Origin of the sequence: Microbacterium sp. GXS0129 (genome assembly GCF_044769785.1) — a bacterium.
Taxonomy (GTDB): Bacteria; Actinomycetota; Actinomycetes; order Actinomycetales; family Microbacteriaceae; genus Microbacterium; species Microbacterium nymphoidis.
Window position 1 is genome coordinate 1 of sequence record NZ_JBIZVZ010000004.1, and the last position, 57671, is coordinate 57671.

The following is a 57671-nucleotide window of genomic DNA, read 5'->3' on the forward strand; positions in this document are numbered from 1 at the left end:
GAACCCAGAAGCTAAGCCTCTCAGCGCCGATGGTACTGCAGGGGGGACCCTGTGGGAGAGTAGGACACCGCCGGACTCCTTTTAACACGAAAGCCCTGACCACCGCTGGTCAGGGCTTTCGTCATTCCCCCAACACCACACACCCGTTTCGGAGATCGTCGTCGAACGCTTGTTCGCGCCTCTCGGAGTCGGGTTTCTTGTTTTCTGCTGACCCGGAAGCGGCACCCGGCCACGTATGTACGACCCACGCCAACGTTAGGGTCCTTTCATTTTCAGCGACCCCTATTTTCAGGCACAGGGTTCCAGCGGTATTTGTTGTTTCTGCGCGCCTGATCGGCGCGCCACACCCGTGCCGCCGTGAGACCTTCGCGGCGGTGCCTGAAGGGAGAAGCAATGTCTGAACAGACGGCTCGCACACGACGACGTGTCGCGGCAACGGCGTCGACGTTCGCTCTGACTGTCGCCGGGATGGCGGCGTTCGGAGCGGTGCCGGCTCACCCGGCACAGGGGGATAGCCCGGCGCCCGCGTCGAATGCCACCGGCTCTGCAGCGGTCACCGGCTCCGGTTTCGATGACCACTACATCAACTACGTCGAGCCCCGCGTGGAAGGTGCCTTCGACACGTCGGATGACCACGTCGTCGCCGACCAGAAGGGTAACGTCCGCGGTGCCGTGAGCGCCTCTGCGATCGAACGGGCGAAGGAGAACGACCAGAAGCACGCGCAGGGCAATCCGGTGGCCGCGCGCCAGCTGGCGGCGACCGAGGCCCAGGCGGTGAAGACCGGCAAGAGCCCCAAGAACCTGAAGCAGTCGAAGACGACGCAGCAGGCCAAACTGCTCACGATCCTGGTGGAGTTCGACGGAACGGAGGACTTCTCCGATCTGCAGGTGCCCACGAGCTTCGGCGCGACGGACTGCAAGGCCGGCGACGTGCAGGGTCCCACCCTCCACAACGGCATCCCGAACCCGGCGGATGCGTCGCACCCCGACAACAACACCATGTGGGTGCCGGACTTTTCGAGCGAGCACTTCAACAAGATGCTCTTCTCCAGCACCGGGATCACGGATCGTGTCCGCACCGACCTCACCGGGCCCGACGGCAAGCCGGGGTTCGACATCTCCGGCTACACGATGAAGAACATGTACGAGGAGATGTCGCGCGGCGCGTACACCCTGACGGGTGAGGCCACGGCCTGGGTGAAGGTGCCGCACTCCGAGGGCTACTACGGCGCCACGGTGTGCCACCTGAACCCGGAGACGGGCGCGTATGAGGCCGGCCCCATGCAGGACATGCAGGGTCACCCCGACAACCCACTGGGACCGGGCCAGCTGCCGATCGACGCCGTGGCCGCGCTGGCCGAGCAGAGCCCGGACTTCCCGTGGGCCGACTACGACATCGAGGACCAGGGCGACGTCGATGGTGACGGCAACGTGAACGAACCCGACGGCATCATCGACCACGTCGTGCTCGTTCACGCGGGTGAGGACAAATCCGGTGGTGGTGGCGCCGAGGGCACCTACGCCATCTGGGCGCACTCGTCCGATGTCGCCGGTGGCGCGCCGATTCCCGGCACCGACCTGAAGATCCAGAACTACATCGTTCAGCCGGAGAACTCCGGTGTGGGCGTGTTCGCCCACGAGTACGGTCACGACCTCGGTCTGCCGGACCTGTACGACACGTCGAACGCTGGCAACTCGGACATCGACTTCTGGGATCTCATGAGCTCGGGTTCCCACTCCGGCCCGATCTTCCAGTCGATGCCGACCCACATGGGCATCTGGGACAAGTGGGTGCTCGGCTGGGTAGACCTTGAGGAGGTCAACCCGGGTGATGGCACCAAGACCATCAAGGTCGGCCAGACATCGCGCCCCGCCAAGGGGACGAAGGATGGCATCAAGGTGAACCTGCCGGACAAGCAGATCGTCCTCGCCGAGCCGCACAGCGGTTCCGAGATGTGGTACTCCAACGCCGACCAGGCGTGGGCTGACGCGACGCTCACCCGCGCGATTGACAGTGTTCCCGCCGGAGCCACGTTCTCGATGTGGAACAACTTCATCATCGAGGAGGACTGGGACTACGGCTTCGTGGAAGTCTCCACCGATGGCGGTAACACCTGGGCGGAGCAGAAGGTCTATGACGACGCGGGAAACCTCGTCTCCACCGACGACGGATACTCGGACCCGAACGGCCGGATGGCTGACTTCGGAGGTAAGAAGTACGGCCTCACGGGCACGACCGACGGCTGGCGTCACGACAACATCGACCTGTCGGCTTTCGCCGGGCAGAACATCCAGGTCCGTCTGCGCTACGCGACCGATGCTGCGTACATGGATCGCGGATGGTTCTCCGACGACTTCTCGCTGACTGCTGGCGGAACCACCCTGTGGGGCGACGACGTGGAGTCGGGTGACAACGGCTGGACTGCCGCTGACGGTACGTTCACCGACACCACCGGTGCCGGATGGACGCGTGACAGCGGAACCCAGATCAAGGCGCAGTACTACCTGGTGGAGTGGCGCAACCTCGACGGTTTCGACGAGGGCCTGAAGTACGGATACACCACCGTGTACAGCGATGACGCGTGGAAGGTGGAGAAGGTCGCCTACAACGCCCCCGGTGCGCTGGTCTGGTACCGCGACACCACTTACGGCAGCTCCAACCAGGTCACGGCGAACCTCACCGCGCTGCCGAGCTACGGTGCGAAGGGTGGTCTGCTCCTCGTGGACAGCCACTTCGATCCGCTGCGGCGCACGGGAGCTGAGGCTGCGCTCGACCCGTCCCTGCTGAAGAACATCTCCAGCCGCGCCCAGTCGTCGAACGCCGCGTTCGGTCTGCAGGCCACGTACCCGCTGCGTGACTGCCTGGTGGATGCCGACTACAACGAGGCGTGCACCGACTTCGGTCCGTTGCCGGCGGTGAGCACCTTCACCGACGACAAAGGCTGGGTGGCTGGTCTTGAGCTTCGCGACGGCCAGCTCTACAACCGCATGCGTGACGCGTCGGTTGTCGTCCCGTCCGTGGGCGATGCGCCGTACACCACCCGTGTGGTGAACCCCGATGGCACTCCGGCCACAGGCGTCTACGGGCTCGACCTCGGCTTCACCACTCTCGGTACTGGCAACCCCGCTGACGCGGGCGTCGGCTTCGGAACGGTGATCTCCGTGAAGAAGTCCATGCAGAACAACACGGCAGCGCTGATCTCGGTCACCGCTCCGCGCGAGTGATCTGATTCACTACGAAGCGCCGGTCCTCCTCCGAGGGCCGGCGCTTCGTCGTTGTGCGCAGCGTGTGGTGCCCTGCGGGGGAAGGGGGGGGCTTCACCGTTGCCGTCGCCGACCCTGACCATGAGGTGAGCGGACACAGGGTGTGCCGCGTGGGTCGGGCCGCCGGGCCTTCGTTGTGCTGCCGGGCTTTCGGTGTGTGCTTGCCGGTGGCCTACGTTCGCTGGTGGGATCAGGCGTCGGCGGTTTCACCGTCGCCATTGCCGACTCTGACCGTGGGGCGAGCGGACACGGCGGTGTGCCGCGTGAGTCGGGTTGCCGGTGCTTCACCGTCTGGTGAGCCGCGTTCGGAGGGGTGCACTGCCTTCGTTGTGCTGCCGAGCTTTCAGTGTGGGCTGCCGGCGACCTACGTTTGCTGGTGCAACCAGGTTTGGGCGCTTTCGCTGGGCAACGACTGCTATCCAACTTCGCGGTGTGGCGCGACCGCTGTCTCATGTTCACGGTGTTGCGGCGCGCCCGGCGACCTTCATCGAGTGGTGATCTGTGGTCAAGCCCAGGGCAGGTCGAGTGGTCTCAGAATGTGCTGTGCCTGGGACACCGCCAAGCAGATTCTGCGACCACCTTCGTGAGTGCTCTCAGGCTCTGTTCCTCGGCTGCGCTCCGGCAGCACTAATTGAGACCGGTATGACGGAAAGGAGGAAATGACGTGGTCCGCCACCGGGCGACGACGGCCCGGCGACCGGTGGCGAGAGCTGACGACGGTATGTCAGCAGCCGGGTGCGGGGGTGGTGGTGCAGGTGGTGCGTACGGGCGCGGTGTGTGCGGCGAGGATGCGTATGGTCGGTCCGGGTGTGGTGATGGTGATGGTGCCGCGGACCGGGCGGGGGATGCCGTCGGGAAAGGTGATGGTGGCGGTGTAGGAAGTGGTCACGGTGGTGGGGTACTGGCCGCGTGCCGCGTAGGTGTGGGAGACGGTGGCGGGGTTGTCTGCAGTGTGGGTGGGCGCGGTGTTGTCGCCGTGGTCGAGGCTGTAGCCGGTGGGAGTGAATGTGACGGTGACGGGGTGGGTGAGGACGGTGCCGGTGAGGGAGTGCGTGGTGGTTGTGAGGGTGATGGGAAGGGGTGTGTTGATGAGGGCCATGGCTTCATTGGGCACCGTGGCTGTGGGGTCGTGTGGGGTGAAGCTGATGAGGTCGGTGTTGTAGATGGTGTCGGGGTAGGTGGGTTGTGTGGGCGTGGGTGTGGGTTCTGTGGGTGCGGGTGTGGTGCAGCCGAGGGGCGTGAGGTTGTCCCAGCAGAGATCTCCAGGTCCGGGCGGCGCCGGTACGGGGTTCGGAGTGGTGTCATCACCCCCACTGTCACCGTCGTCGGAGCCCGTGCCCTCACCTGGCTCCGAACTGGTCGGCATCTCGTCTGATGGGCCAGGGACCGGCTCCCAGCCTCCGCCCGCGATGTCAACGCCACCACCGTCGTTCGTGATGTCGCAGTTGGCGAGATAGCCGCAGCTCTCCGACTCACTCGCAGTTGAAGCAAGGCTGATTGTCTGTCCCAACACGGCGCTGACGAGGATGAACGCGGCTGTGCTCCTCAGCACGGTGTGGATCCTTCTCGTCGAACCAGATCGGAAACGCGCCACTGCCCGTCCGGATCGTGAACAACGACAGCGGTGCGCTCGCGCACTGGCGAACTAGACGTACGAACCTGCTCTGTTCCCGAGGCGTCGAAGAAGCGGAGATTCGAGACATCCACACAAACAAACAAGCTGACCTGCTGATCTCGGTGATCCGGGCTGATGCCTACGACGGAAAACTGAACAGCGCCTTCCGTTCGCCAGCCGGCCTCGAACAACTCCGAGTAGGTGCGCCGATCCGCTTGGTTTTGATTGCCGGTGCTCAGGGAGTAGAACGCTTCGAGCGATGAAGCATCCGTCCAATCGATGTGGTTGCTCGCATCCGTGTAGTTCGAGAGTGCCGCGACCGCCGCCTCCACGTCGGCGTCGGACGCGGGGGCTGGGGTGGCGGGGTGGTAGATCGGAGTGGCTGCGGGACGTGTCGGTGCGGTGGATGATTCCGCCGTGCACCCCGTGAGCGCCGCGAGGCTCACCAGCATCGCGACACCGACTGCGGCGGGGGACGCCGTGGGACCGAACCGGGGGCGGGGTCGTGTCAGCATCCCCCGAAGCTAGACGCAACGGCGGAGGCCGCGACGAGCCTGTCCACAGCTCGGGTACGGGGGAGGAACGGCCGGCCCCTACACCGCGACGCGGCGGAACGGAGTGACGTAGGACTTCATCTCGGCGGACTTGGTGACCGACCACATCACGTCGACGTGGGGCTCGAGACCGGTGACCTTGTCGAGCGGGGCGGCGATGATGAGCTGGAACCCGAGGTCGCGCCACGCAGTGACGGCACGGCCGGCGAATTCGGAGTCCGACTTCACGAATCCCTCGTCGAGGATGACGGTGGCGAAGCGGGGTTTTGCCCGTCGTTCGTCACCGAGCTGGTAACGCAGCGCCGATCCGACGATGAAGGCCACCAGCTCCTGGGTCTCTCCGCCGGATTTGCCGGCGATGTCGGTGTACGTCGACACGACACGGCCATCGGAGGACACGCGTGACGCGGAGATCTCGATGTGCTGGCGCACGTCGAGGAGGCGGTCACGCTCCAGCGTGGATCCGTTGACACCCACGTCGATCTGCGTCATGAAGTCGCGCAGCTCGACGAACCGGCTCTCCGCCTCGGCATCGCTCCATTCCAGGGAGGCGGAGCTCAGCCGATCCAGCTGGCGACGGAAGCGCAGGAGGTAGTCCGGCGTGGAGTGACGCACTTCGATGCGCAGACGATCCTGACCTCCGGCACCGAAGGGCGTGCCGCGGAGGATGTCGTTGATCGGATCGAGGCGCTCGTCGATCGCGTCGAGCGCACGCTGGTACTGGTCGCTCAGCAGCTTCAGGTCATCGCCCGACCACTTCTGGAAGCTGCGGCGGAACGCCTCCAGACGCTGCGGCAGACCGTTGCGCACGATCTCGTCGAGAATCGCCTCGTACTCGTCGAACGCCTCGATGCCGGAGCCGCGATTCAAGTCGGGCCAGCGGGAGTCGAACATCTCGAAACTGCGGATCAGGGCCTGCTCGGCGCGGGCCGCGGCCTGTTCCGCAGCGGCCAGATCGGTGGAGACCGCCTCGCGGACGAGCGCGATCACCCGTGGCAGGTCGGCACGGGTGAAGTCGCCGCCCAAGCGCACGGATTCCGCCGCCAGCGAGGCACGGTCCGCCTCGTCCAGCGTCGCCGACTCGCGCCGTTCGATGGCATCGAGCAGGGTTGCCACGTCGTCTTTGCGATCGACCACGCGTCCCCATTCGGCATCGAGCTCGATCGCCGCCTTGCCGGCGATCACCGACACCGCCCGCTGATCCTCGCGTTCCGTCACGAGCTCCGCGCGTCGTGCCTGCAACTGCTGCAATGCGTCGGAGTCGGTCGTCAGCGCCTCGTACTGTTCCCGCAGGCCTGCCACCTGCTCCGCCGCCGTGGCAGCGTCGATGTCGTCCCAGGCGGTGGACAGCACGATGCCGAAGGCGGCCGAACGGCGGTTGTGCGCGTCCAGGCGCTCATCGCACTCCTGCAGCTGCGCGGCCAGTGCGGTACGTTCGCCGTCGAGCGCGACGGCCTCCTCGGCGATCTCGGACATCCGCATCTCGCCGGAGAATCCCAGGACGTCGCGCTGGCGCAGTGCACGGCCGTGCGCGCCGCGGGAGCCCCGCCGGGTCTGGCCGTTGATCGTGACCGTCGGCTCATCGGCCTCGAGGTCCGCTGCGTCCTGCACGCACAGGTGATCGATCGCATCGCTGGCGACGTGCTCGGCCAGCCACCCGGTGAACGGCCCGTCCTGGAACACCAGACGACCGGAGATGTAGCGGGTGTCGGCGGGGCGGCGGAAGGGGACGTCGACGGGGACGGCCTGGTTCTGCAGGCGCAGCCCGAGTTCCCCGGCCTGACCTGCCACGAAGGTATCCATCACGCGACGGATCTGGGGCGCGCGACGTTCGTCGATCAGCATGGTGAGACCGACGCCGCGCAGCGTGTCCTCGGCGGCACGACGCCACTCGGCGAACTCGGGGGCGATGTCCATCAGCTCGGCGGCGAACGGAAGATCGCGCGGGTCCACCCCGGCGGCTGCGGCGATCCGGCGGCGGGCTTCGTCGTGCTCCACGGGCACTCGGCCTGCGCGCGCTCCGAGCGACGCGCGCTCCTCCTTCAGCGCCTGCAGCCGCGCATCGACCCGGCCCCGGGCGGCGACCACGCGATCGCGCTCGGCCTGCAGTGCCATGAACGCGTCGGAGGACGACCCGGCGTGCGCCTGCGCGACCGCGCGCAGCTCGGCGAAGGAATCGGCATCGAGCGCGTCGATGGCCAGAGCCTGCACCTTGTCGAGGAACTCGGATCTCTTGAGCTGCTTGCGCGCGAGCTCGGCGCGAGCTTGCTCCAGCTGCGATTCCAGCACCTGCATCGCGTTGCCGCCGTTGTCACGGATCTCCTGATCGATGACTTCGAGCTGTGCGTTGAGGGCGGAGATCCGCGCATCCGCAGCGGCCTTCTCGGCCTGTGCGCGCTCCTTCTCGATACGGGTGCGGCTCTCATCACGATCCAGCAGATCGCGCTCGGTCAGCAGGCTCCAGAGCCCGAACGCCGATTCGTGCGCGTTGACGCCGAGCCGGTCCAGCCGCTCCGTGCGCGCCAGCGCGTCGCGTCGTTCGTTGTACAGATCGCGGATGGGGGAGAGCACCCGCTGCTTCTCCTCCGCGATGCGGATGTCCTCGTAGGTCTGGTTCAGCGCCCGGAACTGCTCGAGGGCCCGATCCGCTGCGCCGAACGTGGCCGGACGCTCCAGCACCAGTTCTTTGAACAGGCGGTCCACCGTGCGCACCTGGTGGCCGGCCTGCACGCGTGCGAGGAGGCGAAGCGCGTTGTCTCCGCTGTCCACTCCGCCGATGCCGAGCCGCGTGGTCACGTACTCGAGGAACTTGCCCGGGGTCTCGTGCGTCTCGATGCTCGGCAGCGTCTCGCGCATGCGGCGCACGTCGAAGCGGGTCTCGGCATACCGGTCGAGCTCGGACAGGTCGACGTCTGCGGCGACGGTGAACATCCGCATGCGGACGTCGGCCGCGTTCGTCGCTCCGGCCGGGGCGATGAAGGTGCGCATCACCGTGAGCACGCGATCCGAGTCGTCGGTGAAGGTGGCCGCGATCGCGCCCCAGATGGGGGCGTCGCCGCCGCGGAGCACCGTGTCGGTGATCTCGTCGCCCTGCCGCGTGGAGTCGATCTTCCCGCGCAGATAGCTGAGCACGTTGCGCTGGGTGGCGCTTCGCGCGCGGCCCGTCGTGGCGTCGTTCGATGCGCCGTTGAAGGGCACGTTCGTCGGCATCATCAGGGCGAGGTATGCGTCGAGGATGGTGCTCTTGCCGGTGCCGGAGCCGCCGGAGATGAGAGTGGCGTCGTGGCCGAAGTCGATGCTGTGATGCCCGTGGAAGCCGCCCCAGTTCACCAGCTGCATCGTGGTGAGACGCCACTGTGCGGTGGCGTCGTCGAAACCCTCGAAGAGTGCGGGGATGCTCACTCGGCCTCCTCCTCGGTGTATGTGTCAGCTTCGGGCGCGGCGTCCCTGCCGGTGCCGGTGTCTGCGCTGGTGCTGGTGTCTGCGCTGGTGCTGGTGTCCGTGCCGGTGCTGGTGTCACCCGCAGCAAAGCCGCGATGGTCGTTGTCGTGGGCGGCACCCGGCCGGTTCTCTTCGCGGAACCAGGCCAGCAGCGCCGGCAGTTTCTGCGCCGGGAGCACGGACTCGATCACGGCCGTGATGAGGTACCGGTCCGGATCCGTGGTGCGGGCCAGGGCGCCGAGTCTCACGGCGGACTCGATCGCCTTCTGTGCGCGATTGCGGTCTCCGGCTTTGTCTCCGGCATCCTGGGGTCGGTACAGCGCGATCTGCTCGAGCAGTTCCTCGGCGCTCACCGACACGTGCTCCACGCCGTTCGCGCGCTCGGTGAGCTGGCGCTGACGCAGATGCAGCAGCAGCACCGTCTCCTCGCGCGTGTAAGTGGCCTCATGCAGCAGCGGCGGGACCGGCGAATCGGTCTCGGAGCGAATCTGGAACTTGAAGGCCACCCCGTTCGGATCGATGCGGAGGTCCAGAAAGAGGTCGTTGAGGCGTGACCGGATGAGCGCCTCGTCCTCACGCAGCACGGCCCAAGCCTCGGGATCGGCGGTCGCGGTGATCGTGGGCTTCTTCAGGATGCGCACCAGAGCTCGCCGCTGGGCGAGGGTGAGCATGCCGGAGTCGCCGTCCCAGAGCGCGGAGCGACCGGACAGGGCGGCGTCCTCCAGCGAGTCCGTTCCCTCGAAGGCAGCGGTATCAGCACTATCGCCGACGGTGCGATTGGCGTTGGCGTCGGCGTCGTAGGTTGCGGCGTCGTCGCGGGTGTCGTCGTTGTGCGGGTTCGCATCGTCGGACGCGACGCCGATGGCTGGTGCCTCGTGAGCTGCGGCGTCGTCGGTCTTGCGTTCGCGGGGTGCCTCATGGGCCGGTGCGTCTTCGTCCGTCCACATGTCCACGCGGATGTCGTCGTCGTGCGGGTTCGCATCGTCGGAGACCGCGTCGCTGGCCGGCTCCTCCTGAGCTGCGGCGTCGTCGGTCTCGCGTTCGCGGGGTGCCTCATCGGCCGGTGCGTCTTCGTCCGTCCACATGTCCACGCGGGTGTCGTCGCTCATGCGTCCTCCTCTGCGTGCAGGGTCTCCGCGTCCGCCGTGATGCGGGGGATCGCGAAGGTCTGGGGTGTTCCGTCGGGACGGTGCGTGCGCACGGTCTCGGTGTCTTCGTCGCGGTTGAGGTCGGCCGTCATCTGCATCAGCCCGAACAGCTCCACCGGCCGGCTGAGCTCAGCGGGCAGCGTGTTGAACGCCTCGGCGATGGTGGCAGCCCCCTCGGCGAGTCCCGCGGTCAGCGCAGCGCGCACCTCCGCGGTGAGGGGACCGCCCTGGAGCCGGACATCGGCGAGGTCGGGGCCTTCGGGGATCTCACCGGAAGCGGGGTCAAGCCGCGCGACGGGACGATCGTTCGCGGGGGAGTGGAAGTTCTCCTTGACGTGATCGACGTCGATGCGCCCGGGCTGCTCCCACAGCGCGGGAACCGTGTCGCGCACGCGGGCGGTGTCCATCCACACTGAGAGCTCGTCGTGAAGGGCCGCCAGCAGGCGGGTCACCTCGCGGTCCTGGGCCGAATCGTGACTGGTGATGTGCTCGCCCAGCACGCGGTGCAGCCGTGTGCGCGTGTGCTGGACATCCCGTAGCCCGCGCCGCAGCACGTCGGTGGAGCGGCGGAACATTCGCGCGTCCTCGGCGCGGATCTCTCCGGCGAAGGGGTGGTCGAGGATGGTGGCGAGGTCGTCCTGGAACGCACGCAGTAGCTCACGATCGTTGAGGATCGCGAGGGCTCCCTCGAAGGCTCGCCCTTCCTCGGTCTCCTGCGAGAGCTGCGCGCTTCGGCTGAGGTACTCCTCCAGCACCTCGCCCTTCGGGCGGTCCTCGGCGCGGAACTGCTTGATCAGGTCGCGCCGCATGGCGTCCAGGGACTCCTCGACGCGCCGGAAATCGCGAGGCAGCTGACTGAGCAGGTCACGCATGTTGAGGTAGCCCTCGAGCATGCGGCCATCTCCGGCGCGATGCAGTTCGCCCCCGGCCTGGAGACGGTTGCGTTCAGCGGTGAGGGCGGCGATCTCCTTGTCGAGGGCGGTGATGCGGGCGTCACGATCGGGATTGGCTTCACCGGCGAGGCGGCGCACTCCGTCGACGATCATCGTCAGTCGCGATTCGCTGAGCAACGCGCGATCAGCCGTCAGACTCTCCACGACGCGCTGCGCTCCCAGTGCGGCGGACGTCAGCTCGTACGCCTCGTCGTTGTCATCGTCGTGAACCCGGTTGATCCAGCGTGCGTTCATCCAGGCGGTGCACAGCGAGCGGCCGTCGCCCTGCGGAACGTCGTAGCCTCCTTCGCGTGCTTCGGCGAGGAAAGCGTCCACCCGCACGTGCACGCGGTCGGCCTTCACCGACTTCGCCGACTGATCGAAGACCTCGCGAAAGACCGTGAGGACGAAGGGAGCGCGCTTCGTGCGCAACAGCCGGAGGGTGGGACTGTGCGTCGCCGCCGAGATGCGCGCGAGTTCAGCGGTGACGTCGCTCATCGCTGCTTCCCCTCGGCCGAAACCGCGCGGCACCGGGTGCACCGCACGGCCTTCCAGGATACCGCGGGCGGGTGGGCGCCCCCGCGTTGTTCCGCGGCCGTCGGGAAGTCGTCTCGCTGCTCAGAACCCGCGGGCAGCGCGCTTGCGCTCCGCGAGGGAGGCGTCGCCCCACGCAGGGAGTGACGGTCCTGGTCGTCTATCCCGTTCAGGAACCGGGGCGACGGCGGAAGAGACGCACGAGGAGGCGGAAGGCCAGAGCGGTGCCGGCCGTTCCGACAACGGCGCCGACGAGGGGGAGCAGGCCGATTCCGGGTCCGATCTGCGGTCCGTCAGCCACGGTGAACAGGCCGGCGCCGACCCCGATGAGCACGGCGGCCAGGACGCCGGACACAGCATCCGTGACCAGCGCGCTCGCGAAGCGACGGTCATCCGCGTCGGCGAACGCGCGGGTGCGCACCACGAGACGGCCGCTCGCGAGGTCGTCGGATACGCGTTCGATGCGCTCGGGAAGCCGGCGGGCGATCGAGAGCGCAAGCGCCGCTTCGATGGCGGCGTGCTGCGCGAGCTGAATCGGCTCCAGGGAACGGTGGATGAGGGTGGGGAGGATGCCGCGCATCGCGGCGATCTCGTCGAAGCCGGGAACGAGCGCGCGCAGGGTGCCCTGCAGAGATGCGAGCGTTCGGAATGCGCCGGCCACGTCACCCGGCACCGCGATCCCGTGGCGGGAGAGGAACCGAACCAGGTCCGCGACGAGCGCGGTGAAGTCGGGGGAGCCCGCCAGATGCAGGGTCATGAGCCGGCCGAGCTCTCGTCGCATCGCGTCAGTCGAGCCGCGCTGCCGGCGGTCACCGAGATCGAATGCGAGCGTGAGGGCCGTCGCTGCGGCGAGATCGTCGCCGGTGAGCAGGGCCAGCAGCAGGAGCGAGAGCTGCCGCCGCGTTTCGGGGTCGATGACGCCGATGGCGCCGAAATCGAGCATGCCGATGCGGCCGTCCTCCCGGAGCAGCAGGTTGCCCGGATGCAGGTCGGCATGGAACACCCCGTCCACGAAGATGCTCGTCGCCACGCGCGAAAGCAGGGCATCGGCGAGTTCCGCACGTCTCTCAGCGGTCAGCGTGGCAGCGGCATCCGCGAGCTTCACGCCGTGGAACCGCTCCATCACCAGAACGTTCTCGCGGGTGAGGTCGGTGATGACCTCGGGCGCGGTGATCAGCGGGTCACCGACGAGCCCCGCGCTGCAGGCGCGCGCGTTGCGGGCTTCCGAACGGTAGTCGAGCTCGCCGAGGAGCGAGCGGCCGAGGCCCTCTGCCAGCGCGACAGCGCCGAGGTCGCGCGCCCACCCGAATCGCTGCTCGGCGCTGACCGCGAAGCGGCGCAGGATCGAGGTGTCCACGCTCACCTGCTGCACGGCGCCGGGTCGGCGGACCTTGACCACCACCTCCGTGCCGTTCGGCATCCGTCCGGCGTGCACCTGGGCCAGCGATGCGGCCGCGAACGGCGTACGGTCCAGTTCGGCCAGCAGCGCGTCCGGCGACCGGCCCCAGGCTCGTGTCAGCTCGGCCTCGACGATGTCGGCCGGGAGCGCGGGGGCGTCGGACTGCAGCGTGGTGAGACTCGCGGCAAGCGCCGGAGACACCAGCTCCGGCCGCGTGGAGAGCACTTGCCCGATCTTCACGAAAGTCGGCCCCGCATCGCTCAGCGTGCGCGTGATGGCGGCTGCGAACTCGGGGGAGTCCGGGCCGCCGCGCGCTGAACGCCAGAGCCGGCTGGCCGCGGTGACCCGCAGCAACGACACATAGCGAACCGAGCGACGCGCACCGCCCGCGAGGGAGCGGGCGATGTCTGCGAACGTGCCGTAGCGCCCCGTGGGCAGCACCGCTTCGCCCATCACCAGGACGCCCAGGGCGGCGACGCCTACTCCCAGGATCACCAGGAGCATGATGAACAGCCACCACAGCACGGACTGCGTGCTGGGTGTCGTGCCCGCCGTGATGCCGAGCTGCACCGCCACCGGCCCCGCGATCTCCGCGACCACGACCATCGCGATCAGTGCCAGGACGAAGCTGCGCCATCGCGCGGGCTGGCCGTCCAGAGCGCGTCGCAGGAGCGCGCCGATGACCGCTGCGATCGCGATGCTCACGACGATCGCGATGAGGTTGCCGAACAGATACTGCATGGAATCCGCCTCGCTGTGGTCGCTTCAGGATCGCACGTCGGCAGCTGGGTGTGGACGGAATGCGGGTGTCTGGGGGAGTATCCGCCTCGCTGTGGTGGCGTCGGGATCGCGCGTTGGCAGCTGGGTGTGGACGGAATGCGGGTGTCTGGGGGAGTATCCGCCTGGCTGTGGCGTCGGGTCGTATGTCGGCAGCTGGCGTGGACGGAATGTGTGGGGGAGTGTCCGCCTCGCTGTGGTGGCGTCGGGATCGTATGTCGGCAGCTGGGTGTGGACGGAATGCGGGTGTCTGGGGGAGTATCCGCCTGGCTGTGGTGGCGTCGGGATCGTATGTCGGCAGCCGGGGTGTGAGCCGAATGCCTGTATCGGCGAGAACCTGCCCCGCACGGATGCGACCGTGATTGGAGCCAGCGGCGCGCAGGCAGGAGAGAATGAATGTATGCGCGTACATGACTCTCGGGAACTCCCCGCTCCGTCCCCGGCCGTCCCGCCGCTTCTGCGCGCGGCCGGCATGTTGTGGGTGCTTGCGCCCCTCTGGTACCTGTTGTGCGAGGCCGTCGCGGCAGCCGCCTTCCCCCGGGTACGACTACGCGCGCTTCTACATCAGCGACCTCGGGGTCCCCGAGCATGCCGAATTCCAGGGCAGGATGCTGGAGTCCTCGCTCCCCGCGGTGATGAACGCGGGATTCATCGGCACCGGTCTGTTCTTCCTGCTGGGCGCGATCCTCGTCATCTCGTGGCTCGGGCTCCGCGGTCCGGGCATAGCGTTCCTCATCCTCGCCGCCGTGCACACCGCGGGCATCGTCTTCGTCGGCCTCGTCCCGGGCTCGCCCACGAATGCCCGGCTCGGTTGGATCACGATCCACGCGCTGGGGGCGGTGGCGGCGATCGGCGCGGGTAACGCGGCCGCCATCGTCTCCCGTTGGGCCCTCGCGCCTGCGGGGTTGTCGCGGCGCACGCTGTGGGTGGGACCGGTCCTCGGCTTCGCCGGCTTCGTCAGTGCCGTGCTCCTCTCGCTGCACGCCGGGCTTCCGGACGGGGTGTGGGAGCGCGGTGCGGTGTATGCGTTCCTCCTCTGGCAGTTGCTGGCGGGTCTCATGCTCCTGCGGGCAGCGTCGTCCCCAGCCCCTCGGTGAGCCGGGACGACCTCGGAGTTCTCGCCGTCCGAGAGTGCGGATGCTCTCGTCACAGGTTTTCAGCTGAGCCGAGCCGGCGCCGTCGCGCTCGTCGTGCCAGGGGCGGACGATCTCGTCCCGGCCCCGCCAGCGCAGTGCGGCGCCGGCCTGGTCGCCATGTACGAGGATGAAGGGATGCGGGCGTTCGACATCTCCACGATCGGTGCGGGCCTCGCGTTCGCCGATGCTGTGTCTGACGTGTCCGCCGCCCTCGACGGTTCGCGAACGGTGGTGGTCTCGGCCGCGCCGGGAACCGGCAAGACCACGCTCGTCCCGCCGCTCGTGGCGAACCGTGTGGCCGGACGCGTCATCGTGACGCAGCCGCGTCGGGTGGCCGCACGATCCGCGGCCCGACGGCTGGCCTCCCTGGACGGGAGCGGGCTGGGTGACCGCGTCGGCTTCAGCGTTCGCGGGCAGCGCCAGGTCGGCGCCGCGACGCGGATCGAGATGGTGACGCCGGGGCTGCTGCTGCGGCGGCTGCTCGCTGACCCTGAGCTGGACGGCGTGGACGCCGTCGTCCTCGATGAAGTTCATGAGCGGGCCCTTGACACAGATCTGCTGATCGGTCTGCTCGGAGAGGTGCGTGAGCTCCGCGACGATCTTGTCCTCGTCGCGATGTCCGCGACCCTCGACGCGGACCGCTTCGCCGCGCTTCTGGGCGGCGACCATCCCGCACCGGTGGTCTCTCATACCGCAGTGGCGTACCCGTTGGAGGAGCGCTGGGCGCCGGCGCGACACGATCGACTCGATCAGCGTGGTGTCACCCCGGACTTCCTCGATCATGTGGCGGCCACCGTCGTCGCCGAACACGCCCGCGTGCTCGCGCGCGATCCGTCGGCCGATGCACTGGTGTTCGCACCGGGGGCGCGCGAGGTGGGTGTGATCGCTCGCGGAGCCGCGGCGCTCGCCCCGGGAACCGAGGTGCTTCAGCTTCATGCCCAGGTGAGTGCCTCCGAACAGGATCGGGTGGTGGCAGGGCGTGTGGCGGGCGAGCGTCCGCGCATCATCGTGGCGACCTCGATCGCGGAGTCATCGCTCACGGTCCCGGGCGTGAGCGTGGTGGTGGACACCTGTCTCTCGCGTGTCCCCCGGCGCGATGCCGCCCGTGGGATGACCGGATTGGTCACCGTTCCCACCTCGCGGGCGGCCGCGGTGCAGCGCGCCGGCCGTGCCGCACGTCTCGGCCCGGGCACGGTGATTCGTTGCGTGGACGAGCGCACATACGCGGCGGCGCCCGCCTTCCCCACGCCGGAGATCCTGACCAGCGATCTCACCGAAGCGTGCCTGCTGCTGGCGTGCTGGGGATCACCCGGTGGTCGCGGACTGCGGCTTCCCGACGCGCTGCCCGGTGACGCCGCTGCGGATGCGCAGCGCACACTGGAGTCGCTCGGCGCGGTCGCAGCGGATGGGCGAGCAACCGACCGTGGCGAGCGTCTTGCACGCGTTCCCGCCGACCCCCGGCTCGCGCGAGCGCTCTTCGATGGCGCCGAGCTCGTCGGCGCCCCGGTCGCAGCCGACGTCATCGCTCTGGTCGCCGGGGAGATCCGCACGGACGACGCCGATCTGTCGGCCGCGCTGCGGGCGCTCCGGGACGGACGACACCCGCGGACACGGGAGTGGCAACGGGAGAGACGGCGCTTCCTCGGGCTCACGGGCGACGGCCGCGGTCAGGGCGGGAACGGACGGCTCGCGCATCCGGCCGAGGCTGACAAGAACAGCGGCCCGGTGCCGGCGGGCAGGTTGCTGTCGCCCTCTCTTGATGTGGCAGTCGGCGCCGTCGTGGCTCTCGCCTATCCCGAGCGCATCGCCCGGCGCGTCGGCGATGCGGACGGCGGTGCGGTGTTTCAGCTCGCCTCGGGAACGCGAGCCGGGCTGACGGGTTCCCTGGCCGCCGAGCCCTGGCTGGCGGTCGCCGAAGTCGGCCGCGCGCAGGGACGGGCCGCAGCGGGGACGGGAGCCGTCATCCGCTCAGCCGCCGCGATCGACGAGGAGATCGCCCTGCTCGCGGGTGCCTCGATGCTCACCGATCGCACGGAGGCCGGCTTCGCGGACGGGCGGATCGTCGTGCGGCGCGAGAAACGACTCGGTGACCTCGTCCTGTCGAGCACCCCGCAGAAGGCGCGTGCGGACGATGACACGCGTGCCGCCGTGCTGCGGGCGCTGGAGCGGGACGGACTGGCGGCGCTGGCCTGGTCGGAGGCCGCGATCTCATTCCGGAGACGGCTGGCTCTGCTGCGCCGCGAGCTCGGCTCGCCGTGGCCCGATGTGTCGGACGGAGCCCTGGCGAGTGCGGCTCGCGACTGGCTCGAGCCGGAGATCACCGCTCTTGCCGCCGGGACCCCCGCGTCGCGCGTCGATCTGTTTTCGGCCCTGCGGCGTCTGCTGCCGTGGCCGGAGGCGGCCCGGCTCGACGAACTGGTGCCCGAACGCATCGGGGTCCCGTCGGGCTCGACCGTGCGCCTGGCGTATCCGGCCCCGGATGACGCTGCCGGACAGCCGGTCGCCTCCGTCAAGCTGCAGGAGATGTTCGGCCTGGTGGACACGCCGCGCGTGGTCCAGGGGCGGGTGCCGGTGCTGTTTCATCTGCTGTCGCCCGCCGGGAGGCCCCTGGCCGTGACCGCGGATCTGGCCTCGTTCTGGGCAGGGCCCTACGCACAGGTCCGTGCGGAGATGCGGGGGCGGTATCCGAAGCATCCGTGGCCGGAGGATCCGCATACGCACGTCGCGACTGCGCGTACGAAGCGGCGTCTCGCGGGCGGCTGATGGCGTGTGCTGGCGGGGGCGGTATCCGAAGCGTCCGTGGCCGGAGGATCCCCACACGCACGTTGCGACTGCGCGTACGAAGAGGCGTCTCGCGGGCACCTGATGGCGTGTGCTGGTGGGGGCGGTATCCGAAGCGTCCGTGGCCGGAGGATCCCCACACGCACGTTGCGACTGCGCGTACGAAGAGGCGTCTCGCGGGCACCTGATGGCGTGTGCTGGTGGGGGCGGTATCCGAAGCGTCCGTGGCCGGAGGATCCCCACACGCACGTTGCGACTGCGCGTACGAAGAGGCGTCTCGCGGGCACCTGATGGCGTGTGCTGGTGGGGGCGGTATCCGAAGCATCCGTGGCCGGAGGATCCGCATACGCACGTCGCGACTGCGCGTACGAAGAGGCGTCTCGCGGGCGGCTGATGGCGTGTGCTGGGGGCGGTATCCGAAGCATCCGTGGCCGGAGGATCCGCATACGCACGTCGTGACTGCGCGTACGAAGAGGCGTCTCGAGGGCACCTGACTGGCAGCTGATGGCGTGTGCCCGTGACAGCCGTGACGGCGTGTGGGTCCTCGGGGCCGGGCCTACTGAACGGACCAGCCGCCGTCGGAGGTGAGGACGGCACCGTTGATGTTCACCCCGTCATCGCTGAGCAGGAACGTGATCGATGCGGCGAGCTGCTCGGCGGTGGCGACGGTGGGGATGGCCTGCTGGAACGGCGCGAGACGGCCGGAGCCGTACTCCGACATGTTCGGCGGCATCGGGATGCCGGTGGCGACGCCGCCCGGAGCGACCGAGTTCACGCGGATCCCCTGCGGGCCGTACATGAACGCTGCCGACTTGGTGACACCGATGATGCCGTGCTTGCTGGCGGTGTACGCGTTTCCGGAGGCATTGCCGCGCAGTCCCGCTTCGCTGGAGACGTTGAGGACGGCGCCGTGTCCGGCCGCCGCCATGATCGGCAGGACGGCGCGCATGAGCTTGAACGGTGCGGTGAGGTTGATGGCGATCACTCGATCCCACACCGCATCACTGGTCTCGCCCGCGGGGGAGAAGTCGTCGTTGATGCCGGCGATGTTGGCGAGCCCGTCGATCTTCCCGCCCGCGGCGGCGACGACGGCGTCGATGGCCTCCTGCTTGGTGAGGTCGCCCGCGACGGTGACGATGTCGGTGTCGGGGAGGTCGGACTTCAGCGCATCGAGCTTGTCGGCGGCGATGTCGGATGCGATCACCCGACCGCCCTCGCGGGCGATGCGCTCCGCCGTGGCTCGGCCGATCCCGGAGGCGGCGCCCGTGACGATCACGGTCTTGCCCGCGAAGCGACCCGGCGTGAACTGCGGACCGGATGCGGCAGCCTCCGCGGGAAGCTCTCCCCCGTTGGCCGCGCGCACCAGGTCGTCGACGACCGATTGCGGCATCGCACCCTGGCTCATCGCCACCAGCTGCTGCAGGGGAAGTGCCAGCACCGGCGTGAGCTGGGCGACATCCGTGCCGCTCTGCTCGAACAACGCGCGGATGAGGGGGCCGCCGACGGAGTCGTTCAGCCAGTCCCCGATGGTGGAGTGTGCGGTCAGTGCCATGGTGTCTCCTTGCTCGAGAGAGATAACGCAACGGTGCGTCTACTTATTCAAGGGTACGCCCACTAGTCTGGGCTGGTGCCTCGTCCTCGCAGTGAAAAAGCCCGGCAAGCTGTCCTCGCCGCGATGCGCCGCGCGCTCGCGGCCGAGGGATACGCCGCGGTGACCATCGAGGGACTGGCCCAGGAAGCGGAGGTCGCGAAGCAGACGATCTACCGCTGGTGGCCGTCGAAGGCCGCGATCCTCGGCGAGGCGCTGCTGGAAGGCGAGATCCCCGGCATGGACGTGTCCGTCGCGATCACGGACGATCTCGAGGCCGACCTGCGTGCCTGGCTCACCACCATGTACGCGCACCAGGCGGACGCCGCCAGCACGGAACTGGCCCGTGCGCTGATCGTCGTGACGGCTACGGACGCCGATCTGGGCCTGCGCCTGAACGCGCGGCTGGCGGCTCCCATTCGTGAGTGGGTCGGCCATCGGCTCGCACTCGCGGAGGAAGCCGGCCAGCTGCGACCGGGCGTCGATGCGGCCGTCGTCGCCGATCAGCTCGTCGCGCTCGCCAGTTACGCTGCGCTGCTGGGAACCCCGGTCAGCGCCGGGCGCGTGGAGGCCACCGTGCAGATGCTGTTGCACGGTATCGCGGCCTGAATCCGTCATGCATTGTGCAGGTCGGCCGCCGTCGGGCGTAGCCTGGAATGATGCCTGACAATTCCGCCCCCACGAAGCCGCGTCCGACCGACACGCGCTTCTTCGGACAGCCCCTCGCGCTGATGAACATCTTCGGCGTGGAGATGTGGGAGCGGTTCAGCTTCTACGGCATGCAGGGCATCCTGCTCATCTACCTCTACTACTCGGTGGCCGACGGCGGACTGGGCATCCCGCAGGGCGTCGCGGCCGGCATCGTGGGCGCCTACGGCGGATTCGTGTACCTCTCGACGATCGTCGGGGCGTGGCTCGCTGACCGTGTGGTCGGCGCAGAGCGCGTGCTCTTCGCGAGTGCCATCGTGATCATGGCCGGTCACATCGCCCTGGCCCTCATCCCGGGAGTCTGGGGTGTGGGCATCGGCCTCGTTCTTGTGGCGCTCGGCTCGGGCGGGCTGAAGGCCAACGCCACCAGCGTGGTCGGCACCCTCTACGCCGCGGACGACACGCGACGAGACGGCGGATTCTCGCTGTTCTACCTCGGTATCAACCTGGGCGGGTTCCTCGGTCCGCTGCTCACCGGTCTGCTGCAGAGCACCCTCGGCTTCCACTGGGGCTTCGGTCTCGCCGCGGCGGGGATGGCCGTCGGGCTCGTGCAGTACTCGTTCGGTCGCCGCGCCCTTCCCGACGCCGCCCGGCGCGTTCCCAACCCGCTTCCCCGCAGCCGCTATGGCCTCTGGCTCCTCATCGCCGCGGCGGCGATCGTGCTGATCGTGGTGCTGGTGCTGCTGGGCGTGATCCGGGCGGACAACCTGTCCCTGACCGTGATCGTCACGGTCGTGGTCGCCACGATCGCGTACTTCGCGCTGATGCTCTCCAGCCGTCGCGTGCAGCGCGAAGAGCGCTCGCGGGTCGTCGCCTTCATTCCCTTGTTCATCGCCAGCGTGGCGTTCTGGTCGTTGTACCAGCAGCAGTTCACCGTGCTCACGATCTACTCCGACCAGAAGCTGGATCGCAGCCTGTTCGGCTGGACGATGCCGGTCTCGTGGGTGCAGTCCATCAACCCGATCTTCATCATCCTGCTCTCCGGCGTCTTCGCGGTGCTGTGGACCAAGCTCGGCGCTCGTCAGCCGTCGACCCCGGTCAAGTTCGCCCTCGGCACGCTGATCATGGGTGCCGCGTTCCTGCTCTTCCTCCCGTTCGCCGGGGGCGGGGCGAACTCCACTCCGCTGCTCGCGATGATCGCGATCCTGCTCGTCTTCACGGTGGCTGAGCTGCTGCTGTCGCCGATCGGCCTGTCGGTGGCCACCAAGCTCGCCCCTGCGGCGTTCCAGACGCAGATGGTGGCGCTGTTCTTCCTGTCGGTCTCGCTCGGCACCGCGGTGGCGGGGTGGCTGGCGCAGTTCTATGACGTGAACAACGAGACGCCGTACTTCCTCACCCTCGGTCTTATCGCGATCGTGATCGGAGCCTGCCTGGCCCTCGGCGCGAAGCCCGTGCTGAAGGCCATGCGCGGCGTGAGCTGACGCCACGAAGACGTCGGCCCGAGCGAGAACCGCGCGGGTCGACGTCTTCGGGTTCAGACCAGAGACCACCCCACGGCGTCGAGCCGGGCGCGCACGCGATCGATGTCCTCGGCGGAGGGCAGCTCGTGGAGGGATTTCGACAGTAGTACCTGAGCGTCAACCGCGGACAGCTGCTCGCCCGGGGCCGCCTGTGCGATGAGGACATCGCACACCATCTGGATCTCCATATCCGTCAGCCGCGGGCGAAGGAGTGCCAGCACGGGGATGCGATCCACCGGCGGCACCCCCTGCGGATAGCCGGCGCTGAGCCAGCGCAGCACCTGGGTGAGGATTCCCTCGTCCCGGTCCGGCTCGGGGGCCGCAGCAGCAGCGGCCTCCCGCATCGCGCCGTTGCTGAGCGGCCACCCCGCAGCGGCGAGACGCGCGGCAACGGTGCGCACGTCGTCCTCTGCCGCCTCTTCACGGGTGACGCGCGTGATGGCTTCGCGGATGTGAGACAGCCGCACCGGGTCCTGATCCGCGCGTTCCAGCGCCACGAGGACCTCCGCGAACTCCTCGTTCGACAGCGTCCGGCGCAGCAGCGCGAGGAGCGGGGTGTAGTCCTTCGGCGGAACGCCCTCCGGATAACCGGCCCGCAGCCAGCCGAGCACCTGCGACAGCAGCCCGGTACTCACTGACCGGCTCCGAAGAGGGAGATGCCGAAGTAGTGGTAGATGCTGAGGCGCGTGATCCACAGCACGGCCGCCAGCGCGACGAGCACCACGATCGTGAAGATCGCGTACCCGCTCACGAGCAGGGCGGGACGGCGGACGCCGGGCGCTTCGCCGTCCATCTCGCCGGTGCCGGCGGACTGTAGGCGCATGCCCACGGCGAACAGCGCGGGAAGGCCCGCACCGAAGACCAGGCCCAGCGCGAGCACGCGCAGTGCCGCCATACCCATCTCAGCGATGTCGATGTTCATGTCGTCCTCTCGATTCCGGCTCAGCGGGCAGGGGCAGCGTCCGGAACGACCTTGCCGTCCCAGTCGGCGTTGACGTTGTTGTGGTCGACCTTCTGGCGTCGGCTGCGCACGAACAAGGCGCTCGCGCCGGCGAGCAGCAGGGCGAACACCACGAGGGCCCCCGGGAGCCCGCCGATGCCCGCGGCGATGAAGTAGCAGACGGCGCCCACGACGGCGGCGGCCGGCATCGTGATCAGCCATGCGGTGGCCATCCGCCCGGCGACGCCCCAGCGCACGGTGGCGCCTGGCTTGCCCACGCCGGATCCGAGGATCGAGCCGGTGGCCACGTGGGTCGTGGACAGCGCCATGCCCATCGCCGACGAGGTCAGGATGATCGAGGCGGATGCGGCCTCGGCCGCCATGCCCTGCGGAGAGTCGATCTCGACGAGGCCCTTACCGAGTGTGCGGATGATGCGCCAGCCCCCCATGTAGGTGCCGAGGGCGATCGCGATGCCGCAGACGAAGATGATCCAGATCGGCAGACCCTCCGCGTGGATCTGCTCGGTGGTGAGGGTGCCGTGAGCGATGAGGGCGAGCGCAATGACGCCCATCGTCTTCTGCGCGTCACCCGTGCCGTGTGCCAGCGACACGAGTGACGCTGTGCCGATCTGGCCCCAGCGGAAACCCACGTCACGGTGCTTCGCGTGGACCCGGGCAGTGATCGCATAGATCAGCCACGTCCCGACCGCGGCGACGGCGCACGCGATGACGGGCGACAGGAACGCCGGGATGATGATCTTGCCGAGGATGCCGGCCCAGTTCACGGTGGCGGCGCCCGCGATTCCTGCTCCGATGAGTCCGCCGAACAGCGCGTGGGACGAGCTGGAGGGAAGACCCAGCAGCCAGGTCAGCAGGTTCCAGAGGATGCCGCCCACGAGACCGGCGAAGATGATGATCATCGCCGTCTCCGCCGACAACCCGGGAACCAGCGAGCCCTCGGGCGTCTGGATCGTGAGCACGTCCTTCGTGATGGTGGCGGCCACCTCCACGGACAGGAACGCGCCCACCAGATTGAGCACGGCGGACAGGGTCACGGCGACCTTCGGCTTCAGCGCGCCGGTGGCGATCGAGGTCGCCATCGCGTTCCCGGTGTCGTGGAATCCGTTGGTGAAATCGAAGCCCACGGCGGTGACGATCACGAGGATCAGGATCAGTAGTTCGGCGGTCACGTCGGCAAGTGTTCTCCTGCACCGCGAGCGCCCGCGGCGATTTTCGTGGACCGCCCTGTGAAGTTCACACGTCGTTCACCCCGATCCACGGTGATGCCTTCGGCACGGGTCTCGATGCCGCGCGGCCGTTCGTCCAGGCTCCCCGCCTAGAATCGACGGGTGTCCACCCCTGATTCCGTCGAGTCCGAGCGCGCCCCCGAATCGGGCCTTGACCCCGAAGAACTCGAGATCGCGCTGCGCGTGCTCGCGCAGACCACCGAGCTCGATCCGGAGCACCCCGACTTCATCCGCGTTCGGCGCGCCACAGCGGGGATGTTCCGCGCGCACAAGCGGGCCCGGCGTAAGGAGATCCGCGAGTCCATCGCGGAGGCCGACCGCGCCGTGGTGGCCGCGACGGCGACCGGCTCGCCTGACCGCATCGACGACGAGACCCGCGGTATCGACATCTCCACGCGCACGGCCGCACCCTCCGCCGGTGAGCTGCGCAAACCCCGCAACTGTTACATCTGCAAGCAGCCGTACACGCGGGTCGACGCCTTCTACCACCAGCTGTGCCCGGAGTGCGCTGCCTTCAACCACAGCCGTCGTGACGCACGGGCCGACCTCACGGGCAAGCGCGCGCTGCTCACGGGCGGCCGTGCAAAGATCGGCATGCACATCGCGTTGCGCCTGCTGCGCGATGGTGCTCACCTGACCATCACCACGCGCTTCCCTCGTGACGCCGTGCGGCGGTTCTCGGCGCTGGAGGACTCCGCCGACTGGCTGCACCGGCTGCGCGTGGTGGGCATCGATCTGCGAGACCCCGCCCAGGTGATGGGGCTGGCGGACTCGGTGGCGGCGCAGGGGACGCTCGACATCCTGATCAACAACGCCGCCCAGACCGTCCGCCGGTCGCCGGGCGCGTACTCGCTCCTCGCGGACGCCGAGCTGCAGCCGCTTCCGGATGGACCCCTGCCGGAGATGGAGACCTTCGGTCATACCAACGACCTGCACCCGCATGCGCTGCAGGCCTCGGTGGCCGAGCACCCGTTGCTGTCGGTGGCCTCCCTGGCAGGCACGGTGGGCGTCGGTGCACCGGCGATCACGGCGGACGAGCTCACGCGCCTCGCGATGGCGCCCGGTTCCTCCTCGCTCGCCAAGCACCACGACGGCACTGCGATTGACGCGGGCGGCCTCGTGCCCGACGTGGAGCGCGTGAACACCTGGGTGCAGAACATCGGCGACGTGGATCCGCTCGAGATGCTGGAAGTGCAGCTGTGCAACACCACGGCTCCCTTCATCCTCATCAACCGGCTCCGCCCCGCGATGGCCGCGGCCGGACGGTCGTACGTGGTGAACGTCTCGGCGATGGAGGGCCAGTTCGCCCGCCGCTACAAGGGGCCCGGCCACCCGCACACCAACATGGCGAAGGCCGCGCTGAACATGCTCACGCGGACATCGGCGGGCGAGATGTTCGAGTCGGACGGAATCCTGATGACGGCGGTGGACACCGGCTGGATCACCGACGAGCGTCCGCACTTCACGAAGGTGCGCCTCGCCGAGGAGGGCTTCCACGCTCCGCTGGACCTCGTGGACGGCGCCGCTCGCGTGTACGACCCGGTCGTGCGAGGCGTCGCGGGTGAGGATCTCTACGGCGTATTCCTGAAGGACTACAAGCCGCATCCGTGGTGATGTGAAACGGCACAGCGCCCGCCGCCTCCGGGAGACGACGGGCGCTGTGCCGTGGGGGCGACTCAGAAGTCGGCGCCCTCAGCCTGCGAGGGGTGACGGTCGTACCACGCCGGCGTGGCGGCGAAGTCGAGGGCGTCGGCGTCGAAAGTGGTGGTGCTGCGGTCCATGATGTGGCTCCTGCGTTGTGGTGTGTGTCGCGCGGGTGCCATCATCGGCACGGCCCGCGGTTGAATCCCTTCCAGGATCCCGCCGGTGGTGCACGGATGGGTGGGGTTCAGGCGGCAAAACACGACGCAGTTTACGTTCGGTGTAAAGAATCCGAGGTCTGTCCTCCGTGAGTGGCCACAAGAGCGTCGCGGGGAGCTCGGTCGAGGAAGAGAGGGGAGTTCTTTCGCCGACGCCCTTCTCGCTACGGGCGATCCACCGCACTCAGCTGCAGGACGGCAGCGCCGGCCTCATCCGACGCTGCGAGGTCGACCACCGCGGAGATCCCCCAATCGTGATCTCCCGCCGGGTCCTCGATGATCTGGCGCACGCGCCATTCGGAGGCGCCTTCCTCAAACAGGAGCATCGCGGCGCTGCGCGCGTCGGGGCCGGTGCCGATGGTGTCGTGCTCGGCGTAGTAGCCGTCGAGCGCACCCTCCCAGTCGAAGCCGGGGTCCAGTTCCGCCAGCGCGGCCATGTCCTCGCGCGCCGCCAGCTGGACGCGCCGGAACAACTCGTTGCGCACCAGGATGCGGAAAGCACGGGTGTTCGCGGTGAGCCGCTTCGGAGCCGGCGGGACGATGGGGGTGTCGTCATCCTCCGTGGTCGTCGGCGAGACGAGCTGCTCCCACTCGTCCAGCAGCGACGAGTCCACCTGGCGCACCAGTTCACCGAGCCACTCGATGATGTCCCAGAGCTCTTCGTTCTTGAGCTCATCGGGGATGGTCTGCCGGGCGGCTCGGTACGCATCGGAGAGGTAGCGCAGCACGACGCCTTCGCTGCGGGCGATCTGATAGAACGCGACGTACTCGCCGAACGACATGGCTCGCTCATACATGTCACGCACGACGGATTTGGGGTGCAGCTCGAAATCGCGCACCCAGGGCTGGGCCGACGCGAATGTCTCGAACGTTGCCGCGAGCAGCTCTTCGAGGGGCTTCGGATAGGTGATCTGCTCAAGCAGCTCCATGCGCTCCTCGTACTCGATGCCCTCGGCCTTCATCGCCGCGACCGCCTCGCCCCGGGCACGGAACTCCTGCTGATTCAGGATGGCTCGCGGATCGTCCAGCGTGGATTCGACGATGGAGATCATGTCCAGTGCATAGGTGGCCGACTCCGGATCCAGCAGGGAGAAGGCGGCGAGGGCGTAGGGGGACAGCGGCTGGTTGAGGGCGAAGTGGGGCTGCAGATCGACGGTGAGGCGGGGCTGCCCGTCCGGGCCCGCCTCCACCACCTCTGATTCGCGCAGCGTGCGGTAGATGCCGAGTGCGCGGCGGGCGAGCTCATACTGGCGGTGTCGCGGCTCGTGGTTGTCGAACACGAGCGAACGCACCGCTCCCACCACATCGCCGCCTCGGCCGATCACGTTCAGGAGCATCGCGCTGGTGATCTGCATGCTGCTGCCGAGAGTCTCCGGCTGTGAACCGATGAGCTTCTGGAACGAGGGCTCACCCCAGGAGACGAAACCCTCGGGGGCTTTCTTGCGAATGATCTTGCGCTTCTTCTTCGGGTCGTCCCCCGCCTTCTTGATCGCCGCGAGGTTCTCCGTCTCGTGCTCGGGAGCCTGCACCATCACCGTGCCTGCGGTGTCGTAGCCGGCCCGTCCCGCGCGTCCCGCGATCTGGTGGAACTCGCGCGCGTTCAGCTGGCGCATCCGGGTTCCGTCGTACTTGGTGAGCGCCGTCAGCAGCACGGTGCGGATCGGGACGTTGATTCCGACGCCGAGCGTATCGGTGCCACAGATCACCTTGAGCAATCCCCGCTGGGCGAGCTGCTCGACGAGTCGCCGGTACTTGGGCAGCATGCCCGCATGATGCACGCCGATGCCGGCGCGGAGGAACTTGCTGAGGGTCTTCCCGAAGCTCGTCGTGAAGCGGAATCCGGCGATCAGCTCGCCGATGGCGTCGCGTTCCTCGCGGCTGGCGATCTTCGCCGACAACAGAGCCTGCGCGCGTTCCATCGCGGCCGCCTGGGAGAAGTGCACGATGTAGACCGGTGCGCGGTCGGTGTGCAGCAGCTCCTCGATGGTCTCGTGGATCGGCGCCGTCTCATAGAAGAAGTGCAGGGGGACCGGGCGCTCCACACCGGTGACGACAGCGGTCTCTCTGCCGGTGCGGCGCGTGAGGTCGGCGGCGAGGTCGGTGACGTCACCGAGCGTGGCCGACAACAGGACGAACTGCGCCTGCGGCAGCTCGAGAATCGGCACCTGCCAGGCCCAGCCGCGATCGGGGTCGGCATAGAAGTGGAACTCGTCCATCACCACTTGTCCCACCGCGGCGTCCGAGCCGCCGCGCAGCGCGAGGTTGGCGAGGATCTCCGCGGTGCAGCAGATGATCGGCGCGTCGGGGTTCACCGAGGAGTCGCCCGTCACCATTCCCACGTTCTCCGCGCCGAAGACATCGACCAGTGCGAAGAACTTCTCGCTCACCAGCGCTTTGATCGGTGCGGTGTAGTAGGTGCGACGACCATCGGCCATCGCGGCGAAGTGCGCGCCGATGGCGACGAGTGACTTTCCCGTGCCGGTGGGCGTGGACAGGATGAGGTTGTTGCCGGAGACGATCTCGATGACCGCCTCGTCCTGGGCGGGGTAGAGGGAGAGGCCGGTCGACTCGGCCCAGGTGACGAAGGCTTCGTAGATCGCGTCGGGTTCGGGCGCGGCGCCGTCGATGCGGAGGGCGGAGGGATCCAGCGGCGCAGCAGTCATGATTCTTCGATTCTCCCGCATGGCCTCCGCCGATTCGCACGGGTTGCGTCGAGGGCCTCAGCTGCCCGCCTCGGCGGAGAGGGCCAGACGGCACCGTCTGTTCACCACGGCGACATCCGGTGCTCATCTGTGATGGTCAGCATCGAGGAGTGAAGATCGCCCGTCCCCTCGCCGCGCTCGGAGCAGGTGCCGTCGCTGCGGCTGCTGTGCTTCTCGGCCTGCCCGTGTCCTCCGCCCACGCCGTCGATTCGCCGACCGACGTCAAGGATTCGTCGTGCGTCGCCGGTGACGGCCGTGCGTTGTGTGCTGAGCTCGGCACGCTGCTCGACGTGCGCGTGGGCGACGTCCATCCGACGCAGCCGTCCCTCGGCTACGACGAGGTGTTCTACAAGCTCGGCCGCTATGACTCCGAGATCGGCAAGGACGCGGTCAACAAGCGCTTCGCCGACTGGTGCGAGGCGAACGGGCAGGAAGATGCGGCATCGGCGGAGCCGGATGCCACGCTGCTGGATCCCGCCACCTTCACCTGCACCGTGCCGGTCGGGTCGGAGACGGCGGCGACCATCGCACCGATGAAGACTGTCGTGATCGGCCCCGGCGGGACGCTGTACCTGACGGACGGCCACCACACCCTCACCTCGTTCCAGGAGAACGCCGGCCCGGATGTGCATGTCCGGCTGCGGGTGCTGGGGAACCTGTCGGGTCTGTCGGAAGCGGACTTCTGGCAGGCGATGCAGGACAATCGGTGGACCTGGCTGCGCGACGTGAACGGTGCACCCATCACGCCCGCACAGCTTCCTTCCACTGTCGGGCTCGCCAACTTCCAGGACGATCGTTACCGTTCGATCCTCTACTTTGCCCGCGACATCGGCTACATCGCCGACGGCGCCGTGCCGTTCCAGGAGTTCTACTGGGGCACCTGGCTGCGTACGCGCGACGACATCGACGTGGCGGGCTGGAACCAGGACGACTGGGCCGCGTCCCTCGCCCTGGTGCGTCAGATCAGCGAGGCACAGGTCGCCCTCGGCGCCGATACGGTCGTGGACCCGCAGTCGGGCTACACGGCGGGTGATCTCAGCGTGCTGGGCGCATGGAACGACGGCAAGAGTGAAACCAAGGGGGAGTGGGCCAAGCTCGCGAAGCCGTACAGCGAGACGAAGCCGGGCAAGCTCGCATACATGACGGAGTATCGCCTCGCGCACCCCGTCACACCCGAACCGACGCCTTCTCCCACCGCTTCGCCGACTCCGACGCCCACGGATTCTCCGGAGCCGACGGTCTCGCCGGAGCCGACGAGCTCCCCGGAGCCGACCAGTTCCCCGGAGCCGACCAGTTCCCCGGAGCCGACCAGTTCCCCTGAGCCGACCAGTTCCCCGGAGCCGACCAGTTCCCCTGAGCCGACGTCTTCGCCTGAGCCGACCAGCTCCCCTGAGCCGACGGTCTCGCCGGAGCCGACCAGTTCCCCGGAGCCGACCAGCTCCCCGGAGCCCACCGCGTCGCTGGAGCCCACCGCTTCGCCGGAGCCCACCGCTTCGCCGGAGCCGACCGCGGGCGAGGCCACGGTCACCGTCTCCGGTGATCTGGTCGCCGGAGGCGAGATCACCGTGTCGGGTTCCGGCTTCGCGCCGCGTGTGCCGGCGACGGTCGAACTGCACTCCGACCCGGTTGTCCTCGGTACGGTCACGACGGACAGCAGCGGATCGTTCACTCTGGGCGCCACGATTCCTCCGAGCGTTCCAGCCGGTGACCATCGCATCGTGGTGGTCGTCGACGGTGTATCGGTCGGAAGCATCCCCGTCACGGTGTCGGCAGCGCCGACCCGGTCGGTGCCGCCCCTGGCCTCTGCCACCTCGGTCCCGCCGGCAGCGGGCAACCTGCCGCGAACCGGAGCCGCGCTCGACACGCTGCCGCTGTGGATCGGCGGATGTGCGGCTGTTGCTGGCCTGGTGCTGATCGCTCGGCGTCGTTCGCACGTCTGAGTCGGTGGGGCCGGCGGTGGATGTGTGGCAGTTGCTGGCCTGGTGCTGATCGCTCGGCGTCGTTCACGCGTCTGAGTCGGTGGGGCCGGCGGCGGATGTGCGGCTGTTGCTGGCCTGGTGCTGATTGCTCGGCGTCGTTCTCACGTCTGAGTCGGTGGGGCCGGTGGCGGATGTGTGGCTGTTGCTGGCCTGGTGCTGATTGCTCGGCGTCGTTCTCACGTCTGAGTCGGTGGGGCCGGTGGCGGATGTGTGGCTGTTGCTGGCCTGGTGCTGATTGCTCGGCGTCGTTCTCACGTCTGAGTCGGTGGGGCCGGTGGCGGATGTGTGGCTGTTGCTGGCTTGGTGTTGATTGCTCGGCGTCGTTCTCACGTCTGAGTCGGTGGGGCCGGCGGCGGATGTGTGGCTGTTGCTGGCCTGGTGTTGATTGCTCGGCGTCGTTCGCACGTCTGAGCCGGTGGGGCCGGCGGTGGATGTGTGGCTGTTGCTGGCTTGGTGTTGATTGCTCGGCGTCGTTCACACGTCTACCTCGGGCCCACAAACACGACGGTGCCGTGGGGGAATCCCCCACGGCACCGTCACGTTCGTATGTGCGTTCCTGCCGGAACCCGGGTCAGGCGTCCTTGCGGCTCTTACCCGTGATCAGCGACACGACCCAGACCACGATGACGGATCCGAGGATCGATGCCAGCCACGACCACGGCGAGAAGAAGCTCGTCATCACGTTGTCGCTGTCGGTGATCATGCCGACGATCCAGCCTCCGACGACACCGCCGATCAGACCGCAGATGAGAGTGCCGATCCAGCCCATCGACTTTCCGACGATGGCCTTACCGATGGCACCGCCGATGAAACCCAGAATGATCCAAGCGATGAATCCCATGATGTCCCTTTCCCGATCTGTTGTGATCACGTTCGAAGATCAGTGAGATCTTCCGCGACGGAGTGGAGGAAGCGAGCCACAGCGTTCTGCTCGTCCTCCGTGAGCTCGGCCGCGCGCGACAAGATGGCGTTCTGCACCTCTCCCATCGTTCGCGCGACGCGTTCCGCGCCCTGCTCGGTGATGCGCAGGGCGATGGAGCGACGATCATCCGGATGTGCGTCGCGGACCATGTCACCGCGACTCACCAGCCGGTCGATCATCGTGCTCATCGCGCTGTGCTTCATGCCGAGGAGCTCGGCGAGCTCGCGCTGACGGAGGACGACGCCGCGAGGCTCTGCAAGGAGCACCGTCTGCATCGCCGCCAGCTCACCGGAAGACAGCTTGAGCGCCGTGTGCATCTGCACGCGTACGCGCCGCTCGGCTTCCAGCAATGCCAGCATTCCGCTCATCACGGCGACCTGGCCGGCGGACTGCGCGGCGGGGAGCCGCGGGTCCTCGGTGTTCGTCGTGTTGAGCATCATCCCGCTCCTTCCGTCTGAAACATCTTGGCGCGAACAGTTCGAAAAGTCAACTGTTGCCGATCCGGATGTGTTCTTACGGGGTCGGCCCGGGGGTCGACCACGGCGACACCGGGGCGACGGTGACGACCGGCTGAGGCTCGATCGGGGTGCCGTCTTCACGGAAGTAGAGCGGACCGTCGGCGGGGAAATAGAACAGCGGGACCGACGTCGGCCCCTCGAAGGCGGGCAGCGATCGCCAGGTCGTCACCGTGTCGTCTTCGATGATCATCGACCTCAGCTCGCCCGCATCGCCGGCCACGCACGGGGAGTCGGCGGACACTTCGACCCGTCCGGCAGAGGGTATGACGGTCACCACCAGCCGCCCTATCGAGGCGTCTTCCGCGATGACATTCCACTCCGCACCCTGGCCCGTCCCGTACACCGGGGAGCTGCTTTCCAGCCCGGCGCGCGCGAACGCTTCTGTCGCACGTTCCTGCAGAGCGGCGGCGTCGGAGATGTCCACGTCCACGTCACGGCGATAGGAGAACATGTAGCCGAAGTCCCCGCTCCAGCCCCGACTGCACGCTATCGGAACGGCACCGTAGCCCCCCGTCGGCACGGTCCAGTCCCCGGGATGGATCGCCATCAGGACACGGTGCATGGTGGTCGCGGTGCTCAGGAACTGCTGCTGGGCGCTCTGGTAGAGCTCCACCCCGTGCAGCGTTCGGGCGCACCCGGTGAGCGATGTCAGCAGCAGGGCGATCGAGACGATGAGCGCCGTGCGGATGCGGTTCGCCATGCGGCGAGTATGTCATCGGCGCGGGACGCGCGGGCGACCACCGCGCGCAGGGGCTGTGGACTCCTCCCGTCGCCGCGGACTCGTTCCTGCGATCCTGTCCCGATGCCTTCCTCTCCTCTGCCCGATCGCGTCCTCGCCGTGCACCCGGGAGCAGAACAGTACGGCTCGGACCGCGTGTTCGCCGAGGCGGTGCGCGGGATGCTCGCGGCCGGCTCCGACGTCCGCGTGCTTCTGCCGCAGGAAGGTCCCCTCGCCGATGAGCTTCGGGAGGCCGGAGCCGACGTCCAGGTGTCGGATCTGCTCGTCCTTCGCAAGTCGCTGATGGCGCCCTCGGGATGGTCGCTGCTGGTGCGCCTCGCCCTTCATGAGGTTCGACGGGTCCGGCGGCTGATTGCGGAGCATCGCGCCGAGCTCGTCTACGTCTCGACCATCACGTTGCCGCTGTGGTGTCTGCTCTCCCGCCGTCGCGCGAGTGTGGTTCTGCACCTGCACGAAGCGGAGACTGCCGCCGGTGCCCTGGTGCGACGGGTGCTCGCGTTCCCCGCGCGCTCCGCCGATGTCGTCGTCTGCAACAGTCGGTTCACCCGCGACGATCTGCTCTCCAGCGAACCCGCCCTTTCTGCCCGCACCAGAGTGGTCCTCAACCCCGTGCCCGTGCCGTCCGGCGTCGCTCCGGCTCGGCAGAAGCTCGATGGCACCCTCCGGATCGGATATCTCGGCAGGCTCTCCCCGCGCAAGGGAGTGGATCTGCTGGTGAGCGCGCTGCCCGCCCTCGTCGAGGGCGGCATTGACGCCCGGCTGGACCTCGTGGGCGCGGTGTTCCCCGGCTACGAGTGGTACGAACGCGAGTTGCGCGCCGCAGCGCTGGAGCGGGGAGTCGCCGATCGTGTCCGGTTTCTGGGCTTCCGTTCGGATGTGGGTCCCTGTCTCTCGGACATCGACGTGCTGGTGGTCCCGTCCCGTCTCGACGAGGGTTTCGGGAACGTCGCCGTGGAGGCGGTGCTGGCCGGGCGCCCCGTGATCGTGGCGGCGCGAGCGGGGCTGAAGGAGGCGATCGCCGCTGTCCCGACGGCGCGGGCGGTCGAGCCTGACGACGTTCCGGCGCTCGTCTCAGCGCTGCGGCACGTCATCACCGACTGGCAGGCGATCGTCGCGTCCACCGGCGAGGCGAAGCGGGTGGTGGCAGAGCGGCATTCCACGTCGAGCTTCCACACGCGCCTGATCGATGCGCTCGCGGAGGCCCGAGACCGTTCCCGTGCCCGCACCCTCGGATGACGGACGACGTCGCCGTCACGGACGAGCGCACCGCGTCGTCGGCGTGCGTTCCGTCAGTTCGGTGATGCGGCGTCGAGAATCAGCCGGTAGCCCATTCCCGATTCGGTGAGCAGGTGGACGGGGCGCGACGGATCGCGTTCGAGCTTCTTGCGCAACTGCGAGATGTACAGGCGGAGGTACCCGGTGTCGCTCACCTGATCGGTGCCCCACAGCTCCTTGAGTAAGGCCTGTCGTGTGACGAGAGCGCCGGGGTGGCGGGCCAGGAACTCGAGCATCCGCCATTCCGTGGGAGTGAGATGCACCGCGATGTCCTCGCGGGTCACCACGTGGGCGGCGAGGTCCACCTCGACCGCGCCGAACCTCACCACGGGGTCGGTCGGCGTGATGGCCGGCTGGGCGCGGCGCGACACTGCTCGCAGGCGCGCCAGCAGCTCATCCATCTGGAACGGCTTGGTGACGTAGTCATCCGCACCCGCGTCGAGGGCGTCGACCTTGTCCGCGGACCCGGTCCGGCCGGAGACCACGATGATGGGAGCCGTCATCCAGCCGCGCAGTGCGTGGATCACCTCCACGCCATCCAGGTGGGGCATGCCGAGGTCCAGCATCACGATGTCCGGGTGCTCGGCGACCGCCTGCGCCACTGCTTCCTCTCCATCGGCCGCCGTCACGACCTCGTAGCCCTGCGCGCCGAGGGTGATGCGCAGCGCACGCACGAGCTGGGGGTCATCGTCCGCTATCAGGAGTTTCATGCACCCTCCGATGAGTGTCGTATGGCGGTGAGGAGAGGGGAGGCGGGAAGGACAGTCATCACTCGTCCGTCACCGAAGCCGCGGCTGCGGGGAGCGAGACCACCATGGTGAGCCCGCCGCCCGGGGTGGCCTCGGCCGTGAGCATGCCGCCCATGCCCTCCGTGAAACCGCGCGAGAGAGCGAGGCCGAGCCCGAGTCCGCTGCTGTTGTCGGTGTCGCCGTGGCGCTGGAACGGCAGGAAGATGTCGCCGAGCCGGTCGGGCGGCACTCCGGGGCCGTGATCGATCACCCGGATCTCCACCGTGCCGCGCAGCTCACTGGTGCTGAGGGCGATGCGGGTGCCCAGGGGCGTGTGGCGCTGGGCGTTGGCGAGGACGTTGACGAGCACGCGCTTGAGCAGCACGGCATCCGCCGCGACCGGCGGCAGGGCGGGATCCAGCAGCAGCTCGAGATCCGCCGGTGTGACGCGCAGTTCGTCGAGCGAGGCCAGGATGACCGAGCTCACATCTGTCGGCTCCAGCCGCACGGCGAGTGCCCCCGCCTGCACCCGGGAGACGTCGAGGAGATCGGTGACCAGGGAGGACAGTGTGCCGAGGCTCTCCTCAGCGGTTTCCAGCAGTTCCGCGCGGTCTGCGGGATCCAGACGCTCGCCCGCCGCGCGCAGTCCCCCCACCGCCGCAACGGCTGCCGCGAGCGGGCGGCGCACATCGTGACTTACCGCGGAGAGCAGGGCGGAGCGCACCTGATCCGCTGCCTCGATCGCGCCGGCGCGGCGGGCCTGCTCGGTGAGCTCTGCGTTCTCCAGCGCGCCGGACAACTGGGCGGCGATGGCTCCGAGCAGGCGCTGCTCCGATGCATCCAGTCGCGCGCCGTGCACCTCCAGCACGGCCTGCGGTCCGGATCCGATCTGGACGCGGACGTCCGGCTCCTCCGATCCGCGGACGGGTTCGCCATCTGTCGCCAGCACCGCACCCTCGGGGGACACGAGGCGCACTCCGGCGGCACCCAGGGCCTCGCGGGTGCGTGAGACCAGCGCGGGCACGGCGCTCTCACCACGCAGCACGGAGCCCGCGACGGTGGCGAGCAGCTCCGATTCCGCCGCCGAGCGCTTGGCGGATCGCAGCCGTCGGGCGGCTTGGTCGACGATGGCGCTCACCAGGATCGCGATGATGACGTACAGGCCCAGAGCGAGGGCGTGCAGAGGGTCGGCGACGGTGACCTTGTACAGCGGCGCCACGAACAGGAAGTCCAGGGTGACGCCGGACAGGACGGCGGCGAACAGCGCGGGCCAGATGCCGCCGATGAGGGCAACGACCACGACCAGCAGCTGATAGCCGAGCACCTCCGAGGTGATCGCCGCTTCGGTGTGGAATGCGGTGAGGAGCCAGCTGAGCACCGGACCGCCGATGAGCGCAACGACGAATCCGAGGACGACCCGGCGGCGGCTGAGCGCACCGCGGGCCATGCGGGGAAGCCGGGTGGCGCCGCCCGCTTCGGGGTGCGTGACCATGTGCACGTCGATCTCGCCGGACTCGCGGATGACGGCGGCTCCGATCCCCGGGCCGGTGAACGCCGTGGCCAACCGTCCCCGGCGGCTCGCGCCGAGCACGAGCTGCGTTGCTTCGACCGAGCGCGCGAAGGAGACGAGCGCGCGGGGGATGTCATCGCCGACCACCGTGTGGAAGGAGCCGCCCAGACTCTCCACGAGGGTGCGCTGTGCGGACAGCAGCGAGGGATCCGAGCTTGACAGCCCATCCTGCCCCGAGACGTGTACCGCGATCAGCTCGCCACCCGCACCGCGCGCGGCGATGCGAGCGCCGCGCCGCAGGAGCGTGTCTCCCTCGGGTCCGCCGGTGAGGGCGACCACCACCCGCTCGCGGGTCTGCCAGGGGGCGTCGATGCCCTGCTGCTCGCGATACTGAGCCAGCGAGCTCTCGACCTCGTCGGCGAGCCACAGCAGCGCGAGTTCGCGCAGTGCGGTGAGGTTCCCGAGCCGGAAGTAGTTCGAGAGAGCGGCATCGATGCGCTCGGCCGGATAGACGAAGCCCGCGGAGAGCCGGTCGCGCAGCGCCTGCGGCGCCACGTCGATCACCTCGATCTGGTCGGCGCCGCGCACCACCGCGTCCGGAACGGTCTCGGCCTGCGAGACGCCGGTGATCCGGCGCACGACGTCGCCGAGCGATTCGATGTGCTGGACGTTGACCGTGGTGATCACGTCGATGCCGGCGTCTCGCAGATCCTCCACGTCCTGCCAGCGTTTCGCGTTCGTGGAGCCGGGGGCGTTGGTGTGCGCGAGCTCGTCGATGAGGGCGACATCCGGGTGTCGCCGCAGCACGGCTGCCACATCCAGCTCCTCCAGGGTGACGCCCCGGTGCTCGACGCGCTGGCGGGGGATCCGCTCGAGCCCTTCGGTGCGTGCCGTGGTCATCGCGCGGCCGTGGGTCTCCACGACACCGATCACCACGTCGCGTCCTTCGTCTCGAAGACGCGCCCCCTCGGTGAGCATCTCGACGGTCTTGCCGACACCCGGGGCCGCACCGAGCAGGACGCGCAGATTTCCGCGCTTCACCGCCGCGCTCCGTCCGGCGCGGCGGGTGTGCGGGTCGCGTCGGGCAGGACCCGCAGGCTCGCCTGCTTCATCCGTCGTCCTCCGCTATCGTGCCGACGCGTCCAGCGCCCGGTTGAGCTCGAGCACGTTCACGCGCTCGTCGCCGAGGAATCCGAGGTCCCTCGGCCTGATCATAGACCGCACGAGCTCGCGCACCACCGACTCGTCCAGTCCGCGGGCCGCCGCGACCCCGGGCACCTGGGAGAGCGCGTTCTCCGGCGAGATATCGGGGTCGAGACCGGAGCCCGACGCCGTCAGTGCGTCGGTCGCCGTCGCCCCGCTCGCCTGTCGATCGCGGATCGCATCGGCGAGCTCCGGGTTCTCCGGGCCGAGGTTGCTGCCGCCGGACGCGAGTGCGTCATAGCCGGACGCGGATGGACGCGACTGGAAGTACTGCGGCAGGGGCTTGCCCGATTCGTCGGTGAAGGACTGGCCGATGAGCGCGGACCCGACAACCGTGCCGTTGTCATCCCGCACCAGCGAGCCGTTCGCCTGGGCGGGCATCGCGAGGCCGACGAGCAGCATGAGGGCGGGGTAGGCGAGTCCGAGGATGACGGTGAGGACGAGCATGGCCCGGAGCGCAGTGGCATGGGTACGAAGTGTCGTGCGAACAGACATGGTGGAGATTCCTCTGGATCAGAGAGTGGGAGGGGGCTTCAGAAGCCGGGGATGAGGCTGACGACGAGGTCGATCAGCTTGATCCCGATGAAGGGCGCGATCAGGCCGCCGAGTCCGTAGACGAGCAGGTTCCTGCCCAGGAGCGATGCCGCACTCGCGGGACGGTAGCGGACTCCGCGCAGTGCCAGCGGGATGAGGATCACGATGATGATCGCGTTGAAGATGATCGCCGACAGGACCGCGGACGCCGGCGAGTGCAGGCCCATGATGTTCAGCGCGGCGAGCCCGGGGAAGGCTGTCATGAACAGCGCGGGGATGATGGCGAAGTACTTGGCGATGTCGTTGGCCAGCGAGAACGTGGTGAGCGCGCCGCGGGTGATGAGCAGTTGCTTGCCGATGCGGACGATGTCGATCAGCTTGGTGGGGTCGGAGTCGAGGTCGATCATGTTCCCCGCCTCCTTCGCCGCCGAGGTGCCGGTGTTCATCGCCACCCCGACATCGGCCTGTGCGAGCGCCGGGGCATCATTGGTGCCGTCACCGGTCATGGCCACCATGCGGCCGCCCTCTTGCTCCCGCCGGATCAGCTCGAGCTTGTTTTCGGGTGTCGCTTCCGCGAGGACGTCGTCGACGCCGGCCTCGCGTGCGATGGCGTGGGCGGTGAGCGGGTTGTCGCCCGTCACCATCACCGTACGGATGCCCATGGCTCGCAGTTCGTCGAACCGCTCGCGCAGTCCTTCCTTGACGACGTCCTTCAGGTGGATGACGCCGAGAACGTCCCCCGAGCCGTCTGCACGGAGCACGGCCACGGCCAGCGGGGTGCCGCCATCGGAGGCGATCGCGTCGGTGTGCTCCGTGAGCGCCGCGTCCGCCGTATCGGAGAGCGTCACGCCCTCCGATGTCAGCCAGGCGCGCACCGCGGAGCCGGCTCCCTTGCGGATGCGCGTGCCGTCGCGGAGATCCAGGCCGCTCATACGTGTCTGCGCGGTGAAGGGAACCACTGCCGCCTCGCCGTCGTCCGTGGCGTGCACGCCCAGCTGCTCCGCGAGGGCGACCACCGAGGAGCCCTCGGGTGTGGGGTCGGCGAGCGAGCTGAGAGCGGCGGTGCGGACGAGGTCGCCCTCGCCGATGCCCGGCAGGGGGATGAAGCGCACGGCACGGCGGTTGCCGTATGTGATCGTGCCGGTCTTGTCGAGCAGGAGCGTGGTGACGTCTCCGGCCGCCTCGACGGCCCGCCCCGACATGGCCAGGACGTTTCGCTGCACCAGCCGATCCATTCCGGCGATGCCGATGGCACTCAGCAGGGCGCCGATGGTCGTGGGGATGAGGCAGACGAGGAGCGCGATCAGCACGGCGAGCGATACGGGGGAGGTGACGGCGGATGCGATCGGATTCAGTGTCATGACCACCACGACGAACACGAACGACAGGCTCGCCAGGAGGATGTTGAGCGCGATCTCGTTCGGGGTGCGCTGGCGGGCGGCGCCTTCCACGAGGGCGATCATGCGGTCGACGAAGGTCTCGCCCGGCTGCGCAGTGATGCGCACGACGATGCGATCGCTGAGAACGCGCGTGCCTCCGGTCACGGCCGAGCGGTCGCCACCGGATTCGCGCACGACCGGGGCGGACTCTCCCGTGATGGCCGACTCGTCGACGGTGGCGATGCCCCACTCGACGTCGCCGTCGCCGGGGATCAGCTCACCGGCCTCGACGATGACGCGGTCGCCCACCTTGAGGTCCGTCGAGGCCACCTCCGTGACGGTGGTGGCGAAGGCGCCGGGGTCCGTGGCGTCCGGTGACACCACGCGTCGCGCCGTGGTGGTGGCGCGGGTGCGCCGCAGTGTGTCGGCCTGAGCCTTGCCGCGCCCCTCGGCGACGGATTCGGCGAGGTTGGCGAACAGGACCGTGAGCCAGAGCCACGCGGCGATTGCCGCGGTGAAGCCGACGGGGCCGTCGCCACCGAGGAACGGCTCCGCGACGGCCAGCACCGTCGTGAAGGCAGCACCGGCCCAGACGAGCATCAGGACCGGGTTACGCCATTGCGTGCGCGGGTCGAGTCGCCGGAAGGCGCCGGGAAGTGCGGCGCGTACCTGCTGCACGCTGAACGTGCGTGCCGGTGCGGTACGAGGCGTTGCGGCGGGGTGATCGGTGATCACAGCCATGTCAGAAGAGTCCTTCCACGGGATTCCGGGGTGAGTGCCGGTGAGGGTGTGGGGCGCGGGTGCGCTGTCGGTGTCCGGGGATCGGTGATCACGGCCATGTCAGGCGAGTCCTTCCGCGAGGGGACCCAGCGCGAGCACCGGGAAGTAGGTCAGCGCGGTGACGATCACGGCCACTCCGATCAGGAGGCCCACGAAGAGCGGGCGGTGGGTCGGGAGGGTTCCCGCGGTCGCCGGAGCGGGGGACTGCGTAGCAAGGGCTCCGGCGAGGGCGAGCACGAACACGATCGGGATGAACCGGCCGAGGAGCATCGCGACGCCCAGGGCATTGGCCAGCCACGGTCCGGACGCGGTCAGACCGGCGAAGGCGGAGCCGTTGTTGTTGGCCGCGGAGGTGAACGCGTAGAGCACCTCACTGAGGCCGTGGGGACCCGGGTTCAGCATCGCGGATCCCGTGATCTCGTCCCGCACGCCGGGGATCGCGAAGCTGAGCGCGGTTCCGGCGAGCACGAGGGTGGGCACCACGAGGATGTACAGGCTCGCGAGCGTGACCTCCTGCGGTCCGAGGCGCTTGCCGAGGTACTCCGGGGTGCGGCCGATGAGCAGCCCGCCGACGAACACCGCGATGACGGCGATCACGAGCATGCCGTAGAGTCCGGAGCCGACTCCGCCGGGCGCGATCTCGCCGAGCATCATGTTCAGCATCGGCATCATGCCGCCGAGGGCCGTGTACGAGTCGTGCATGGCGTTGACGGCACCGGTGGAGGTGAGGGTGGCGGCGGAGGAGAACAGGGTGGAGCCGAAGATGCCGAAGCGGGTCTCCTTGCCCTCCATCGCCCCTTCCGCAAGCTGCGGTGCGGTACCTGCGGCACCCGCTTCGAGCAGCGACAGCGCGACGAGCGACACGACGAAGATCGTGGCCATCGCCGCGGTGATCGCGTAGCCCTGGCGGCGATCGCCGACCATCACGCCGAAGGTGCGGGGGAGCGCGAACGGGATCAGGAGGATCAGGAAGCACTCGAAGAGGTTGGTCCACGGTGCCGGGTTCTCGAACGGGTGGGCGGAGTTGGCGTTGAAGAAGCCGCCGCCGTTGGTGCCCAGGAGCTTGATGACCTCCTGGGAGGCGACCGGGCCGCCGGGGATGGACTGTGTCGCGCCGGCGAGGGTCTGTGCGGTGGTGACGGCGGTGAGGTTCTCGATGACGCCGCCCGCGATGAGGATCGTGGCGCCGATGACGGAGATCGGCAGCAGCACCCGATAGGTGCCGCGGATGAGGTCGACCCAGAAGTTGCCGATCACTCCGGTGCCGCGTGCGGCGAATCCACGCACGAGGGCGACCGCCACGGCGATGCCGACGGCGGCGGACACGAAGTTCTGCACCGCGAGTCCGCACGCCTGGACGACGTATCCGACCGTCGCCTCGGGGGAGTAGGACTGCCAGTTCGTGTTGGCGACGAACGATGCTGCGGTGTTGAAAGCGATGGGCTCGGAGACGGCGGGAAGCCCCAGCGACGCGGGAAGCCACTGTTGCGTCCGCTGCAGCAGGTAGACGAGCAGCATGCCGACGACGGAGAAGGCCAGCACTCCGCGCAGATACATCGGCCACGACTGCTGGGCGTCGCCGTCCACACCGAGCAGCTTGTAGGTGCCGCGCTCGATGCGCAGGTGGCGCCGTGCGGTGTAGACCCGAGCCAGCAGATCGCCCATGGGCCGGTGGGTGATGACGAGAAGGGCGACGAGGGCGAGCGCCTGCACGATGGCGGCGGCGGTGGCGGGCATCAGCTGAGCTCCGGCGTGAGGGTGCGGGGGACGACGAGGGTGCGCGGCGGCAGGATCATCATCAGAAGCGCTCCGGCTTCCACAGCGCGACGACGAGGTAGACGAGCGCGGCGACGGCGAGGACGGCGGCGATCGTGGAGAGGGCGATCATCGCTTCTCCACCAATCGCGCGACCACAGCGACGAGCGCGAAGCACGCGAGCGTCAGCAGGACGGAGAAGACATCGAGCATGATCTTCCTTTGAATCGGAACGGATGCTTCGATGCTTCCGCCCTCTCATGCACGGTGCACGGGGCCCTCACGGAATCCACACGGCAGCGCCCGGATCCCTGACGGGTCCCTCACACGGAGCGCTCAGCTCGTCACTGCACGGCCGGAGACCCGTCGCACCGCGCCTCGTGATGTGCGCGCCGCGGGCGGCCTGCGCGGGGTGGCTATTGCGCCGCGACCCACGCCTGCCAGGCGTCTGGGGTGAGAGCTGGATTCTGCGCCTGCGCCACCGTGAAGAGGTCCGCACCGGAGCGCTGCGCATCCACCGCGAGCCGCCAGGCGTCGCCCCCGCTCGCCTGCACGAAGCCGTAGACCGACCCCGCAGCGCCGTATCCCAGCCACGCGTCTGATGCACGCAGAGCGTCGTCGGAGAAGGCTTCCGTTCCCGCGCGGGCGACGGCATCCTTGACCTCGGGGCGGCGGTAGGTGAAATCGTCGGCGCCCGAATCGGCCGTGGCCCACTCGGCGAAACCCTCCATAACGGCCACAGACGGCTGGCTCTCGCTGGTCGGCGCCGCGGTCAGGTGCAGGGCGTGCAGGAACTCATGTGTCAACGTCTCCGATCGCTGGTCGGCGCTCAGCGGACCCACAGCCACGATCGTGCCGCTGCTGGCATCCCCGGTGGCGATGCGCGGGTCCAGCCAGGGCGCCGGGGACGGTGGCCGATAGGTCGGCATGGCGAATCCGGCCACGTCCATGTCCCACTGCTGGCCGCCGCCGAACTGCCAGCGCGAGAGCCGCGCGGAGTCATCGGTGATCGCGGCCACGAACCCGTCCATCGGAACGTCGCCGCCGAGCTTGCGGACCTCGCTCAGCGCCATCTGCGCCGACGCTTCGGCCTGCGCGAGATTGGCGTCGACCAGAGCCTGCTCGTCGGCCGCCCCGAACAGCACCACGTGCTCCGACCGGGCCGCATACAGTGGTCCTTCGTCCCACGGCATCGGCTCGGTGTAGGGGGTGATCGACGAGATCAGGTCGCCATCCCACTCGACATCGTAGTAGAACCCCTGGATCAGCTGGAGTCCGGCATCGTCGGCGCCGCTGCCGCGCTCCGGGTGGGCGGCGAAGGCAAGCTGGGCGCCGAGGATCACGGTGTAGTCGTCCCACGGTGAAATCGCCGCGACGTCCCAGCCGATCGTGCTGGTGCCGTCCCACCAGGTGGCCAGCTGTGTGGTGGCTTCACCAGTGGTGTGCGAGAGGAAGGCGTCGCGGTCTTTGGCGAGCATCGCCTGGTTCATTCCGTCCCATATGCTCTGGTGGCGCTCGTCGCTGGACGGATCACGCTCGGGAACCAGCGGGGGCTGGGTGGCGACGATTCCCGGGACCTCGGCGACCGTTCCGGTTTCGACCTCGTGGGGCCAGGTGATCGCGGTGAACGCACCGGCGATCGCCAGCGCGATCACGCCGGCCCCGGCCCACACCGTCTTCGCGCCGCCCTTCACGACCGCACCCCCGTCATGACTGCGCCCCGGCGATGCCGACGAACGCCCAGCCGTAGTCCTGCGTGCTGACGAGCACCGCGACCAGATTCTGCTCGCCCGCCGTGAAGCGGTACTGCACGAGTCCGACGTCCTCCGGATCGCCGGGCAGCGCGGGAATCTGGGGCAGCTCGGAGTACTCGCCCAGCACCGGGAAGGTCGCCGCGATCGCGGCCGCATCGAGTCCTGCGGCGACCGCGACGGCCGATCCGCCGAGGGCGCAGGGGGAAGCGAGCGTGCCGGTCGTGCGTGCAACCGTCGAGAGCGCGACCATGGCCTGCAGCGGATCGGAGCAGCTCTCGTTCTCGGCGACGACGGAGGACTGCGCGCCGGACGCGGTCAGCGAGCCGAGGGCCCACGGCGCTACCGCCGTCGGGTCCTCGCCCGCGCGCGACTGCTCCGGCTGGTCGGATCCGTCGTAGTAGAAGGCCCGCACGAACAGGCCCTGAGCGTTGAGGACCGTGGTCGATGCGTCGGGCAGGGTGAGCGTCGTGGCGAGGTAGGCGTCGGACACATCGGCGGGGCGATCCTTGTCGATCAGGTCGCCGTTCGCGCGCCACGGCGCCACGGTGATCTCCGTGCTGCGCGTGACGCCCAGCGCGTCCAGCGCGGCGGCGTCGCCGGCGCCGGGGCGTGAGCCGGCGTCGGTGAACTGGGCGGCGAGTGCGGGCACGAGATCGTCCCTCCAGGCATCGCCGTCGGCGTCCAGGTGTGTACCCAACGCGGCGGCGACGTCTTCCAGGGGTGCGCCGGGGAACATGTTGGCCCGCGCCGTGGCCGACGCCGCCCACATTCCACCGCATCCCGCGAGCACGATCAGGACGGTGGCGATCGCGGTTGCGACGGTCGACCCGCGGGGCCCGCTTCGTCGCATCGGTGCGGACAGCACCCCGGCGCCCCCGAAGCGCAGTGGGCGCTGGTGGCTTCCGCGCGGGTCACCGGGCGTGGCGGGGGAAAACCCCGGTGCTCCCTGATGCGGCATCATCGCGATCCCCTCCGCCTCTGACGCTCACATCCTACGCAGTGGGCTCGGACATGCCGCGCCGGCCGCCCACGTCCGAAGCTGTCCGATGCGGCCGCGCGACGGGGCGGGAGGCCAGTGCGGCGAGGCACACTCCGATCACCCCGACGACGAAGGCCACAGCGCCGACGATCACGCAGACGATGGCGGCCGCCGGCGGCTGATCAGGCGACCCGTCCTCCGCCAGCGCGGTGAAGACGACGCTCCCGCCCAGACAGCACAGGGCGAGGCCGAGGACGGCGAGCCCGACGAGCAGCATGATCGTTGCGGGGTGGCGAAGGGCGCGTGCCATGTCCTGTCCTCATCCTCGAAAAAGTGACCCCCTGTGGATGAGATGTCCGTTCACACGGAAAAGGTTCACGAATTCGGCGATGAGTTTTCTGACGGGCTCACGCGAGCACCGGCGCGGGTCAGCTGTGATCGGGCGGGCCGCCGGCCCGGGTGGCCCGCCGTGGCTCTGCGGCGGGGAAGGGCTGGCCGGAGCGCTCCTGTCCGGGCATCACGCGTGAGCGGCGGCCGTAGATGATCTCCGACGAGTCCAGCAGCCAGGGGACCAGGGTGATGGTGACGCCGTGGACCAGCATCAGCTGCTGCGCCATCCGCTTGGCCCTGCGGTTGTGCAGCACGCTCTCCCACCAGTGCCCGACGATGTACTGCGGCAGGTAGACGGTGACCACCGACGGCCCGTGCTTCTCGCGGAACTGCTTGATGAACATCGCCACCGGAGCCGCATAGAAGCGGTACGGAGACTCCACGACGGTGAGCGGAACGGGCATCCGCTTGCTATCCCAGTCCGCGAGCAGCCGCTCGGTCTCGGCGGGATCCGCCGAGACGTGAACCGCGAGCAGCGTTCGGTGGTTCGCAGCGAGTGCGTAGTCCAGCGCCTTGAGCACCGGCTTCTGCAGGCGGTTGACCAGAACGATCGCGACGTCGCCCTGCGCGCCGAAGTGGGGGACGTCGGTGACGGTGATCTCCGCCTCGACGTCGCGGTAGTAGCGGCTCACGCCGATCATCAGGATCGACAGCACCGGGATCGCGAGGAACACGAGCCAGGCGCCGTGCGTGAACTTCGTGATGGTCACGATGACGAGCACGAGCGAGGTCATCGTCGCACCGGCGGAGTTGATGATGAGGCCCTTCACCGCCTCGTGCCGGGTGAAGTCGGTGCTGCGCTGATGCTCGCTGCCCGCAGGCAGCTCCTCCCGCATCTCGCGCAGGACGCGGCGCCAGTGGCGGACCATGCCGATCTGGCCCAGCGTGAACGACACGAAGACACCGATGATGTAGAGCTGGATCAGCGTGGTGAGGTTCGCCTGGAACACCAGCAGGATCGTGATCGCCCCGATGCCGAGCAGGATCATGCCGTTGCTGAACACCAGGCGGTCACCGCGGGTGTTCAGCGCCTTCGGCGCGTATCCGTCGCGGGCGAGGACGGCGCCGAGGAGGGGGAAGCCGTTGAACGCGGTGTTGGCCGCGAGCAGCAGCACGCAAGCGGTGGCGGCCTGGATGATGAAGAACGGGATCGACCCGCCGCCGAAGACGGCGGCCGCAAGCTGGGCGATGAGGCTCGGCTGCGGCTGCGTGCAGTCGAAGCCCTGCAGATCGCACGGGTTCTCCGCGTAGTGGATTCCGCTGATGAGGGCGAGCGCGACGAGTCCCGCGAACAGGCATCCCGCGATCGTTCCCATGATGGCGAGGGTCGTCTGGGCGTTGCGGATCTTGGGGCGGCGGAACGCCTGGACGCCGTTGGAGACGGCCTCGACTCCGGTGAGCGCCGAGCAGCCGGAGGAGAACGCGCGGAGCACCAGGAGGACCACGGCGGCGTTGGTCAGCGAGTGCACCTGCGAGGTGTAGTCGGCGCTGGAGGCGACAGGAGCGTCGCCCAGCACCGTGCGTGCGAGGCCGACGACGATCATCACGCCGACCGAGCCGATGAAGATGTAGGTGGGAACGGCGAAGACCGACGAGGCCTCGCGCACGCCGCGGAGGTTCATCAGGATGATGAGCACGACGAACCCGATGGCGAGTTCGACGCGCCAGGGGTTCAGCACCGGGAGCGCGGAGATGATGTTGTCGACGCCGGAGGCGACAGAGACGGCGACGGTGAGCACGTAGTCGACGAGGAGGGCCGCGGCCACCACGACGCCGGCCTTCTCGCCAAGATTCTTCGATGCCACCTCGTAGTCGCCGCCGCCCGACGGGTAGGCCCGGATCAGCTGGCGGTAGCTGAGCACCACCACGACGAGCAGCAGGACGACCGCCGCGGCGACCCAGGGGGCGAACGAAAGGAACGCGGCGCCGCCCAGCAGCAGGATCATCATGATCTCCTGCGGTGCGTAGGCGACCGAGCTCAGCGCGTCGGAGGCGAAGATCGGCAGCGCGAGCTTCTTCGGCAGAAGCTGGTCGTCCGCCTGCGTGGACGTCAACGGCTCCCCGAGGATCCAGCGCTTGGCGCTGGGTCGGGGACTGGCGGGATCGCGAGTGTCATTCACCACGGACGTAGAACCTACGCGTTCCTGACGGCCGATGATGCGTAATCACGGGAATCCTCACGAGATCCTGACGGCTGTGGTGTGCGCTGCGGTCCGACGTGTGCCCTGGATCCTTCGCGGGTTGTGGCCCTGGAGTTGTTCGCGGGGTCGTGGGATCGTTCGCGGGTTGTGTCTCGGATCCTTGGCGGGGGTGCGCCTTGGATCGTTCGCGGGGTTGTGTCCCGGACCGTTCGCGGGGTTGTGTCCCGGACCGTTCGCAGGGGCGTGGGATCGTTCGCGGGGATTGCGTCCCGGACCCTTCGCGGGGATTGCGTCCCGGACCCTTCGCGGGGGTTGCGTCCCAGGACCCTCGCCGGATTGCGCCCCGGATCGTTCGCCGGGATGACCCGGCTACGCCTCGCGGGCGACGCGGCGGCCGGGCCCGGCCAGCGAAGATGGATATGTCATGAGCAATCAACTTCTGTCCGGATTCATCGCACTCGGAGCGGGCGGACTGCTCGGCATCCTTCTCTTCGTCCCCTTCGTGGCACGGGTCTATCGTCGTCGCGGTCGGCTCACGGCGGGGATGTTCCTGCTGTGGTCGGCGGCGCTGGTGTACTTCTGGGCGATCTGGACCTACACGCTGTTGCCGCTTCCCGACGGGCCGATCGAGTACTGCGCCGGGGCGATCCTCAATCCGATGGACGCGGTCCACGACGTGCAGAAGGCCATCGGGGAGGGCGGGAACGTTCTGCTCAGCGCGGCTGTGCTGCAGCTGGCCTTGAACGTCTTGCTGTTCGTGCCGCTCGGGTTCTTCATCCGGGTGCTCGCGGGCCGCGGCATCGTCCTCGCCACTGCCGTCGGCTTCGGGGTGTCCTTGTTCATCGAGCTGACTCAGCTCACGGGTGTGTGGGGTGTCTACTCGTGCGCCTACCGCTTCTTCGACGTCGCGGACCTGATCACCAACACGGCCGGGGCGTTCATCGGAGCGGTGATCGGGCTCGTGATCCCAGCTCGCCTGCGGGGCGGCCGGGAGCTGCCGGGTGCCGATCTGCCGCGGCCCGTGACGCGGGGGCGGCGTCTGCTGGCGATGGTCTGCGATGCGCTGTCGTTCTGGGTGATCGGCGCCGGTGCGGCGGTGGCGATGCAGCTGGCCTTCTCGCTGCTGAACGGTCACCGGGTCACCGAAGCGCAGACGGTGATCTCCTCGACCGTTGCGAACGTCCTGCCGCTCGTGCTCTGGACAGTCCTCATCCTCGCCACCGGCCGATCCGTCGGCGACCACAGTGTTCAGCTGGCCTATCGCGGTCCGGGCAAGGAGTTCCCGTCGCGCGTGCTGCGTCTGCTGTCGGGAATCTCGGGTGCCGCGCTGCTGGCGCTGATCCCCGGGGCGGGCGAGCTGCTCTCCGGTGCGTTCTGGCTGGTGACTCTCATCCTCACGTTCACGACGGATGGCCGCGGTCTTCCCGGCCTGCTGATGGGTCGCCCGCTCGTCGATGCTCGCGAGCGGAGTGCCGAGCGGCCTGCGCGGATCACGCACGCCGCGTAACTGCCACCCCGGATCCCGATGACGCAGTGCACACCCGATGTGCACATATGTCGGGTGAGGCACGGCTCTGCGCCCGGCGAACCGTGGAGCGCTCATGAGCGCGCCCACCGGCAGCGGTTCGGGAGAGTTCGGTGCAGGTCGTGATTCGCGGCGGGCACCGTGGGCGTCGTGGCGGGATGAGTCCCGTACGGGCCGGGATTCGCGGCGGGTGCCGTGTGGTTCGTGGCTCGTGGTTCGTGGTGAGTCCGGTGCAGGGCGTGATTCGCGGCGGGTGCCGTGTGGTTCGTGGTTCGGCGGATGTTCGGTGCAGTCGGGATTCGCGGCGGGCGCCGGGTGATTCGTGGTTCGGCGTATGTTCGGTGCAGTCGGGATTCGCGGCCGGTGCCGTGCGCGTCGTGGCGGGATGAGTCCGGTACGGGTCGCGGTGGGGGTGGCTCAGTACACCTCGTACACGAGGTCCGGCTGGCGCACCAGGTCGTGGTCGAAGACGACGCCGACTTCGAGCGCGCCAGCGGGCGACTCTCCCGCGTCGAAGCCCAGTTGCACGGACCCGTCGGTGCGGAAGGTGATGGAGACGAGCGGGATGCCGGCGTCTTCGCCCGGGTGGGTCTCTTCGAGCAGAAGACGGGCCTGCGCCGTGAGGCTCCGCAGCGCGGCGAGCGCGCGGCCCAGCGGGGCGCGCAGCCCGTCGAGCACAGCAGGGTCGGAGGTGGCGACCGTGATCAGGACGTCCACACCGTCGATGCGGCGTGTGCGCTCGAAATCCGCACCGCACACGGAGGAGAACGTCCCTGCCCGCCCGAGGCTCACTGCCACCGGTGTGATCGGGTTGCCGCTGTATCCGGCGTGCTCCAGATGCGGGAGGACCGAAAGATCCAGTTCGGTGAGGAGATTGTCCTCGCAGTGCAGGCGGCGCAGCTCCGGCACGAGACGGAGGTCAAGAGCAGTCAGCGCGTTACCGAAGCATCGCAGATCCCGCAGGTGAGGCACGGGAGACAGATCCAGCTCGGCGAGTCCCGCGCTGTCGCACCGCAGCTCCCGGAGCCCACCCACCGGGCTCAGATCGAGAGAGCTCAGCGGGTTGCGTCCCACCGCCAGTGAGATGAGGTGGGGAGTGGCCGACAGGTCGATGCGGGTGAGTGCGTTGTCGCTGGCGATGAGCTCTTCGAGGGCTCCTGCCCCCGTGAGATCCAGAGACTCCAAGCCCAGCCCCCACACCTCGAGCCTCCGCAGCCGCGGCAGCTCATCAAACCCGGAGAGCGACGTCACTGCCGAATCGGGGTCGAGATCGCGCGCACCGATCGCCAGTTCCGTCAGTTCCTGGGCGTGTGCGGTGGAGACACCTGCGACCTCTCGCACGTTGGTCATGACCCTATGCTCTCCTGACCGTGCCGCTGAGTCGAGGCGCATGCGGCGTAGCGGGCTTCGTGTCGCGCACCTGTGAAGGTATATGGTGCGTGGTCTTCTCGGGCGGGCGCTGGGCGTCACCACGGGGGCGTGCCATCCGTCGTTTCCGTGGCCGCGTGCGCACGCCCGGCCGAGAGGCCGGCGCTGAACGCGACCGTGCGGGGTTGAGGCGTGTCGATATAGCGGTAGCCGAGCGGCGTGACGAACTCCAGGACCCCTCCCGGCCGTGGAATGATCGTCCACCCGGCGCTCGTCTTGAGCGTGTGGTGCCTTCGGCACAGCGGGGCCAGATTCGCCACGTCGGTCTTGCCTCCGTGGGCCCAATCTCGGTTGTGGTCGATATCGGTGCGCCGGACAGGAACGCGGCAGCCAGGATGCCGACAGTGCTGATCGCGATGGGCGAGAAAACGCTTCATCTCCGCGGTCGGACGATACCGATCCGTTGCCAGCACGGCCCCGGAGACGGGATGCGTGAGCACGCGGTCCCACCCGGCCTCACCCCCGGCGAGAAGACGGGCGGTATCCGCGTCGATAGGAACCGCGCCGTCGAGCTCCGCGCCCTCGTCACCTCGGCCGGCCAGCGTCAGGACCGGAATCGTGACGGCGATCGTGGCGCGGATCGCTCCGATCCCGGTGCTCACACTTGTAGGCGCAGACGTGAGCAGGAGGTCGGCGAGAAGATCGGCGCGCATCTGATCCGCTGTGCGAGCATCGGTGGCACCTCCGGCATCGGTATGACCGGACTCGCTGAGCTCCGCAGGGGTGCCGAACCCATCGGCGCCACCGAGCTCAGCCCACTTGTCCGAACCATTCGGCTCACCGAGCTCGCCGAGCTCACCGAGCTCACCGAGCTCACCGAGCTCACCGAACCGACCAGGTCCGCCGTGCTCCTGGGGCCCGCGCTGCTCATGGGGCTCGTCGTGCTCGTGGGGCCCGCCGTGCTCGTGGGGCCCACGGGGCTCGCGGTGCTCGCGGTGCTCACCGGGTCCACCCGCGCCACCGGAGCCGACGTCGCCACCTCCGCCGAGGACCGCCGTGCGGCGCGCGCCCCGAAGCTCGTGCGCCATCTGATCCAGCCGATCCTTCACCCCATGAGCGAGCACGGACGGCAGAAGAGCGTGCAGGGTCGACATGCCGTCGCGGTCATCGGTGATCCATACCGCTCGCGACTGACGCGCGATCCGGTGGCGCTCGGTGATCCCAGAAGCCTGCGCCTCTTCGGCAACGCGTGCCAGCATGCCCCGCAGGCGATTCGGCGACTCGACCCGCGCCAGCGCGAGTGCCCTCACCACATACTCGTCGCGGATGGCGCCGGGCTCGGTGTGTGCTCCGTGGTCCAGGATCACCCGCACATGCGATGCGGTGACCTCACCCTCGGCGAGCGCCGCGTGCACCTGCGGAAAACCGTGCACGAGCTGATGCGCGTCGGACATCCGGCGCTGAATCGTACGATCGCTCACGCGGATGGTGGCACCGACTTCGGCGGCGAGGGATCGCAGTTCCAGATCAGTGTCGGACGACCTGCCGGACGCGCCCGGCAGTGCGACGAGGTCAGCGAGCAACGTCGCTTCCCGCGCATCCACAGCGGCCCGCGAGCGGGTGATCGCCACGATCGCATCGATAGAGGCGCGCTTGACTCGAGCGGCGGCATCACGTGGTGACGCTTCCGCGTGGCGGAAGCCTGCAGCCGCGGCCGGCGGTGGCCATCGCCGACCGCGGCCGGGGGCTGGTCTGCCAGAGAACCTCTCCGCCATATGTTCTAATTTCATACCCTAATACTCCCGGAGAGCAGGGAACAAAAGTACGAAACATGGATGAGTGTGGATAACTCAGACGTCTCACGACCGGCGCGGTGGCCGAGTCGGCGGACGTAGCATGACGCCATGACGGTGACAGGAATCGGCGGGGTGTTCTTCCGGAGCCGGGATCCCCAGGCGCGCTCCGCCTGGTATCGGCAGCACCTCGGCATCGCCGCGGGCGAGGATGCGGCGTGGACGCAGGAAGCCGGCATGACCGTGTTCGCACCTTTCCCGCAGGACAGCGACTACTTCGACGCCGACCAGCCGTTCATGCTGAACCTGCGCGTGACGGATCTGACTGCGCTGGTGGTGCGTCTGCGGGCCGCAGGGATCGAGGTAGAGACGCGGGACGAGTGGGTGACCGATTTCGGCCGTTTCGCCCGCCTGCGTGATCCCGAGGGGCTGCCGATCGAGCTGTGGGAACTGGCGCCGTGACCGAAGGCGCGTCCTTCACTGCTGACCCGCGAGTTCTTCGCGATCCGGGGTTGCCGTTCGGCCCGTGACCGAGCGGGGAGGACAGCGCCAGCGTCAGCGCCGCAGATGCCCGGTGCTCTCGCGCACGGTGAGCACCGGGGTGGGGCCCGCCTCTCCGGGCAGTGCCACGTCACTGTCGATCTGCCGCAGCAGCAGTCGCGCGGCGCGTTCGCCCAGTTCGAACGTGTCGCGGGTCATCGCGGTGAGCGACGGTCGTACCAGCGCGGCGATCACCGAGTCGTCGAAACTCGCCAGTGACACGTCGCGGGGGACGCCTACCCCCACCTCCTGAGCCACCCGAAGCCCGGCGACGGCCATCACATCGTTGTCGTACACGATGGCGCTCGGGCGGTCGATCGGCTGCAGCAGCTCGCGTGTCACTTCACCGGCCGCGGCGGGCGAGAAATCGGTGTTGATCGTCCTTCCGCCGACGAGCCGCTCCAGCACCCCGGCGCGCAGTCGCGTGTGCTCCAGCGCCGCAGGACCGGCGACATAGGCGATGCGGGTGTGACCCAGAGCCGCGAGATGGCCGAAGAGGGTGGTCGCTGTCTCGGTGTCATCGACCCACACCGCAGACGTGGCCCGGACATGTGAGCCGACGAGCACGGCCGGCATCTGCAGGTGATGGAGGGCCTGGACGCGCGGATCATCGCCCAAGGGATCGATGACCAAGACCCCGTCCACCTGGTGCGCGGCGTGCCACTGCCGATGTGTTTCGAGCTCGTCATCCAGACTCGACACGAGGCGCAGCTGCAGACCCGCTCGGCCATCGCTGAGGCCCTGCTGAATCCCCGCGATCAGGTCGGTGAAGAACGCTTCGGTACCCAGCGACCGCGCGGGCCGGTTGAGCGCCAGGCCCACCGCGTTCGCGCGAGCGCCGACCAGCGAGCGCGCCACCTGCGAGGGGCGCCAGTGCTGCTCCCTCGCAACCCGCAGGATGCGTGCGCGCGTCTCCTCGCTCACCCCGGGCTTGCCGTTGAGCGCGAACGAGACCGCACCAGGGGACACGCCGGCGATCCGGGCGATGTCCGTGATGGTCACGCGCTTCGCGGCTGCCATGGTTTCACTGTACGTGACTGCTCCGCGGCGTGATCCGTCCCGGGCCGAGGGGCGGTGCCGCTCATCATTTGCTTCCCTGGAGGCGCCTTCGTACGCTGGATCGGTGCAGGGGGATTCGGACGCGGCGCTGTGGCTTGCAGCGACATCGGGTTCTCAACGTGCCTTCGTCGAGATCTTCGACCGCTACCGCCGGCGCGTGCTGGCGGCCGCGTTCCGCCAGACGGATTCCTTCGATCTCGCCGAGGAAGCGACAGCTGTCGTCTTCCTGGAGCTCTGGCGGCTGCGCAAGAAGGTGCGCATCGTCGATGACTCACTTCTGCCCTGGCTCTTCGTGGTCACCACCAACGTCTGCCGCAACCTCACCCGCTCCAAGCGACGGTACGGCGCGATGCTGGCGAAGCTTCCCCCGAGTATGGACGAACCGGACGTGGCCGACGGTGTCGACGAGGATGTGAGTCGCGAGGAAACCCGACGACGCGTGCGGCAGGCCCTCGCATCGCTGGATGCGCGCGATCAGGTGGTTGTTCAGCTGGTGCTGCTGGAGGAGTACTCGATCGTCGACGCGGCCTCGGCGCTGGCGTTGCCCGTCGGGACCGTGAAGTCGCGGCTGTACCGTGCGCGCGATCGACTGCGAACCATTTTGACTCCTGCGGACATACCTTGGAGAGAGGAGGCTGCGGATGAACGATGAGAGGGACATCTCTCCCGCCCGACTGACGGCGATGCGCGAGGCGCTCGCCGCGCACGTCGCCTCCGAGCCTGTCCGCGCGCACCGCACGCGCCGGCGCCGGGTCATCATCGGTTCGGTGCTCTCCCTGGTCGCCGTAGGCGGCGTGGCCGTCGCCGGACTGCGGGTGCTGGCACCCGCAGAACTTGCGGATACCTCGATCGCGATGTGCGCCAGTGAGGCCAAACGAAACGCGGATGGCGGATTCAACGGCGGTGAGGTCGCGATGTCGGGACCATTCAACCCAGGGGTTCGCAGCGATGTGCTCGAGCTGTGCACCCGGATGTGGGAGGAGGGGACATACGAACCCGACTACGATCCGTTGTCCCTACCCCCCGAAGTGCCCTTCCCGGTACCACCCCTCACGGTGTGCGTCGCACCGAATGGGACGGCCGTCGTCGTCCCCTCGGATGCACCAGAGATCTGCACGGCCCTCCAGCTGGCACCGGTTGCCGCCACGTCGAGCCCTCGCTGAAATCAGAGCGGACGGAAGATCAGTGATCGTGCCGTGCCGACCACGGACCCCAGCGCATTGCACGTCGGTGTGCACGTGACGGAGTTGCCGCCGTAATTCGCCGCGCTGTACACCCGCACGCTGCACCCCGCCCCCGTGATCGACCGCATCCCGGTGACCCAGTCGGAGGCGAGAGAGGCGAAACCGTATGTCGTGCCGGCGCACGTGCCGGTGCCCCAGAACGCGAGGCTCGATCCGGTGAGATTCGTGCCCTTGTACGCGGTTCCGAGCTTCACCGAGCCCGAACCGGCGCGGCGCTGGGTGAGCGTCTGAGCGGAGACATAGCCGTCTCTTTCAGCCTCGGTGGCGAAGCAGACGATGTCCTCCCCGGAGACGGACTCGTCGGCGGAGGCGATGACCTCCACTGCGCAGTGTTCGACGACGGGCGTCGCCCAGGCGGGGTCGGCGGGACTGATGGCGGAAGCGGCGATCACCGTGGCGGTGACGAGCGCGGATGCGATGGACATTGTTCTCCTCGGGGTCGTGGCGCCGCAGACGCGCTGCTCGTACGCGAGGATGGAGCGATGACGCGCTTGCGGATCGGATTCCTCGGCGGCGGCAACATCGCCCGCACGGTGCGGGACGAACTCGCCTCGCGACCGTATGACGTGGTGGGAACGTTCGGACGCGGTGACGTGATCGCAGACGACCTGGACCTGCTGGTCGAAGCCGCCACGCAGCGCGCCGTCGAGGAGCGCCTGGTGCCGATCATCGCACGGGGTACCGACGTTCTCCTCCTCTCCATCGGCGCCCTCGCCGATCCCCTTCTCCGTCGGCGACTGACCGGTGGCCCCGGGCAGCTCATCGCGTGCACGGGAGCGATCGGCGGGCTCGATCAGGTGCGCGCGCTGCGGTTGGGCGGCGCGCTCCGTGAGGTCACCATCGAGAGCAGGAAGCTCCCGGCCACGCTCATCCAGCCGTGGATGGATGACGCGCTGCGCCAGCGGCTGGACTCGGGACAGGAGGAGATCATGCTGGACGACGATCTCGCCACCGCCGTGACGCGGCGGTTTCCGGCGTCCGCCAATGTCGCCGCTGCCGTGGCCCTCGCGGCCGACGCGTGGGACAGCGCGACCGCACGGGTGGTGGCTGACCCCACGGCGGCACGCACCCGTCACACGATTCACGCGGCGGGTGAGCTGGGGGAGGTGACCGTGACCGTGACCAACGAGCCCTCGCCCGAGCGCCCGCGATCGAGCGCCGTCGTCGCCCGTGCGGTGGTGCGCGCGATCGACGACTACGCGCGACTGCGGGGGTTCGACGCCGTCGCAGGCGTCGTGGTTCTCTGACGCGATCGGGCGGAACCGCCCGATCGGCAGCACGCGTACGATGCGGACATGAGCTGGGACGTCATCATCATGCGCATGCCGGAGAACATCCGTACGACGGCAGATCTCCAGGCCCTGACCGAACCGATCCCGGACATCCCGCTGGGCACGGTTGCCCAGGTGCGCGAGCACGTCGTCGCGGTGTTCCCCGAAACGGAGTGGACGGAACACCCGCTGGGGATCTGGAACGGCACCCCGGGGAGCATCGAGTTCCGGCTCGGTACGGGGAGGGGCGACCAGGCGACGTCCACGCTCATGCTCTCGATCCGAGCCGACGACAGCATCGTCCCGACGGTCGTGGCGCTGGCCGCGCGACTCGGGGCCACGGCCGTCGAGACCGGGAGCGGCGGGCTCCTGACGGATGCGAGCGGGATCCGGAGGTGGCGGGAGATGCGGGACCAGGAGCTGGGGTGAGGTGACCCAGCCCGCGGCCGGGATCCGAATGCGGGGCGCGGGCGGCACACCGGTACCCTGGGTACGTGGCTGAACGACAGAAGATTCTCGCATCGATCGAGAACGACTTTCCCCAGTGGTACCAGGACATCCTCGAGAAGGCGCAGCTCGCGGACAACGGCCCGGTGCGCGGCACCATGGTCATGCGACCGTACTCCTACGCGATGTGGGAGGGAATGCAGTCCGCGATGGACGCGCGCATCAAGGCCACCGGTGCGGAGAACGTCTACCTGCCACTGTTCATCCCGCAGTCCTACCTGGAGCGCGAAGCCGAGCACGTCGAGGGCTTCAGCCCCGAACTCGCCGTGGTCACCCACGCCGGCGGCAAGGAGCTGACCGAGCCCGTCGTCGTCCGCCCCACCAGCGAGACGCTGTTCGGCGAGGTCATGGCCAAGTGGATCCAGTCGCACCGCGATCTGCCCATGCTGCTGAACCAGTGGGCCAATGTGGTGCGGTGGGAGATGCGTCCGCGCGTCTTCCTGCGCACCACGGAGTTCCTCTGGCAGGAGGGCCACACCGCCCACGCCACGCGTGAAGACGCCGCGAACTACGCGCGCCGGATCCACCTGGACGTGTACAAGGACTTCCTGGAGAACGTGCTCGCGATCCCGGTGCTGCCCGGTTTCAAGACCGCGTCCGAACGATTCGCGGGAGCCATCAACACCATGACCTGCGAGGCCATGATGGGCGACGGCAAGGCGCTGCAGATGGCCACCTCGCACGAGCTGGGGCAGAACTTCGCCAACGCGTTCGGCATCACCTTCTCCGACACCGACGGTGTCGCGCAGACTGCCTGGACCACGTCATGGGGCTCGTCCACGCGCATGATGGGCGGGCTCATCATGTCGCACGGCGACGACGCCGGTCTCATCCTCCCGCCGCGTATCGCGCCGCACCAGGTGGTGGTGATCGTCGTGAAGGACGACGAGCGCACCATCGAGGCCGCCCGCACCATCGTGGCCGACCTCACGGCGGCCGGCGTGCGCGCAAAGCTGGACGATCGCACGCAGACCGGTTTCGGCCGGCGCGCTACGGAGTGGGAGCTCAAGGGTGTTCCGGTCCGCGTGGAGGTGGGACCCCGCGACCTCGACGCCGAGCAGATCACCTTCGCCCGCCGCGACCAGGGCGGAAAGCAGCAGCTTCCGCTCGCGGACGTGGCCACGCGTCTTCCCGCGCTTCTCGACGAGATCCAGGCGGACATGTTCGCCGCAGCTCAGAAGCGTCTCGAGGAGCGCACGAAGCACGTGTCCACGATCGAGGAGGCGCGTGAGGCGGCACAGACCGGCTTCGCCGTCATCGACTGGGCCGTGCTCGGCGAGGCCGGCGAGAAGGAGCTGAACAAGGACGCCATCACGGTGCGCTGCCTGCGCACCCGCGACGGCAACATGCCCGACCCGCACAACCCCGAGACCGACCTGGTCGCGATCGTCGCCCGCGCGTACTGATCACGAACGCCACGATGCCCGCCCCGGAGACGGGGCGGGCATCGTCGTGTTCGGGGATGGGGCGGCTCAGCGCACCGAGCGGATCGGCAGCACGCACAGCCCGCCGATGACGCCGTAGAGGATCGCCGCACCGAGGAGGGCGGTGTAGTTCGAGCCGGTGCCCCCGATCGCCAGTGTGGGAACCGCCAGCACCGGGACGATGAACTGCGGCAGCTGATAGGACAGCGCCACGATGCCCAGATCCTTACCGGCGTCCTGGAAGTGGGGGAGCACCTCGGTCATCAGCG

The 57671-nt window shown here is 68.7% G+C and carries 44 protein-coding genes and 1 rRNA gene (1 of these 45 running past the window's edge); 16 read left to right on the plus strand and 29 right to left on the minus strand.

Going from position 1 to position 57671, the window contains the following annotated elements; genetic code table 11:
- Both rrf and ACIQJ5_RS12480 read left to right on the plus strand, forming a co-directional pair.
- A 5S ribosomal RNA gene (gene rrf / locus ACIQJ5_RS12475) occupies nucleotides 1–76 on the plus strand; the annotation flags it as partial.
- A gap of 317 nt (nucleotides 77–393) precedes the next feature.
- Nucleotides 394–3225 (plus strand): immune inhibitor A domain-containing protein, encoded by a 2832-nt coding sequence (locus tag ACIQJ5_RS12480; RefSeq protein ID WP_402844380.1) that lies wholly within the window; start codon nucleotides 394–396, stop codon nucleotides 3223–3225.
- Nucleotides 3226–3988: 763 nt separating this feature from the next.
- Here ACIQJ5_RS12480 and ACIQJ5_RS12485 read toward each other — a convergent pair.
- The 6 genes from ACIQJ5_RS12485 to ACIQJ5_RS12510 form a co-directional block, all read right to left on the minus strand.
- Nucleotides 3989–4630, minus strand: coding sequence for a hypothetical protein (locus ACIQJ5_RS12485; RefSeq protein WP_402844383.1), 642 nt, complete (start codon nucleotides 4628–4630; stop codon nucleotides 3989–3991).
- 179 nt (nucleotides 4631–4809) lie between these two features.
- Nucleotides 4810–5331, minus strand: a complete 522-nt coding sequence (locus ACIQJ5_RS12490) for a DUF6318 family protein (protein WP_402844388.1) — start codon at nucleotides 5329–5331, stop codon at nucleotides 4810–4812.
- A gap of 141 nt (nucleotides 5332–5472) precedes the next feature.
- Nucleotides 5473–8835: an ATP-binding protein gene (locus ACIQJ5_RS12495; RefSeq protein WP_402844391.1), complete on the minus strand. Its 3363-nt coding sequence runs from the start codon at nucleotides 8833–8835 to the stop codon at nucleotides 5473–5475.
- Complete coding sequence (locus tag ACIQJ5_RS12500; protein ID WP_402844394.1) at nucleotides 8832–9983, minus strand: DUF4194 domain-containing protein; 1152 nt, start codon at nucleotides 9981–9983, stop codon at nucleotides 8832–8834. Before ACIQJ5_RS12500 ends, ACIQJ5_RS12495 begins: the two co-directional genes overlap by 4 nt.
- Nucleotides 9980–11452, minus strand: a complete 1473-nt coding sequence (locus ACIQJ5_RS12505) for a DUF3375 domain-containing protein (protein WP_231092990.1) — start codon at nucleotides 11450–11452, stop codon at nucleotides 9980–9982. The genes ACIQJ5_RS12500 and ACIQJ5_RS12505 overlap by 4 nt, the downstream gene beginning before the upstream one ends.
- 205 nt (nucleotides 11453–11657) lie before the next feature.
- Nucleotides 11658–13628: an ABC1 kinase family protein gene (locus ACIQJ5_RS12510; protein ID WP_402844399.1), complete on the minus strand. Its 1971-nt coding sequence runs from the start codon at nucleotides 13626–13628 to the stop codon at nucleotides 11658–11660.
- A gap of 446 nt (nucleotides 13629–14074) precedes the next feature.
- Between ACIQJ5_RS12510 and ACIQJ5_RS12515 the strand changes: the two genes are divergently transcribed.
- Together ACIQJ5_RS12515 and hrpB are read left to right on the plus strand one after the other, a co-directional pair.
- A complete protein-coding gene (locus ACIQJ5_RS12515; RefSeq protein ID WP_402844402.1) occupies nucleotides 14075–14761 on the plus strand; it encodes a DUF998 domain-containing protein in 687 nt (228 codons plus the stop codon).
- A 174-nt stretch (nucleotides 14762–14935) separates the two neighbouring features.
- Nucleotides 14936–17563: an ATP-dependent helicase HrpB gene (gene hrpB, locus ACIQJ5_RS12520; protein WP_402844404.1), complete on the plus strand. Its 2628-nt coding sequence runs from the start codon at nucleotides 14936–14938 to the stop codon at nucleotides 17561–17563.
- 574 nt (nucleotides 17564–18137) lie between these two features.
- Here the strand turns inward: hrpB and ACIQJ5_RS12525 are convergent.
- A complete protein-coding gene (locus ACIQJ5_RS12525) occupies nucleotides 18138–19133 on the minus strand; it encodes an SDR family NAD(P)-dependent oxidoreductase (protein ID WP_231092986.1) in 996 nt (331 codons plus the stop codon).
- 75 nt (nucleotides 19134–19208) lie between these two features.
- Here ACIQJ5_RS12525 and ACIQJ5_RS12530 point away from each other — a divergent pair, with 75 nt between their 5' ends.
- Nucleotides 19209–19778 (plus strand): TetR/AcrR family transcriptional regulator, encoded by a 570-nt coding sequence (locus ACIQJ5_RS12530; protein WP_402844408.1) that lies wholly within the window; start codon nucleotides 19209–19211, stop codon nucleotides 19776–19778.
- Between the two features lie 50 nt (nucleotides 19779–19828).
- A complete protein-coding gene (locus tag ACIQJ5_RS12535; RefSeq protein ID WP_402844411.1) occupies nucleotides 19829–21298 on the plus strand; it encodes a peptide MFS transporter in 1470 nt (489 codons plus the stop codon).
- Nucleotides 21299–21351: 53 nt separating this feature from the next.
- On the opposite strand, the gene ACIQJ5_RS12540 is transcribed toward ACIQJ5_RS12535, so the two are convergent.
- Genes ACIQJ5_RS12540 through ACIQJ5_RS12550 form a run of 3 tightly spaced genes read right to left on the minus strand, consistent with a single transcriptional unit; the run spans nucleotide 21352 to nucleotide 23467 of the window.
- A complete protein-coding gene (locus ACIQJ5_RS12540; RefSeq protein ID WP_231092983.1) occupies nucleotides 21352–21972 on the minus strand; it encodes a DUF3349 domain-containing protein in 621 nt (206 codons plus the stop codon).
- Nucleotides 21969–22259, minus strand: coding sequence for a hypothetical protein (locus ACIQJ5_RS12545; RefSeq protein WP_231092982.1), 291 nt, complete (start codon nucleotides 22257–22259; stop codon nucleotides 21969–21971). Before ACIQJ5_RS12545 ends, ACIQJ5_RS12540 begins: the two co-directional genes overlap by 4 nt.
- A gap of 20 nt (nucleotides 22260–22279) precedes the next feature.
- Nucleotides 22280–23467, minus strand: a complete 1188-nt coding sequence (locus ACIQJ5_RS12550; RefSeq protein ID WP_402844416.1) for an anion permease — start codon at nucleotides 23465–23467, stop codon at nucleotides 22280–22282.
- Between the two features lie 159 nt (nucleotides 23468–23626).
- On the opposite strand from ACIQJ5_RS12550, the gene ACIQJ5_RS12555 reads away from it, so the two are divergent.
- Entirely contained in the window at nucleotides 23627–25138 is a 1512-nt protein-coding gene (locus tag ACIQJ5_RS12555; protein WP_402844418.1) for an SDR family NAD(P)-dependent oxidoreductase, read from the plus strand.
- 409 nt (nucleotides 25139–25547) lie between these two features.
- Here ACIQJ5_RS12555 and ACIQJ5_RS12560 read toward each other — a convergent pair whose 3' ends face one another.
- Nucleotides 25548–28046 (minus strand): DEAD/DEAH box helicase, encoded by a 2499-nt coding sequence (locus ACIQJ5_RS12560; protein WP_402844421.1) that lies wholly within the window; start codon nucleotides 28044–28046, stop codon nucleotides 25548–25550.
- Nucleotides 28047–28195: 149 nt separating this feature from the next.
- Between ACIQJ5_RS12560 and ACIQJ5_RS12565 the strand changes: the two genes are divergently transcribed.
- Nucleotides 28196–30025 carry a ParB-like protein gene (locus ACIQJ5_RS12565; protein ID WP_402844424.1) on the plus strand — a complete coding sequence of 610 codons (1830 nt, stop codon included), beginning with the start codon at nucleotides 28196–28198 and terminating at the stop codon, nucleotides 30023–30025.
- A 610-nt stretch (nucleotides 30026–30635) separates the two neighbouring features.
- Here the strand turns inward: ACIQJ5_RS12565 and ACIQJ5_RS12570 are convergent.
- The 3 genes from ACIQJ5_RS12570 to ACIQJ5_RS12580 form a co-directional block, all read right to left on the minus strand.
- Nucleotides 30636–30905 carry a GlsB/YeaQ/YmgE family stress response membrane protein gene (locus ACIQJ5_RS12570; protein ID WP_231092976.1) on the minus strand — a complete coding sequence of 90 codons (270 nt, stop codon included), beginning with the start codon at nucleotides 30903–30905 and terminating at the stop codon, nucleotides 30636–30638.
- A 26-nt stretch (nucleotides 30906–30931) separates the two neighbouring features.
- Nucleotides 30932–31426 carry a MarR family winged helix-turn-helix transcriptional regulator gene (locus ACIQJ5_RS12575; protein WP_402844428.1) on the minus strand — a complete coding sequence of 165 codons (495 nt, stop codon included), beginning with the start codon at nucleotides 31424–31426 and terminating at the stop codon, nucleotides 30932–30934.
- Between the two features lie 73 nt (nucleotides 31427–31499).
- A complete protein-coding gene (locus tag ACIQJ5_RS12580; RefSeq protein ID WP_231092974.1) occupies nucleotides 31500–32204 on the minus strand; it encodes a hypothetical protein in 705 nt (234 codons plus the stop codon).
- 102 nt (nucleotides 32205–32306) lie between these two features.
- Here ACIQJ5_RS12580 and ACIQJ5_RS12585 point away from each other — a divergent pair, with 102 nt between their 5' ends.
- Nucleotides 32307–33479 carry a glycosyltransferase gene (locus ACIQJ5_RS12585; protein ID WP_231092973.1) on the plus strand — a complete coding sequence of 391 codons (1173 nt, stop codon included), beginning with the start codon at nucleotides 32307–32309 and terminating at the stop codon, nucleotides 33477–33479.
- A 53-nt stretch (nucleotides 33480–33532) separates the two neighbouring features.
- On the opposite strand, the gene ACIQJ5_RS12590 is transcribed toward ACIQJ5_RS12585, so the two are convergent.
- From ACIQJ5_RS12590 to ACIQJ5_RS12635, 10 genes are all read right to left on the minus strand, one after another.
- Nucleotides 33533–34228 (minus strand): response regulator, encoded by a 696-nt coding sequence (locus tag ACIQJ5_RS12590; RefSeq protein WP_402844431.1) that lies wholly within the window; start codon nucleotides 34226–34228, stop codon nucleotides 33533–33535.
- Between the two features lie 58 nt (nucleotides 34229–34286).
- Complete coding sequence (locus ACIQJ5_RS12595; protein ID WP_402844433.1) at nucleotides 34287–36797, minus strand: ATP-binding protein; 2511 nt, start codon at nucleotides 36795–36797, stop codon at nucleotides 34287–34289.
- An 84-nt stretch (nucleotides 36798–36881) separates the two neighbouring features.
- Nucleotides 36882–37454 carry a K(+)-transporting ATPase subunit C gene (gene kdpC / locus ACIQJ5_RS12600; RefSeq protein WP_231092970.1) on the minus strand — a complete coding sequence of 191 codons (573 nt, stop codon included), beginning with the start codon at nucleotides 37452–37454 and terminating at the stop codon, nucleotides 36882–36884.
- 38 nt (nucleotides 37455–37492) lie between these two features.
- The gene (kdpB, locus tag ACIQJ5_RS12605; protein WP_402844437.1) at nucleotides 37493–39613 is read right to left on the minus strand and encodes a potassium-transporting ATPase subunit KdpB; all 2121 of its coding nucleotides are present in this window, start codon (nucleotides 39611–39613) and stop codon (nucleotides 37493–37495) included.
- A 99-nt stretch (nucleotides 39614–39712) separates the two neighbouring features.
- A complete protein-coding gene (gene kdpA / locus ACIQJ5_RS12610) occupies nucleotides 39713–41389 on the minus strand; it encodes a potassium-transporting ATPase subunit KdpA (RefSeq protein WP_402844440.1) in 1677 nt (558 codons plus the stop codon).
- A 61-nt stretch (nucleotides 41390–41450) separates the two neighbouring features.
- Nucleotides 41451–41540 carry a K(+)-transporting ATPase subunit F gene (gene kdpF / locus ACIQJ5_RS12615; RefSeq protein WP_402844443.1) on the minus strand — a complete coding sequence of 30 codons (90 nt, stop codon included), beginning with the start codon at nucleotides 41538–41540 and terminating at the stop codon, nucleotides 41451–41453.
- Nucleotides 41541–41823: 283 nt separating this feature from the next.
- Nucleotides 41824–43101: a hypothetical protein gene (locus tag ACIQJ5_RS12620; RefSeq protein ID WP_231092966.1), complete on the minus strand. Its 1278-nt coding sequence runs from the start codon at nucleotides 43099–43101 to the stop codon at nucleotides 41824–41826.
- Nucleotides 43102–43114: 13 nt separating this feature from the next.
- Nucleotides 43115–44122 (minus strand): hypothetical protein, encoded by a 1008-nt coding sequence (locus tag ACIQJ5_RS12625; protein WP_402844446.1) that lies wholly within the window; start codon nucleotides 44120–44122, stop codon nucleotides 43115–43117.
- A 31-nt stretch (nucleotides 44123–44153) separates the two neighbouring features.
- The gene (locus ACIQJ5_RS12630) at nucleotides 44154–44450 is read right to left on the minus strand and encodes a hypothetical protein (RefSeq protein WP_402844449.1); all 297 of its coding nucleotides are present in this window, start codon (nucleotides 44448–44450) and stop codon (nucleotides 44154–44156) included.
- 118 nt (nucleotides 44451–44568) lie between these two features.
- Nucleotides 44569–46653: an APC family permease gene (locus ACIQJ5_RS12635; protein WP_402844452.1), complete on the minus strand. Its 2085-nt coding sequence runs from the start codon at nucleotides 46651–46653 to the stop codon at nucleotides 44569–44571.
- 442 nt (nucleotides 46654–47095) lie between these two features.
- Between ACIQJ5_RS12635 and ACIQJ5_RS12640 the strand changes: the two genes are divergently transcribed.
- Nucleotides 47096–48178: a VanZ family protein gene (locus ACIQJ5_RS12640; protein ID WP_402844455.1), complete on the plus strand. Its 1083-nt coding sequence runs from the start codon at nucleotides 47096–47098 to the stop codon at nucleotides 48176–48178.
- 435 nt (nucleotides 48179–48613) lie between these two features.
- Here the strand turns inward: ACIQJ5_RS12640 and ACIQJ5_RS12645 are convergent, their stop codons facing one another.
- Nucleotides 48614–49546, minus strand: coding sequence for a leucine-rich repeat domain-containing protein (locus ACIQJ5_RS12645; RefSeq protein ID WP_402844457.1), 933 nt, complete (start codon nucleotides 49544–49546; stop codon nucleotides 48614–48616).
- Nucleotides 49547–49662: 116 nt separating this feature from the next.
- Entirely contained in the window at nucleotides 49663–51195 is a 1533-nt protein-coding gene (locus ACIQJ5_RS12650) for a DUF222 domain-containing protein (RefSeq protein WP_402844459.1), read from the minus strand.
- Nucleotides 51196–51468: 273 nt separating this feature from the next.
- On the opposite strand from ACIQJ5_RS12650, the gene ACIQJ5_RS12655 reads away from it, so the two are divergent.
- Nucleotides 51469–51819: a VOC family protein gene (locus ACIQJ5_RS12655; protein ID WP_231092959.1), complete on the plus strand. Its 351-nt coding sequence runs from the start codon at nucleotides 51469–51471 to the stop codon at nucleotides 51817–51819.
- A gap of 93 nt (nucleotides 51820–51912) precedes the next feature.
- On the opposite strand, the gene ACIQJ5_RS12660 is transcribed toward ACIQJ5_RS12655, so the two are convergent.
- On the minus strand, nucleotides 51913–52917 hold the full coding sequence (locus tag ACIQJ5_RS12660; RefSeq protein WP_231092958.1) for a LacI family DNA-binding transcriptional regulator: 1005 nt from the start codon (nucleotides 52915–52917) through the stop codon (nucleotides 51913–51915).
- 103 nt (nucleotides 52918–53020) lie between these two features.
- On the opposite strand from ACIQJ5_RS12660, the gene ACIQJ5_RS12665 reads away from it, so the two are divergent.
- Together ACIQJ5_RS12665 and ACIQJ5_RS12670 are read left to right on the plus strand one after the other, a co-directional pair.
- Nucleotides 53021–53608: an RNA polymerase sigma factor gene (locus ACIQJ5_RS12665; protein ID WP_231092957.1), complete on the plus strand. Its 588-nt coding sequence runs from the start codon at nucleotides 53021–53023 to the stop codon at nucleotides 53606–53608.
- Entirely contained in the window at nucleotides 53598–54119 is a 522-nt protein-coding gene (locus ACIQJ5_RS12670) for a hypothetical protein (protein WP_231092956.1), read from the plus strand. Before ACIQJ5_RS12665 ends, ACIQJ5_RS12670 begins: the two co-directional genes overlap by 11 nt.
- A gap of 2 nt (nucleotides 54120–54121) precedes the next feature.
- Here the strand turns inward: ACIQJ5_RS12670 and ACIQJ5_RS12675 are convergent, their stop codons facing one another.
- Nucleotides 54122–54625 carry a hypothetical protein gene (locus tag ACIQJ5_RS12675; RefSeq protein ID WP_231092955.1) on the minus strand — a complete coding sequence of 168 codons (504 nt, stop codon included), beginning with the start codon at nucleotides 54623–54625 and terminating at the stop codon, nucleotides 54122–54124.
- Nucleotides 54626–54682: 57 nt separating this feature from the next.
- Between ACIQJ5_RS12675 and ACIQJ5_RS12680 the strand changes: the two genes are divergently transcribed.
- From ACIQJ5_RS12680 to proS, 3 genes are all read left to right on the plus strand, one after another.
- Nucleotides 54683–55447, plus strand: a complete 765-nt coding sequence (locus ACIQJ5_RS12680; protein WP_402844466.1) for an aspartate dehydrogenase domain-containing protein — start codon at nucleotides 54683–54685, stop codon at nucleotides 55445–55447.
- A gap of 48 nt (nucleotides 55448–55495) precedes the next feature.
- Nucleotides 55496–55900 carry a hypothetical protein gene (locus ACIQJ5_RS12685; protein WP_402844469.1) on the plus strand — a complete coding sequence of 135 codons (405 nt, stop codon included), beginning with the start codon at nucleotides 55496–55498 and terminating at the stop codon, nucleotides 55898–55900.
- Nucleotides 55901–55965: 65 nt separating this feature from the next.
- The gene (proS, locus tag ACIQJ5_RS12690; RefSeq protein ID WP_231092952.1) at nucleotides 55966–57384 is read left to right on the plus strand and encodes a proline--tRNA ligase; all 1419 of its coding nucleotides are present in this window, start codon (nucleotides 55966–55968) and stop codon (nucleotides 57382–57384) included.
- 66 nt (nucleotides 57385–57450) lie between these two features.
- On the opposite strand, the gene ACIQJ5_RS12695 is transcribed toward proS, so the two are convergent.
- Nucleotides 57451–57671, minus strand: the 3' end of a protein-coding gene (locus ACIQJ5_RS12695) for an MFS transporter (RefSeq protein WP_231092951.1). It continues 1057 nt past the right edge of the window; only the last 221 of its 1278 coding nucleotides appear in the window; its start codon lies beyond the right edge, outside the window — the gene reads right to left on this strand; it ends in the stop codon at nucleotides 57451–57453.

Excerpts from the sequence above, each read along its gene's own strand:
- ACIQJ5_RS12535 (WP_402844411.1), top strand. The coding sequence starts at position 19,829 with ATGCCTGACAATTCCGCCCCCACGAAGCCGCGTCCGACCGACACGCGC.
- ACIQJ5_RS12515 (WP_402844402.1), top strand. The coding sequence starts at position 14,075 with ATGACTCTCGGGAACTCCCCGCTCCGTCCCCGGCCGTCCCGCCGCTTC.
- kdpF (WP_402844443.1), bottom strand. The coding sequence starts at position 41,540 with ATGATCGCCCTCTCCACGATCGCCGCCGTCCTCGCCGTCGCCGCGCTC.
- ACIQJ5_RS12625 (WP_402844446.1), bottom strand. The coding sequence starts at position 44,122 with ATGATGCCGCATCAGGGAGCACCGGGGTTTTCCCCCGCCACGCCCGGT.
- ACIQJ5_RS12500 (WP_402844394.1), bottom strand. The coding sequence starts at position 9,983 with ATGAGCGACGACACCCGCGTGGACATGTGGACGGACGAAGACGCACCG.
- ACIQJ5_RS12560 (WP_402844421.1), bottom strand. The coding sequence starts at position 28,046 with ATGACTGCTGCGCCGCTGGATCCCTCCGCCCTCCGCATCGACGGCGCC.
- ACIQJ5_RS12480 (WP_402844380.1), top strand. The coding sequence starts at position 394 with ATGTCTGAACAGACGGCTCGCACACGACGACGTGTCGCGGCAACGGCG.
- ACIQJ5_RS12490 (WP_402844388.1), bottom strand. The coding sequence starts at position 5,331 with ATGCTGGTGAGCCTCGCGGCGCTCACGGGGTGCACGGCGGAATCATCC.
- ACIQJ5_RS12580 (WP_231092974.1), bottom strand. The coding sequence starts at position 32,204 with ATGGCGAACCGCATCCGCACGGCGCTCATCGTCTCGATCGCCCTGCTG.
- kdpA (WP_402844440.1), bottom strand. The coding sequence starts at position 41,389 with ATGCCCGCCACCGCCGCCGCCATCGTGCAGGCGCTCGCCCTCGTCGCC.
- kdpC (WP_231092970.1), bottom strand. The coding sequence starts at position 37,454 with ATGTCTGTTCGCACGACACTTCGTACCCATGCCACTGCGCTCCGGGCC.
- kdpB (WP_402844437.1), bottom strand. The coding sequence starts at position 39,613 with ATGGCTGTGATCACCGATCACCCCGCCGCAACGCCTCGTACCGCACCG.
- ACIQJ5_RS12640 (WP_402844455.1), top strand. The coding sequence starts at position 47,096 with ATGAGCAATCAACTTCTGTCCGGATTCATCGCACTCGGAGCGGGCGGA.
- ACIQJ5_RS12630 (WP_402844449.1), bottom strand. The coding sequence starts at position 44,450 with ATGGCACGCGCCCTTCGCCACCCCGCAACGATCATGCTGCTCGTCGGG.
- ACIQJ5_RS12655 (WP_231092959.1), top strand. The coding sequence starts at position 51,469 with ATGACGGTGACAGGAATCGGCGGGGTGTTCTTCCGGAGCCGGGATCCC.
- ACIQJ5_RS12510 (WP_402844399.1), bottom strand. The coding sequence starts at position 13,628 with ATGCAGTATCTGTTCGGCAACCTCATCGCGATCGTCGTGAGCATCGCG.
- ACIQJ5_RS12525 (WP_231092986.1), bottom strand. The coding sequence starts at position 19,133 with ATGGCACTGACCGCACACTCCACCATCGGGGACTGGCTGAACGACTCC.
- ACIQJ5_RS12505 (WP_231092990.1), bottom strand. The coding sequence starts at position 11,452 with ATGAGCGACGTCACCGCTGAACTCGCGCGCATCTCGGCGGCGACGCAC.
- hrpB (WP_402844404.1), top strand. The coding sequence starts at position 14,936 with ATGCGGGCGTTCGACATCTCCACGATCGGTGCGGGCCTCGCGTTCGCC.
- ACIQJ5_RS12645 (WP_402844457.1), bottom strand. The coding sequence starts at position 49,546 with ATGACCAACGTGCGAGAGGTCGCAGGTGTCTCCACCGCACACGCCCAG.
- ACIQJ5_RS12660 (WP_231092958.1), bottom strand. The coding sequence starts at position 52,917 with ATGGCAGCCGCGAAGCGCGTGACCATCACGGACATCGCCCGGATCGCC.
- ACIQJ5_RS12545 (WP_231092982.1), bottom strand. The coding sequence starts at position 22,259 with ATGAACATCGACATCGCTGAGATGGGTATGGCGGCACTGCGCGTGCTC.
- ACIQJ5_RS12485 (WP_402844383.1), bottom strand. The coding sequence starts at position 4,630 with ATGCCGACCAGTTCGGAGCCAGGTGAGGGCACGGGCTCCGACGACGGT.
- ACIQJ5_RS12570 (WP_231092976.1), bottom strand. The coding sequence starts at position 30,905 with ATGGGATTCATCGCTTGGATCATTCTGGGTTTCATCGGCGGTGCCATC.
- ACIQJ5_RS12685 (WP_402844469.1), top strand. The coding sequence starts at position 55,496 with ATGAGCTGGGACGTCATCATCATGCGCATGCCGGAGAACATCCGTACG.
- ACIQJ5_RS12680 (WP_402844466.1), top strand. The coding sequence starts at position 54,683 with ATGACGCGCTTGCGGATCGGATTCCTCGGCGGCGGCAACATCGCCCGC.
- ACIQJ5_RS12670 (WP_231092956.1), top strand. The coding sequence starts at position 53,598 with ATGAACGATGAGAGGGACATCTCTCCCGCCCGACTGACGGCGATGCGC.
- ACIQJ5_RS12590 (WP_402844431.1), bottom strand. The coding sequence starts at position 34,228 with ATGAAACTCCTGATAGCGGACGATGACCCCCAGCTCGTGCGTGCGCTG.
- ACIQJ5_RS12575 (WP_402844428.1), bottom strand. The coding sequence starts at position 31,426 with ATGATGCTCAACACGACGAACACCGAGGACCCGCGGCTCCCCGCCGCG.
- ACIQJ5_RS12585 (WP_231092973.1), top strand. The coding sequence starts at position 32,307 with ATGCCTTCCTCTCCTCTGCCCGATCGCGTCCTCGCCGTGCACCCGGGA.
- ACIQJ5_RS12675 (WP_231092955.1), bottom strand. The coding sequence starts at position 54,625 with ATGTCCATCGCATCCGCGCTCGTCACCGCCACGGTGATCGCCGCTTCC.